Source organism: Pseudoxanthomonas dokdonensis, from assembly GCF_001431405.1.
GTDB lineage: Bacteria > Pseudomonadota > Gammaproteobacteria > Xanthomonadales > Xanthomonadaceae > Pseudoxanthomonas_A > Pseudoxanthomonas_A dokdonensis.
Map to the genome: position 1 here is coordinate 115,344 of NZ_LDJL01000004.1, position 56,127 is coordinate 171,470.

General features: G+C 65.0%; 52 protein-coding genes and 1 tRNA gene (2 of these 53 running past the window's edge). 30 read left to right on the forward strand and 23 right to left on the reverse strand.

Features of this window, described 5'->3' with window-relative positions; translation table 11 throughout:
• The 3 genes in view from ABB29_RS03580 to yidD are tightly spaced (each overlapping or abutting the next) and all read right to left on the reverse strand, a layout consistent with a single transcriptional unit that may run on beyond the window.
• Window positions 1-370: the 5' portion of a M23 family metallopeptidase gene (locus ABB29_RS03580; RefSeq protein ID WP_057657244.1), read on the reverse strand. The gene continues 479 nt to the left of window position 1, outside the view; only the first 370 of its 849 coding nucleotides appear in the window; the start codon lies at window positions 368-370; its stop codon lies off the left edge, out of view.
• On the reverse strand, window positions 367-1,713 hold the full coding sequence (locus ABB29_RS03585) for a dihydroorotase (RefSeq protein WP_057657245.1): 1,347 nt from the start codon (window positions 1,711-1,713) through the stop codon (window positions 367-369). Before ABB29_RS03585 ends, ABB29_RS03580 begins: the two co-directional genes overlap by 4 nt.
• Window positions 1,713-1,961 (reverse strand): membrane protein insertion efficiency factor YidD, encoded by a 249-nt coding sequence (yidD, locus tag ABB29_RS03590; RefSeq protein ID WP_057657246.1) that lies wholly within the window; start codon window positions 1,959-1,961, stop codon window positions 1,713-1,715. Before yidD ends, ABB29_RS03585 begins: the two co-directional genes overlap by 1 nt.
• A gap of 98 nt (window positions 1,962-2,059) precedes the next feature.
• Between yidD and dksA the strand changes: the two genes are divergently transcribed.
• A complete protein-coding gene (dksA, locus tag ABB29_RS03595; protein ID WP_057657247.1) occupies window positions 2,060-3,217 on the forward strand; it encodes an RNA polymerase-binding protein DksA in 1,158 nt (385 codons plus the stop codon).
• 204 nt (window positions 3,218-3,421) lie between these two features.
• Here the strand turns inward: dksA and ABB29_RS03600 are convergent, their stop codons facing one another.
• The 3 genes from ABB29_RS03600 to cysS form a co-directional block, all read right to left on the reverse strand.
• Window positions 3,422-4,672: an MFS transporter gene (locus tag ABB29_RS03600; RefSeq protein ID WP_057657248.1), complete on the reverse strand. Its 1,251-nt coding sequence runs from the start codon at window positions 4,670-4,672 to the stop codon at window positions 3,422-3,424.
• Complete coding sequence (locus ABB29_RS03605; RefSeq protein WP_057657249.1) at window positions 4,669-5,109, reverse strand: SufE family protein; 441 nt, start codon at window positions 5,107-5,109, stop codon at window positions 4,669-4,671. The genes ABB29_RS03600 and ABB29_RS03605 overlap by 4 nt, the downstream gene beginning before the upstream one ends.
• A 65-nt stretch (window positions 5,110-5,174) precedes the next feature.
• Entirely contained in the window at window positions 5,175-6,569 is a 1,395-nt protein-coding gene (gene cysS, locus ABB29_RS03610) for a cysteine--tRNA ligase (RefSeq protein ID WP_057657250.1), read from the reverse strand.
• A 258-nt stretch (window positions 6,570-6,827) separates the two neighbouring features.
• On the opposite strand from cysS, the gene ABB29_RS03615 reads away from it, so the two are divergent.
• From ABB29_RS03615 to ABB29_RS03665, 11 genes are all read left to right on the forward strand, one after another.
• The gene (locus tag ABB29_RS03615; RefSeq protein ID WP_342667045.1) at window positions 6,828-7,292 is read left to right on the forward strand and encodes a hypothetical protein; all 465 of its coding nucleotides are present in this window, start codon (window positions 6,828-6,830) and stop codon (window positions 7,290-7,292) included.
• Between the two features lie 229 nt (window positions 7,293-7,521).
• Window positions 7,522-8,523, forward strand: a complete 1,002-nt coding sequence (locus ABB29_RS03620; RefSeq protein WP_057657252.1) for an N-acetylornithine carbamoyltransferase — start codon at window positions 7,522-7,524, stop codon at window positions 8,521-8,523.
• A 362-nt stretch (window positions 8,524-8,885) separates the two neighbouring features.
• On the forward strand, window positions 8,886-10,085 hold the full coding sequence (locus ABB29_RS03625) for an argininosuccinate synthase (protein ID WP_057657253.1): 1,200 nt from the start codon (window positions 8,886-8,888) through the stop codon (window positions 10,083-10,085).
• 16 nt (window positions 10,086-10,101) lie between these two features.
• Window positions 10,102-10,536 (forward strand): GNAT family N-acetyltransferase, encoded by a 435-nt coding sequence (locus ABB29_RS03630; RefSeq protein WP_057657254.1) that lies wholly within the window; start codon window positions 10,102-10,104, stop codon window positions 10,534-10,536.
• A gap of 10 nt (window positions 10,537-10,546) precedes the next feature.
• The gene (locus ABB29_RS03635; RefSeq protein WP_057657255.1) at window positions 10,547-11,665 is read left to right on the forward strand and encodes an acetylornithine deacetylase; all 1,119 of its coding nucleotides are present in this window, start codon (window positions 10,547-10,549) and stop codon (window positions 11,663-11,665) included.
• A gap of 66 nt (window positions 11,666-11,731) precedes the next feature.
• On the forward strand, window positions 11,732-13,048 hold the full coding sequence (locus ABB29_RS03640; RefSeq protein WP_057657256.1) for an acetylglutamate kinase: 1,317 nt from the start codon (window positions 11,732-11,734) through the stop codon (window positions 13,046-13,048).
• 3 nt (window positions 13,049-13,051) lie between these two features.
• On the forward strand, window positions 13,052-13,687 hold the full coding sequence (locus tag ABB29_RS03645) for a GNAT family N-acetyltransferase (RefSeq protein WP_057657257.1): 636 nt from the start codon (window positions 13,052-13,054) through the stop codon (window positions 13,685-13,687).
• A complete protein-coding gene (argC, locus tag ABB29_RS03650) occupies window positions 13,684-14,646 on the forward strand; it encodes an N-acetyl-gamma-glutamyl-phosphate reductase (RefSeq protein WP_057657258.1) in 963 nt (320 codons plus the stop codon). The genes ABB29_RS03645 and argC overlap by 4 nt, the downstream gene beginning before the upstream one ends.
• Complete coding sequence (gene argH / locus ABB29_RS03655) at window positions 14,643-15,941, forward strand: argininosuccinate lyase (protein WP_057657259.1); 1,299 nt, start codon at window positions 14,643-14,645, stop codon at window positions 15,939-15,941. Before argC ends, argH begins: the two co-directional genes overlap by 4 nt.
• Window positions 15,942-16,451: 510 nt before the next feature.
• Window positions 16,452-17,600, forward strand: coding sequence for a glutamate 5-kinase (gene proB, locus ABB29_RS03660; protein ID WP_057657260.1), 1,149 nt, complete (start codon window positions 16,452-16,454; stop codon window positions 17,598-17,600).
• Between the two features lie 54 nt (window positions 17,601-17,654).
• Entirely contained in the window at window positions 17,655-18,917 is a 1,263-nt protein-coding gene (locus ABB29_RS03665; protein ID WP_057657261.1) for a glutamate-5-semialdehyde dehydrogenase, read from the forward strand.
• A gap of 150 nt (window positions 18,918-19,067) precedes the next feature.
• Here ABB29_RS03665 and ABB29_RS03670 read toward each other — a convergent pair.
• Window positions 19,068-19,144 (reverse strand) — tRNA-Pro (locus ABB29_RS03670).
• Window positions 19,145-19,259: 115 nt separating this feature from the next.
• Here ABB29_RS03670 and hisS point away from each other — a divergent pair.
• The 12 genes from hisS to ABB29_RS03735 all read left to right on the forward strand — a co-directional run bounded on the left by hisS (window position 19,260) and on the right by ABB29_RS03735 (window position 32,688).
• On the forward strand, window positions 19,260-20,657 hold the full coding sequence (gene hisS / locus ABB29_RS03675) for a histidine--tRNA ligase (RefSeq protein WP_057657262.1): 1,398 nt from the start codon (window positions 19,260-19,262) through the stop codon (window positions 20,655-20,657).
• A gap of 120 nt (window positions 20,658-20,777) precedes the next feature.
• On the forward strand, window positions 20,778-22,670 hold the full coding sequence (locus ABB29_RS03680) for an HAL/PAL/TAL family ammonia-lyase (RefSeq protein ID WP_057657263.1): 1,893 nt from the start codon (window positions 20,778-20,780) through the stop codon (window positions 22,668-22,670).
• A gap of 919 nt (window positions 22,671-23,589) precedes the next feature.
• Window positions 23,590-23,919, forward strand: coding sequence for a YerC/YecD family TrpR-related protein (locus ABB29_RS03690; RefSeq protein ID WP_057657265.1), 330 nt, complete (start codon window positions 23,590-23,592; stop codon window positions 23,917-23,919).
• A gap of 1 nt (window position 23,920) precedes the next feature.
• Window positions 23,921-24,835 (forward strand): ATP phosphoribosyltransferase, encoded by a 915-nt coding sequence (gene hisG, locus ABB29_RS03695; protein ID WP_057657266.1) that lies wholly within the window; start codon window positions 23,921-23,923, stop codon window positions 24,833-24,835.
• Complete coding sequence (gene hisD / locus ABB29_RS03700) at window positions 24,832-26,130, forward strand: histidinol dehydrogenase (protein WP_057657267.1); 1,299 nt, start codon at window positions 24,832-24,834, stop codon at window positions 26,128-26,130. The genes hisG and hisD overlap by 4 nt, the downstream gene beginning before the upstream one ends.
• Window positions 26,121-27,209 (forward strand): histidinol-phosphate transaminase, encoded by a 1,089-nt coding sequence (gene hisC / locus ABB29_RS03705; RefSeq protein ID WP_157062498.1) that lies wholly within the window; start codon window positions 26,121-26,123, stop codon window positions 27,207-27,209. Before hisD ends, hisC begins: the two co-directional genes overlap by 10 nt.
• Complete coding sequence (gene hisB / locus ABB29_RS03710; RefSeq protein WP_057657269.1) at window positions 27,206-28,279, forward strand: bifunctional histidinol-phosphatase/imidazoleglycerol-phosphate dehydratase HisB; 1,074 nt, start codon at window positions 27,206-27,208, stop codon at window positions 28,277-28,279. Before hisC ends, hisB begins: the two co-directional genes overlap by 4 nt.
• A complete protein-coding gene (gene hisH / locus ABB29_RS03715; protein WP_057657270.1) occupies window positions 28,279-28,878 on the forward strand; it encodes an imidazole glycerol phosphate synthase subunit HisH in 600 nt (199 codons plus the stop codon). Before hisB ends, hisH begins: the two co-directional genes overlap by 1 nt.
• The gene (gene hisA, locus ABB29_RS03720; RefSeq protein WP_057657271.1) at window positions 28,875-29,612 is read left to right on the forward strand and encodes a 1-(5-phosphoribosyl)-5-[(5-phosphoribosylamino)methylideneamino]imidazole-4-carboxamide isomerase; all 738 of its coding nucleotides are present in this window, start codon (window positions 28,875-28,877) and stop codon (window positions 29,610-29,612) included. Before hisH ends, hisA begins: the two co-directional genes overlap by 4 nt.
• Window positions 29,606-30,382, forward strand: a complete 777-nt coding sequence (gene hisF / locus ABB29_RS03725; RefSeq protein WP_057657272.1) for an imidazole glycerol phosphate synthase subunit HisF — start codon at window positions 29,606-29,608, stop codon at window positions 30,380-30,382. The genes hisA and hisF overlap by 7 nt, the downstream gene beginning before the upstream one ends.
• Complete coding sequence (gene hisIE / locus ABB29_RS03730; protein WP_057657273.1) at window positions 30,372-31,001, forward strand: bifunctional phosphoribosyl-AMP cyclohydrolase/phosphoribosyl-ATP diphosphatase HisIE; 630 nt, start codon at window positions 30,372-30,374, stop codon at window positions 30,999-31,001. The genes hisF and hisIE overlap by 11 nt, the downstream gene beginning before the upstream one ends.
• A gap of 55 nt (window positions 31,002-31,056) precedes the next feature.
• Window positions 31,057-32,688: a calcineurin-like phosphoesterase C-terminal domain-containing protein gene (locus ABB29_RS03735; protein WP_057657274.1), complete on the forward strand. Its 1,632-nt coding sequence runs from the start codon at window positions 31,057-31,059 to the stop codon at window positions 32,686-32,688.
• Between the two features lie 46 nt (window positions 32,689-32,734).
• Here ABB29_RS03735 and ABB29_RS03740 read toward each other — a convergent pair whose 3' ends face one another.
• The 6 genes from ABB29_RS03740 to ABB29_RS03765 all read right to left on the reverse strand — a co-directional run bounded on the left by ABB29_RS03740 (window position 32,735) and on the right by ABB29_RS03765 (window position 38,752).
• Window positions 32,735-33,610 carry a cupin-like domain-containing protein gene (locus ABB29_RS03740; RefSeq protein ID WP_057657275.1) on the reverse strand — a complete coding sequence of 292 codons (876 nt, stop codon included), beginning with the start codon at window positions 33,608-33,610 and terminating at the stop codon, window positions 32,735-32,737.
• A gap of 275 nt (window positions 33,611-33,885) precedes the next feature.
• The gene (mtnC, locus tag ABB29_RS03745) at window positions 33,886-34,581 is read right to left on the reverse strand and encodes an acireductone synthase (RefSeq protein WP_057657276.1); all 696 of its coding nucleotides are present in this window, start codon (window positions 34,579-34,581) and stop codon (window positions 33,886-33,888) included.
• Complete coding sequence (locus ABB29_RS03750) at window positions 34,578-35,135, reverse strand: 1,2-dihydroxy-3-keto-5-methylthiopentene dioxygenase (RefSeq protein ID WP_057657277.1); 558 nt, start codon at window positions 35,133-35,135, stop codon at window positions 34,578-34,580. The genes mtnC and ABB29_RS03750 overlap by 4 nt, the downstream gene beginning before the upstream one ends.
• Window positions 35,136-35,207: 72 nt before the next feature.
• On the reverse strand, window positions 35,208-35,849 hold the full coding sequence (locus tag ABB29_RS03755; RefSeq protein WP_057657278.1) for a methylthioribulose 1-phosphate dehydratase: 642 nt from the start codon (window positions 35,847-35,849) through the stop codon (window positions 35,208-35,210).
• Between the two features lie 43 nt (window positions 35,850-35,892).
• A complete protein-coding gene (locus tag ABB29_RS03760) occupies window positions 35,893-37,191 on the reverse strand; it encodes an amino acid permease (RefSeq protein WP_170185841.1) in 1,299 nt (432 codons plus the stop codon).
• 94 nt (window positions 37,192-37,285) lie between these two features.
• Window positions 37,286-38,752 (reverse strand): amino acid permease, encoded by a 1,467-nt coding sequence (locus tag ABB29_RS03765; protein WP_057657280.1) that lies wholly within the window; start codon window positions 38,750-38,752, stop codon window positions 37,286-37,288.
• A 176-nt stretch (window positions 38,753-38,928) separates the two neighbouring features.
• On the opposite strand from ABB29_RS03765, the gene ABB29_RS03770 reads away from it, so the two are divergent.
• The gene (locus tag ABB29_RS03770) at window positions 38,929-39,483 is read left to right on the forward strand and encodes an NUDIX hydrolase (RefSeq protein WP_057657281.1); all 555 of its coding nucleotides are present in this window, start codon (window positions 38,929-38,931) and stop codon (window positions 39,481-39,483) included.
• A gap of 434 nt (window positions 39,484-39,917) precedes the next feature.
• Here the strand turns inward: ABB29_RS03770 and ABB29_RS03775 are convergent, their stop codons facing one another.
• Both ABB29_RS03775 and serA read right to left on the reverse strand, forming a co-directional pair.
• Complete coding sequence (locus tag ABB29_RS03775; RefSeq protein ID WP_057657282.1) at window positions 39,918-40,436, reverse strand: GrpB family protein; 519 nt, start codon at window positions 40,434-40,436, stop codon at window positions 39,918-39,920.
• A gap of 58 nt (window positions 40,437-40,494) precedes the next feature.
• Window positions 40,495-41,733, reverse strand: coding sequence for a phosphoglycerate dehydrogenase (gene serA, locus ABB29_RS03780; protein WP_057657283.1), 1,239 nt, complete (start codon window positions 41,731-41,733; stop codon window positions 40,495-40,497).
• Window positions 41,734-41,917: 184 nt separating this feature from the next.
• On the opposite strand from serA, the gene ABB29_RS03785 reads away from it, so the two are divergent.
• The 3 genes from ABB29_RS03785 to ABB29_RS03795 all read left to right on the forward strand — a co-directional run bounded on the left by ABB29_RS03785 (window position 41,918) and on the right by ABB29_RS03795 (window position 45,555).
• Window positions 41,918-43,303 (forward strand): FAD-binding oxidoreductase, encoded by a 1,386-nt coding sequence (locus tag ABB29_RS03785; protein ID WP_057657284.1) that lies wholly within the window; start codon window positions 41,918-41,920, stop codon window positions 43,301-43,303.
• Between the two features lie 123 nt (window positions 43,304-43,426).
• On the forward strand, window positions 43,427-43,729 hold the full coding sequence (locus ABB29_RS03790) for a DUF2388 domain-containing protein (RefSeq protein ID WP_057657285.1): 303 nt from the start codon (window positions 43,427-43,429) through the stop codon (window positions 43,727-43,729).
• Window positions 43,726-45,555, forward strand: a complete 1,830-nt coding sequence (locus ABB29_RS03795; protein WP_057657286.1) for an Lnb N-terminal periplasmic domain-containing protein — start codon at window positions 43,726-43,728, stop codon at window positions 45,553-45,555. The genes ABB29_RS03790 and ABB29_RS03795 overlap by 4 nt, the downstream gene beginning before the upstream one ends.
• 138 nt (window positions 45,556-45,693) lie before the next feature.
• On the opposite strand, the gene yeiP is transcribed toward ABB29_RS03795, so the two are convergent.
• The 8 genes from yeiP to ABB29_RS03835 form a co-directional block, all read right to left on the reverse strand.
• Window positions 45,694-46,260 carry an elongation factor P-like protein YeiP gene (yeiP, locus tag ABB29_RS03800; protein WP_057657287.1) on the reverse strand — a complete coding sequence of 189 codons (567 nt, stop codon included), beginning with the start codon at window positions 46,258-46,260 and terminating at the stop codon, window positions 45,694-45,696.
• A 27-nt stretch (window positions 46,261-46,287) separates the two neighbouring features.
• The gene (locus ABB29_RS03805; protein ID WP_057657288.1) at window positions 46,288-46,611 is read right to left on the reverse strand and encodes an NIPSNAP family protein; all 324 of its coding nucleotides are present in this window, start codon (window positions 46,609-46,611) and stop codon (window positions 46,288-46,290) included.
• 16 nt (window positions 46,612-46,627) lie between these two features.
• On the reverse strand, window positions 46,628-47,398 hold the full coding sequence (locus tag ABB29_RS03810) for an SDR family NAD(P)-dependent oxidoreductase (RefSeq protein WP_057657289.1): 771 nt from the start codon (window positions 47,396-47,398) through the stop codon (window positions 46,628-46,630).
• Between the two features lie 85 nt (window positions 47,399-47,483).
• Entirely contained in the window at window positions 47,484-50,081 is a 2,598-nt protein-coding gene (locus ABB29_RS03815; protein ID WP_057657290.1) for a sensor domain-containing protein, read from the reverse strand.
• On the reverse strand, window positions 50,078-50,971 hold the full coding sequence (locus ABB29_RS03820; RefSeq protein ID WP_057657291.1) for a hydroxymethylglutaryl-CoA lyase: 894 nt from the start codon (window positions 50,969-50,971) through the stop codon (window positions 50,078-50,080). Before ABB29_RS03820 ends, ABB29_RS03815 begins: the two co-directional genes overlap by 4 nt.
• Window positions 50,968-52,965: an acetyl/propionyl/methylcrotonyl-CoA carboxylase subunit alpha gene (locus ABB29_RS03825; protein WP_057657292.1), complete on the reverse strand. Its 1,998-nt coding sequence runs from the start codon at window positions 52,963-52,965 to the stop codon at window positions 50,968-50,970. The genes ABB29_RS03820 and ABB29_RS03825 overlap by 4 nt, the downstream gene beginning before the upstream one ends.
• Window positions 52,965-53,357, reverse strand: coding sequence for a VOC family protein (locus ABB29_RS03830; RefSeq protein ID WP_057657293.1), 393 nt, complete (start codon window positions 53,355-53,357; stop codon window positions 52,965-52,967). Before ABB29_RS03830 ends, ABB29_RS03825 begins: the two co-directional genes overlap by 1 nt.
• The gene (locus ABB29_RS03835; RefSeq protein ID WP_057657294.1) at window positions 53,354-54,166 is read right to left on the reverse strand and encodes an enoyl-CoA hydratase-related protein; all 813 of its coding nucleotides are present in this window, start codon (window positions 54,164-54,166) and stop codon (window positions 53,354-53,356) included. Before ABB29_RS03835 ends, ABB29_RS03830 begins: the two co-directional genes overlap by 4 nt.
• 107 nt (window positions 54,167-54,273) lie before the next feature.
• Here ABB29_RS03835 and ABB29_RS03840 point away from each other — a divergent pair, with 107 nt between their 5' ends.
• On the forward strand, window positions 54,274-54,534 hold the full coding sequence (locus ABB29_RS03840) for a FeoA family protein (protein WP_057657295.1): 261 nt from the start codon (window positions 54,274-54,276) through the stop codon (window positions 54,532-54,534).
• Window positions 54,531-56,127, forward strand: partial view of a ferrous iron transport protein B gene (feoB, locus tag ABB29_RS03845; protein ID WP_057657296.1) — the 5' portion only. 266 nt of this gene lie beyond the right edge of the window; 1,597 of the gene's 1,863 nt are visible here — the first part of the coding sequence; its start codon is at window positions 54,531-54,533; its stop codon lies beyond the right edge, outside the window. The genes ABB29_RS03840 and feoB overlap by 4 nt, the downstream gene beginning before the upstream one ends.

Sequence of the window (56,127 nt, forward strand, 5' to 3'; positions counted from 1 at the left end):
TGGCCGGTGGCGGGTTGACCGTCTTCGGTGGCACCCCGTTGATCCGTTCGGTCGGCCAGTCGCGGGCGGTGACGGCAATCTGCCGCACCTGCCGGCTGCCATCGGCCAGCGTCACCTCGACCTGCAGCGGCCCGGTCTGGTTGCGGCCGACGCCAAATACCACCGTGCCGTAAGGCGTCGGGCGCAGCTCATGGCCGTCGAAGCGGGCACGCGCATCGGCCGGGATCCTGCCCAGCACCAGCGCCCCCTGCGATACCGAGGCCGGGAACACGAGCTGCGCGTCGGCCGCCTGCTCACTGGGCGCCGGTACGCTTTGGGCCATGGCCAACGGTGCCAGCAGCAATGCCAGCACGATTGCCACTGCCCTCATCGATCAAATTCCAGCCGCTGCCCGCGCGGGGTGCCGACCAGCTGTTCGCCATTCCAGACCAGCGCGCCATTGACCCAGGTGGCGCCGATCTTTGAACGGAAGGTAGTGCCTTCGAACGGCGACCAGCCACATTTGGACAGCACGTCCTCGCGCTTGACCGTGAACGGGCCATCGTCGATCAACACCAGATCCGCCCAGTAGCCTTCGCGCAGGTAGCCGCGCTCCTTGACGTCGAACAGCTGCGCTGGGGCGTGCGCGAACTTGTTGACGATCTGGGCCACCGTGGAACGGCCTTCATGGACCAGCTCCAGCGCTGCGTTCAGTGCGTACTGGACCAGCGGCAAGCCCGATGGGGCCTGTGAGTAGGGCTTGGACTTCTCTTCCAGCGTATGCGGCGCATGATCGGTGGCCAGCACGTCGATGACGTCCTCGGCCAGTGCCTTGATCAGTGCTTCGCGGTCGCTGGCATCCTTGATCGCCGGGTTGCACTTGATGAAATTGCCCAGCCGCGCGTAATCGCCGCGGTCAAAGCGCAGGAAATGGATGCAGGTCTCGGCGGTGATGCGCTTGCGGGTACCGTCGGCGGCGACCAGCGGACCGGGAGTGAACAGGGCCAGCTCGTCGGCGGTGGAGATGTGCAGCACGTGCAGCCGCGTGTTGTGCCTGCGTGCCAGTGACAACGCCAGCCGGGTCGACTTGATGCAGGCCTCGCGGCTGCGGATGTCAGGGTGGCACTCGACCGGGATGTCCTCGCCATAGCGGGCCTTGAAGGCCGCCAGGTTGGCATCGATGGTCGGGGTGTCCTCGCAATGGGTGATGATCGGCGTGGGTGCGTCGCGGAAGATCGCATCCAGGGTGTCCGGGTTGTCGACCAGCATGTTGCCGGTCGAGGCGCCCATGAACACCTTGACCCCCGGCGTGGTCAGCGGGTCGATGGCCTGGATCGCCGCCAGGTTGTCGTTGCTGGCGCCCATGTAGAAGCCATGGTTGCCCCATACGCGGCCCTTGGCGCGCTGGTACTTGTCTTCCAGCGCGACGGCGTCGAGGGTCGGCGGGCTGGTGTTGGGCATGTCCATGAAGGTGGTCAGGCCACCGGCCACGGCTGCCGCCGATTCGGTCGCCATGTCGCCCTTGTGCGGCATCCCCGGTTCGCGGAAGTGGACCTGGTCATCGATCATGCCGGGCAACAGCCAGCGGCCGCCGGCATCAATCACCTTGTCCTCGGCGCGGGCCGGGATGTGACCGCCGACGCGGGTGATGCGACCGTTCTCGAAACGCAGGTCGCCTTCGGTTTCCTGGCCTTCGTTGACCAGTCGGGCGTTGACTATCAGGGTGGCTGGCATCAGTGCTTTCCGTGATGAGTGCATGAAGAGGGGGCATCGGGGACGGGATCCAGCCCGCCCGGATGCAGAGGGTGGCAGCGGCCGATGCGCTTGAGCGCCATCCAGCTGCCCTTAACCGGACCAAACCGGGCGATGGCCTGCATCGCGTACTCCGAGCAGGAAGGCACGAAACGGCAGCGCGGCCCCAGCAACGGGCTGATGAAACGCTTGTAGAACCGCAGCAGGGCGATGAGCAGACGGCCAACCATGCGCCTATGATAGGTCAGTTGGCTTGCCGCTGCCCGCTGGGTAGGCTATAAAGTCGCGCTTTCCCGGAATCGGGAAGAAAAACAAGGAAGCGCTGTTCGTGGCCGCAAAAAAACCTGCCAAGAAGGCCGCCAAGGCCGTCAAGAAACCCGCCAAGACCGTTGCCAAGAAGCCAGTCGCGAAGAAAGCTGTCGCGAAAAAGGCCGTTGCCAAGAAGCCGGCCACCAAACCGGTGGCGAAGAGGGCAGCGGCCAAACCCGTCACCGGCAAGCCGGCGGCGAAGAAGGCGCCTGTTGCCAAGAAAACCGCTGCCAGCAAGGCGCCGGTGAAGAAGCCGGTGGCCAAGACCGGCAAGCCCGCCGTCGCCAAGCAGGCCGCGGTGAAGAAGGTTGCGTCCAAGCCCACGGCCAACAAGCCGGCAGCCAAGGCCGCACCCAGCAAAGCACCGGCCAGGAAAGCCGCCAGCAAGACCCCGGCCACGGTCGCCAAGACCGCTGCCAAAGCCGCACCCAAATCCGTGCCGAAAGCGGCCAGCAAAGCCGCCCCCGCAAAATCCGCAGCCCCCAAGGCGACCCCACGCGCCGTAGAAAAAGCCGCTCAACCAGCCGCCGCTCCTGCGTCCGCACCGGCCGCCAAGGCTCAAGCCACAAAGAAGCCAGTGCCAGTCTCCAAAACCAAAAGCAACACATCTCCCCGCCCGGCACCTGCCGCTCCCGCAACCAGCAAAGCCACGCCGGTGCCGCGCGCCGTTGGCAAGGTGGCCGTCGCCGTCGCCGCCAAGCCGCAGGCACCCGTCGTGCGTGAGAAGGTGAAGGTCGTGCCTTACAAAACTGATGAAGCCACCGGTCGTCCGATTGTCCCGGCCGGTTACAAGCCCAGCGCCGACGAGGAGTACATGAGCCCGTTGCAGCTGGAATACTTCCGCCAGCGCCTGCTCAACTGGCGCGCGGATCTGGTCGAGGAATCCAAGCAGACCATCGAAAACCTCAAGGATGAAGTGCGCGACATCGGCGACGAAGCCGAACGCGCCACCCGCGAAACCGAAAACTCGCTGGAACTGCGTACCCGCGACCGCTACCGCAAGCTGATCGGCAAGATCGACAGCACGCTCAAGCGCCTGGATGCCGGTGACTACGGTTACTGCGTCGACACCGGTGAGGAAATCGGCCTGGACCGGCTGGAAGCCCGCCTCACCGCCGAACGCACCATCGATGCGCAGGAACGCTGGGAGCATATGCAGAAGCAGCAGGGCGACTGAGCCCGGCGCTGGCCTGCAACTGGCCATCGACACGCACGCAGAAAGCCCGCGCAAGCGGGCTTTCTGCTGTCGCTGCCACCTCCAGCCCGGGGCGGCGGTCTCGCCTTGCTGTGAATGCCGTTCAAGCGCCTGCATCGCGACGGCCGGCAGATACATCCCAATATCCGCAACCGGATCCGTCCGCGGGCCGGGCCCGGCAGCGGGCTACTGCAGGTCGCGCAGATCCAGCCGGCGCAGCGCCGGCGCCTTGACACTGGTGATGCCGACCACGCCCAGCGTCACCAGGCCGCCGACCACGACCGCCGGTACCAGTCCAATCAGGCGGGCCATGGTGCCGTCGTAGAACGCGCCCAGCTCGTTGGACGAACCGATGAAAATGCCGTTGATGGAAGACACCCGGCCGCGCATTTCATCGGGCGTGACCAGTTGCAGGATGGTCGAGCGCACCACCATCGACACCCCGTCGCAGGCGCCATAGGCCAGCAGGATGACCGCCGACAGCCAGAAATGCCGCGACAGGCCGAACGCAATCGTGCACAGGCCAAAGCCAGCCACCGCCAGCAACAGGGTGCGGCCGGCATTCTTCTGCAGCGGGTGCCGGGCCAGCCACAGGCCGACCAGCACCGAGCCCAGCGCCGGTGCCGCGCGCAGGATGCCCAGGCCTTCCGGGCCGTAGTGCAGGATGTCGTGGATGAAAGCCGGCAGCATCGACACCGCGCCGCCCAGCAGTACCGAGAACATGTCCAGGGTCATCGCCGCCAGCATGATCTGGTTGCCGAACACGAACTGGATGCCTTCGACGATGCTGCCGAAGATCGGCGCACGCTGGCTGGCCGGCGGTGGTTCGCTGACCCGCAACAGTGCCAGCGCCAGCATCGCCAGCAGGGCGAAGCCGGCCGCGGTGGCATAGGCGACGGTGGTACCGGCCCAGCCGACCAGCGCACCGCCCAGCGCCGGTCCCAGCACCATGCCGCCCTGGAACACCACGCTGCCGAGGCTGGCGCCACGGGCGAACTGTTCACGCGGCAGGACCCGCGCGAACAGCGCGTTGTAGATCGGGCTGAGGAACGAGCGCACCACACCGGTCAGCGCGATCGCCGCGTAGATCGGCCAGACCCCGTGCCAGGGCAGGCGGTCGCTGGCAATCACCACCAGCAGGCCGGCGGTCAGCAACAGGCCGGCGCAGGCCAGCATGCCCAGCTTGCGCCGTGGCAGGTGATCGACCAGATAGCCGGCAAACGGCGCCACGCAGAAGTAAGGCAGGACTTCGGCCAGGCCAATCAGGCCCAGTGAAAAAGGATTGCCGGTGATCTTGTAGACATGCCAGCCGACCGTCACCGCCACGATCTGGTAGGACAGAATGGCGAAGATGCGATAGCCCATCACCGCGACGAAGCCGCGGTTGCGCAGCATCGCCCAGGCCGATGCCACGTCCGACGATGGCGCGGCGGTCATTGCAGCTGGCGCTGGGCGGTGTCGCGGATGAACGCCAGCAGCGAGGCAAGGCCGTTGCTGCGGGTCGGCGACAGATGCTTGGCCAGGCCGATGTCGGCGATGTAGTCGGGATCGGCGGCCAGGATCTCCTGTGCCGAACGACCCGAGTAGACCCGCAGGGCCAGGTAGATCAGGCCAGAGACGATGGCCGAATCGCTGATGGCATGGAAGTCCAGCCGCTGCGCGTCGCCCTGCGGCACGATCCAGACCATCGACTGGCAGCCGAGCAGGCGGTGCTGCTCGGTTTTCCACTCGGCCGGCAGATCCGGCAACTTGCGGCCAAGATCGATCAGGTACTGGTAGCGTTCGGACCAGTCGCCGAAGAACGCGAACTCGTCCTTGATCGCCTGTTGGGCCTGTGCCGGGGTGGATTCGAGGGGGAAGGGGGATTCAATCACTGGGTCATGTCACTCAAGTAGGCGGCGGAATCGCCGTGTCCGCGACAGCCGGCCATGCGGCCAGCTCAGCCGCGCTTCCAGCGCACGCCATCCCTGGTGTCTTCGAGCAGGATGCCCTCGGCGGCCAGCTGCTCGCGGATGGCATCGGAGCGGGCGAAATCACGCGCCTGCTTGGCCTGGGTCCGCTCGTCGATCAAGGCCTGGATGCGGGCATCGTCGTCCTGGCTGGTGTCGCCGGCAAACCACTGGGCCGGATCCTGTTGCAGCAGACCCAGAGCCAGACCGGCGCCAAGCAGATCGGCCTTGATGTTGGCCAGCTCGGCGCGTTCGGCGCTGCCGAGTTCGCCACTGTTGGCAATCACCCATCGTGCCTGGGCGGCCAGCGCGGCGATTTCGGCCAGCGCCTGTGGCGTGTTGAGGTCATCATCCAGCGCCGCCTCGACACTGACCGGGATCGTCGCTTCGACTTCAAACGCAGCCAGATCGCGCAAGGTGCCGTACAACCGGTCCAGGGTGCGCACCGATTGTTCAATCAAGGCGTCCGACCAGTCCAGCGGCTGCCGGTAGTGCGCCGACAGCAGCGCATAGCGCAGCGCCTCGGGCGGGTGTTTGCCAAGCAGATCGTGGACACGCTCGATGTTGCCCACCGACTTGGACATCTTGCTGCCGGCGAAATTGAGCATGCCGTTATGCAGCCAGTACCGGCTGAAGGTCTTGCCGCCGTGCGCGCACTGGCTCTGGGCGATTTCGTTCTCGTGATGCGGAAACTGCAGGTCGACGCCACCGGCATGGATATCGATGGTGTCGCCGAACAGGGCGGCAATCATCGCCGAGCATTCGATATGCCAGCCCGGACGGCCACGGCCCCACGGCGAGTCCCAGCCGGGCTGGTCGGCGTCGGAGGGCTTCCACAGCACGAAATCGCCGGCATCGCGCTTGTACGGCGCCACTTCTACCCGCGCACCGGCCAGCATTTCCTCCGGCGCCCGCCGCGACAACTTGCCGTAATCGGCAAAGGTCGCCACCGAGAACAGCACATGGCCTTCGGCGGCATAGGCATGGCCGCGTTCGATCAGCTGCTCGATCATGGCGACGATGTCCGCGATGTGCGCGGTCGCCGCCGGCTCCAGGTCCGGGGCCCGCACCCCCAGCGCGGCCATGTCGGCCCGGTAGATGGCGGCAAAGTGATCGGTGATGACGCTGATGTCCACCCCCTGGTCCCTGGCCGCGGCGTTGATCTTGTCATCGACGTCGGTGATGTTGCGGGCGTAGCGCAGCTTGCCGTAGCGGCGCCGCAGCAGTGCCGCCAGCACGTCGAAGACGACCGGCCCGCGCGCGTTGCCGACATGGGCGTAGTTGTAGACGGTGGGGCCGCAGACGTACATCGTCGGGCAGGTCGGATCGAGCGGCTCGAAGGCCTCGACCCGGCGCGTCAGGTTGTTGTGTAGGCGCAGGCTCATCAGTGTGGGGCTGGTGGAAGCCCGGCAATTCTACAGGTTTGGTCCGCTCGCCGAGCGCTGCCGAGCGCTGCCGGGCAGGTCGGCACCGCGCCGAGCCGCCGATGTGCCGTCGCGTACGTTGGTGTTCAGCCGATCGGCGGGCGCAGCGTATAGACTCCGATGAGCAATTCCATGCCAGACCGTATGTATCCCCGACCAGCCCTTTGCTTCCCACTGATACTGTTTTTCTGCAGTGCCTCCGCCGCGGCGCAGGAACGGGTGATCCAGTCCGAGAACATCCGCGTGGAATATGCCGAGGTGCTGGAGGTGCAGCCGGTCTACCAGACCCTGACCGCGACCCGCACCGAGCAGCACTGCGATGAAGTGGTGGTCAAGCCCTCGGAAAAGAAGCGCAAGGACCGGCCCAGCCGCTGGGACCGCTTCCTGGCCTCGGTCAAGGGGGTGTTCACCAGCGATGACGACGAAGAGCAGGGCGAGGTCAAGTCCGAGCCGATCGAAACCGACGAAGGATTCAAGTTGAATTGCCGCAGCGTGCCGGTCGAGCGCGAGTTCCGCCGTCCCATCGCCTATGACGTGGACTATGTCTACAAGGGCACCCGCTACCGTTCGCGGCTGGCCGAGGACCCGGGCGACCGCCTGCGCATCCGGGTATCGATCATGCCTTTCAGTGGCGACCTGGCCCCGGAGCCGCCGGCTGCGACGGCCGCCGATCCTGCGCAATAAACGGTTGCGCTGCAACGCAGCACATGCGACGATCCGGCAAATGAAGATGAATGCTCACGCACACGCAAGCAGTGCAGCCCGGATGGCCTCGGGCATGACCTCGCGTGCTCGTCGACCGGAAACCTGCTTCTAGCTGGGTCACCGGACGTATTCGCTGTTTTTACCGGAACCCAGCCTGGCGCTGGGTTTTTTCGTTTTTGGGCCGTCGTTGCAACCATGGGAAGCCTTGATGAAGCACTTTTTGAATACGCAGGACTGGAGCCGTAGCGAACTGGACGCGTTGTTGACGCAGGCCGCGTTGTACAAACAGCACAAACTCGGCGACGCCCTGAAGGGCAAGTCGATTGCGCTGGTGTTCTTCAACCCGTCGATGCGCACCCGCACCAGCTTCGAGCTGGGGGCATTCCAGCTGGGCGGCCATGCGGTGGTGCTGCAGCCCGGCAAGGACGCCTGGCCGATTGAATTCAACCTCGGCACGGTGATGGACGGCGACACCGAGGAACACATCGCCGAAGTGGCCCGGGTACTGGGCCGCTATGTCGACCTGATCGGGGTGCGTGCGTTCCCGAAATTCGTTGACTGGGCCTATGACCGCCAGGACATCGTGCTGGAAAGCTTCGCCAGATATTCGCCGGTGCCGGTCATCAACATGGAAACCATCACCCATCCCTGCCAGGAGCTGGCCCACGCGCTGGCCCTGCAGCAGCATTTCGGCACCCATGATCTACGCGGCAAGAAGTACGTGCTGACCTGGACCTACCATCCCAAGCCGTTGAACACCGCGGTTGCCAATTCCGCGCTGACCATCGCCACCCGGCTGGGCATGGACGTGACCCTGCTGTGTCCGACCGAGCAGTACATCCTGGATGAGCGCTACATGGGCTGGGCCGAACAGAATGTCGCCGAGAGCGGCGGCTCGCTGACCGTCAGCCACGACATCGACAGCGCCTATGCCGGCGCGGACGTGGTCTACGCCAAGAGCTGGGGTGCGCTGCCGTTCTTCGGCAACTGGGCCCCGGAAAAGCCGATCCGCGACCAGTACCAGCACTTCATCGTCGACGAGCGCAAGATGGCGCTGACCAACAACGGCGTCTTCAGCCACTGCCTGCCGCTGCGCCGCAACGTCAAGGCGACCGACGCAGTCATGGATTCACCGCAATGCATCGCCATCAACGAAGCCGAAAACCGCCTGCATGTGCAGAAAGCGATCATGGCTGCGTTGGTTGAATAACAAAGTTCTGCCCCTTCCTCCGCTTGCGGGGGAAGGCGGGGATGGGGGGAGCTTTACCACCAATGAAGTCACCCCGTTCTTTTTGCCCCCACCCCAACCCTCCCCCGTGAACGGGGGAGGGGGCTGAAACAGAGTTGATTGAGATATGGACGCAGGACCGGCATGACGAGCTACGGAAAAATCGTGTGCTCGGCCTTGGTCGAGCAACCAGGTTCTGCCCCTTCCTCCGCTTGCGGGGGAAGGCGGGGATGGGGGGCGCTTTCCCTGCAGTCACCCCGTTCCCTTTTGCCCCAACCCCAACCCTCCCCGTGAACGGGGGAGGGGCCTGAAAACAAAATTGATGCAATCCAGAGAAAAATAAAATGAACACTTCCAACAAAGACATCGTGCTGGCTTTTTCCGGCGGCCTGGATACCAGTTTCTGCGTGCCTTATCTGCAGGAGCAGGGCTACAACGTGCACACCGTGTTTGCCGACACCGGCGGCGTCGATGCCGAGGAGCGTGATTTCATCGAAAAGCGCGCGGCCGAGTTGGGCGCTGCCAGCCACCTGACCATCGATGGCGGTCCGGCCATCTGGGACGGCTTCGTCAAGCCGTTCGTATGGGCCGGTGAAGGCTACCAGGGCCAGTACCCGCTGATGGTGTCGGACCGTTATCTGATCGTCGATGCCACCCTCAAGCGCGCCGCCGAGCTTGGTACCCGCTCGATAGCCCACGGTTGCACCGGCATGGGCAACGATCAGGTCCGCTTCGATCTGGCCGTCAAGGCGTCCGGCGACTACCACATCGTCGCGCCGATCCGCGAAATCCAGAAAGAGCACACCCAGACCCGCGCCTACGAGCAGAAATACCTGGAAGACCGCGGCTTCGGCGTGCGCGCCAAGCAGAAGGCCTACACCATCAACGAAAACCTACTGGGGGTGACCATGTCCGGCGGCGAAATCGACCGCTGGGAAGCGCCCGGTGACGGTGCCCGAGGCTGGTGCGCGCCGCGCAGTGCGTGGCCGAGCGAACCGTTGACCGTTTCGCTGAAGTTCGTCAATGGCGAAGCCGTCGAGCTGGATGGCAAGCCGCTGGAAGGCGCCAGGATCCTGGCCAAGCTCAACACCTTGTTCGCGCAGTACGGTGTTGGCCGTGGCATCTACACCGGCGACACCACCATCGGCCTGAAGGGCCGCATCGTGTTCGAAGCCCCGGGCCTGGTGGCGCTGTTGACCGCCCATCGCGCGCTGGAAGAAGCCGTGCTCAGCAAGCAGCAGAACCGCTTCAAGCCCGAGGTCGCGCGCAAGTGGGTCGAGCTGGTCTATGAAGGCTTTTTCCACGATCCGCTGAAGACCGATCTGGAAGCGTTCCTGGCGTCGTCGCAGTCCACCGTCAATGGCGAAGTGGTGCTGGAAACCCGTGGCGGTCGCGTCGATGCAGTGGCGATCAAGTCGCCGCACTTGCTGCATGCCAAGGGGGCGACCTACGCGCAGTCGGCCGACTGGGGCGTGGAAGAGGCCGAAGGCTTCATCAAGCTGTTCGGCATGAGCAGCACGCTGTGGGCGGAAATCAACCGCTGAGCGCGGACCTGGGCACATGAGCGAACTGCGCATCAGCACTGACAAGGACGAGCTGGATCTGGCAATGATCCATCGCTACCTGAGCAGCGAAGCCTACTGGAGCCGCGGCATCCCGATGGCGACGCTGGAGCAGGCGGTGGCGGGTTCGTTCTGTTTCGGCGGCTATCTGGCCGATGCTGGACAGGTGGCCTTCGCCCGGGTGGTGACCGATCACGCCACATTCGGTTACCTGGCCGATGTGTTCGTGTTGCCGGCCTGGCGCGGGCAGGGTTACAGCAAGCAGCTGGTCGCCGCGATCATGGCCCACCCGCGCCTGCAGGGCCTGCGCCGGTTCATGCTGGCCACCGCCGATGCGCATTCGCTGTACGCACGGCATGGATTCGCCGCCCCGGCCAGGCCGCAAACGCTGATGGAAATCAGTCGTCCCGACATCTATCTGGCCAAGGCCTGAGACCGACTCAATGACTCCTCTGTTGCAAAGCACGCTGACCCATCTGCAGGCGCTGGTGTCGTTCGATACCCGCAACCCGCCACGCGCCATCACCACCGGTGGCATCTTTGACTACATCCGCCAGCAACTGCCGGATTTCAGCATCGATGTCGTCGATTACGGTGCCGGTGCGGTGTCGTTGTTCGCGGTGCGCGGTCAACCAAGGCAACTGTTCAACGTCCATCTGGACACGGTGCCGTCGTCACCGGCCTGGAGCCAGGACCCGCATACGCTGACCGTCACCGACGACCGCGCCATCGGCCTGGGCGCGTGCGACATCAAGGGCGCGGCCGCGGCCCTGATCGCGGCCGCGCAGTCCACCCAGGGACCGGCGGCGTTTCTTTTCAGCAGTGACGAAGAGGCCAATGACCCGCGCTGCATCGCCGGCTTCCTGGCCAGCGATCACGGTTTCAGCGAAGCGATTATCGCCGAGCCCACCAATGGCGAGGCGGTGCTGGCGCATCGCGGCATCAGCGCGGTGCGGATGGCCTTCACCGGCACCGCCGGTCATGCGTCGGCGGAGAACGCGTTGTCGCTGAGCGCCCTGCACAACGCCATGCGCTGGGGCACGACCACCCTGGATTACGTGCAATCGCAGCATCACCTGCGTTTCGGCGGGCTGACCGGATTGCGCTTCAACATCGGCAAGGTCGAAGGTGGCATCAAGGCCAACATGATTGCGCCCAGCGCCGAAGTGCGTTTCGGTTTCCGGCCATTGCCGTCGCAGGACATGGATGCATTGCATGCCCGGCTCCGCGAATTCGCGGTCTCCGGTGCCGGCGCCAATCCGCAGGCGCTGGCCGAGTACGAGGAGACCTTCCGCGGCCCGTCACTGCCATCCGGTGACGTGGCACGGGCCGAGGAACGGCGCCTGGCCGCGCGTGACCTGGCTGATGAACTGGGTCTGCCGATCGGCAACGCGGTGGACTTCTGGACCGAGGCCTCGCTGTTTTCCGCCGCTGGCCTGACCGCGCTGGTGTATGGCCCGGGCGACATCGCCCAGGCCCACACCGCCGACGAATTCGTCACCCTCGAACAACTCCACGGCTATGCCGAGCGCGTCCAGCGCATCCTCGGCGGCCAGCCATGAACTGCTGACCGCCGCAACGCCACCACTGCCCACCGGCAACATCCGCCACGCATCGCCGAGTATTCAATGTCCGCCCACAAACAAACCCGCCAGACCATCGTGCGCCTGCTGTCCAGCATGGCCAGCCAGAAAGAAATCAGCCAGTACCTCAAGCGCTTCTCGCAGCTCGATGCCAAGCGCTTTGCCGTGGTCAAGGTTGGTGGCGCGGTGCTGCGTGACGACTTGGATGCATTGACCTCGTCGCTGACCTTCCTGCAGGAAGTCGGGCTGACCCCGATCGTCATCCACGGCGCCGGCCCGCAGCTGGACGAGCAGATGAATGCCGCCGGCATCGAGAAGCAGACCGTCAACGGCCTGCGGGTGACCACGCCGGAAGTGCTGGCGATTGTGCGCAGGGTGTTCCTGCAACAGAACCTGGCGCTGGTCGAAGCCCTGCAGCAGGTCGGCGCGCGCGCCACCTCGATCGTCTCCGGGGTATTCGAATCGGATTATCTCGATCAATCGACCTATGGCCTGGTTGGTGAGGTCAAGCAGGTCAACCTGGCGCCGATTGAAGCCAGCCTGCATGCCGGCTCGATACCGGTCATCGCCAGCATGGGTGAAACCATCGGCGGACAGATCCTCAACATCAATGCCGACTTCGCCGCCAATGAGCTGGTGCAGATCCTGCAGCCATACAAGATCATCTTCCTCACCGGCACCGGCGGCCTGCTCGATGCCGACGACAAGGTCATCGATTCGATCAACCTGTCGACCGAGTATGACGATCTGATGGCGCAGCCGTGGATCAACGGCGGCATGCGGGTCAAGCTGGAGCAGATCCGCAACCTGCTGGAGCATCTGCCGCTGACTTCATCGGTGTCGATCACCAAGCCGGCCGAACTGGCCAAGGAACTGTTCACCCACAAGGGATCGGGCACGCTGGTACGCAAGGGCGAACGGGTGCTGCGTTTCGACAGCTGGGAAGGCGTCGATACCCAGCGCCTGCGCGAACTGATCGAGTCCAGCTTCGGCCGTCGCCTGCTACCGGATTATTTCCAGCGCACCCGGCCACATCGCATCTACGTCAGCGAGAATTACCGCACTGCACTGGTGTTGACCCGGGAAGAGGGATTCACCTACCTGGACAAGTTCGCGGTCCTCGACGATGCCCAGGGCGAAGGCCTGGGGCGTGCGGTCTGGCATGTGATGCGCGAAGAGAACCCGTCGCTGTTCTGGCGCTCGCGCAACAACAACCAGGTCAACATTTTCTACTACGCCGAATCCGATGGCTGCTACAAGCAGGAACACTGGAAGGTGTTCTGGTACGGCATCTCCGATTTCGCCGACATCGAACGCTGCGTGCAACACTGCAGGACCCGCCAGCCCACGCTCACGGATTGAACGATGAACCAGCCCTTTGTATGTCCGACAACCAACGCCCCGGCCTGGGCCAGCCCCGTGCATCTGCGCGGCCGCCATGCGCAACTGGAGCCAATGACGGCGGCCCATGCCGATGGCCTGCGCCGGGCACTGCGTGGCGACGCCCTGGCCAGGTGCTGGTACACCAACGTGCCCAGCTGCGCCCATGTCGATGCCTATATCGAGGCGGCGCTGGTGCTGCAGTCACAGGGCCAGGCGCTGCCCTTCGTAGTGCGTGATGCGAACGGCGACATCATCGGCTGCACCCGCTATTACGATCTGGATCCCGGCGTGCGCCGCATGAGCATCGGTTACACCTGGTATGTGCCACGCGCGCAACGTACCGGCGTTAATACCGAAGCCAAGCTGATGCTGCTGCAACATGCCTTCGAGCAACTGGGTTGCGTCGCGGTCGCCTTCGAAACCAGCTGGTTCAACCAGGCATCGCGTGCCGCCATTGCCAGGCTGGGTGCCAAGCAGGACGGCGTGCTGCGCAACCACCGTCGTCACGCCGACGGCAGCCTGCGCGATACCGTGGTTTTTTCCATCATCGACAACGAATGGCCGGCGGTCGCGCACAACCTGCGCTCGCGGTTGGCCCAACACGAGTCCCAGCCATGAGCAGTAAGACCATAGGCATCGTCGGCGCGCGGGGCCATACCGGCGTCGAGCTGATCAAGCTGATCGCCGCACACCCACAGTTGCAGCTGGCGTTCGTCTCTTCGCGCGAGCTGGCCGGGCAAGCGGTTGCCGAACACGTGCCCGCGTATGCCGGACAGCTGCGCTACGAGAACCTCAGCCCACAGGAAATGGCTGCCAGGCACGCCGATGCGGTCGTGCTGGCATTGCCCAATGGCAAGGCCGCCGATTGGGTCGCCGCCGTCGATCAGCAGCATCGACAGACGCTGATCGTCGATCTGTCGGCGGACTACCGCTTCAATGACGACTGGTATTACGGCCTGCCGGAGCTGACCCGTGCTGGCTATGCCGGGCAGACAAGGATCAGCAACCCGGGTTGCTACGCCACTGCCATGCAGCTGGCGATCCATCCACTGCTGAAGCATCTGGCCGGGCCGCCGCAATGCTTTGGAGTGTCCGGTTACTCCGGTGCCGGTACCACGCCGTCGGACAAGAACAACACCGAACTGCTGCGCGACAATCTGATGCCTTACGCACTGACCGACCACATGCACGAGCGCGAAGTGTCGCGGCAGCTGCATGTGCCGGTCGAGTTCATGCCGCACGTGGCGCCGCATTTCCGCGGCATCAGCCTGACCGCCAACCTGTGGCTGGACCGGGAGATGAAGCTGGACGATATCCGCGCCCTCTATCGCGCCGCCTATGCCGGCGAACCGCTGCTGCAGGTCGTCGATGACGCGCCGTGGGTAAGTCGCATTGCCGGCAGGCACGGCGCGCAGATTGGCGGCTTCAACGTCGCTCCCGGCGGCCGGCGGGTAGTGCTGGTGGCGACACTGGACAACCTGCTCAAGGGCGCCGCTACCCAGGCGATGCAGAACCTCAACCTGGCGTTTGGCTTCGACGAGCTGGCCAGCATTCCGTCAACGGAGATCCTTCCATGAGTGAGTTGTTGTGGCAAAAACCCGGCGTGGCCGTGGACGCACAGATCCAAGCGTTCCTTGCCGGTGACGACGTGATCCTGGATCGCGAGTTCTTCCTGCACGACATCGAGGCCAGCCGTGCCCACGCCGAAGGACTGCAGCACATCGGCATTCTGTCGGACCAGGAACTGGCCGACCTGCGCCGCGAGCTGGCCCGCTTGGCGGAGGATTTCCGCAGCGGGACATTCGTGCTGGACGAGCGCTTCGAAGATTGCCATTCGGCGATCGAGTCGCGGTTGACCGAACGCCTCGGCGATGCCGGCCGCAAGATCCATACCGGCCGCAGCCGCAACGATCAGATCCTGGTCGCGACCCGGCTGTGGCTGAAGCAGAAACTGGCCCGGCTGGCCCAGCTCAATCGCGAGGTGGCCGCCATCGCGCTGAAACGCGCCGCTCACGAAAGCGGATTGCCGATTCCCGGCTACACCCATATCCAGCGGGCCGTGGTGTCGTCGGCGGGCATGTGGTGGGCCGGCTGGGCCGAGGCTTTCATCGACAACGCGGTTCGCGCCAACGACACCGCGCGCCTGCTCGACAGCAATCCACTCGGCACCGCCGCCGGTTATGGCGTCAACCTGCCGCTGGATCGCGAACACACGACCCGTGCGCTGGCATTCGGGCGCATGCAGATCAGCCCGGTATACGCGCAGCTGTCGCGCGGCAAGTATGAAATGGCCGCGTTGGAAGCATTGGGCAGCGCCACCCTGGACCTGCGTCGGTTGGCGTGGGACCTGTCGTTGTTCACCAGCGCCGAATATGGATTCGTCGCGTTGCCGGCGCAGTACACCACCGGCAGTTCGATCATGCCGAACAAGCGCAATCCGGATGTCATCGAGCTGATGCGTGCCAGTCATGCCAGTGTTGCCGCGGCACGTACCGAGATCGAGCAGTTGCTGTCGTTGCCATCCGGCTACCACCGCGATCTGCAGGCCAGCAAGGGCGCCATCTTCCACGGCTTTGGACGCGGCCTGGCGGCGCTGGAACTGTTGCCGGCGTTGCTGGCCAACCTGGAATGGCGCGAGCAAAAGCTGCGCGCGGCCGTGGATTCGGGTATGTACGCCACCGACGTGGCGGTCGAACAGGCAGCAGCGGGTGTGCCGTTCCGTGATGCCTATCGCGCCGCCGCCGAGGCGGTGGAATCGGCCGGGCAGGGACGCAGCCCGGAAGGCAGCCTGGCTGCCCGCACCTCGCCAGGCGCCGCCGCGGATCTGCGCCTGGACGAACTGCAGCACCGTTTGCAGGCGCTGGCCGATTGATGTGCTGCCACTCAATGGCGCACAGATGAAGCATGCTGTGGTGCCGTCGCCTGGTCATGGCATGGCGGTTGCAAGCCGCCGCGGGCAGCTGGCGCAAAGGTATGCCATTGGCATCTACAGGATGAATCGGAGTTTTATCGCGCGACTGTTTTTTTCACCGCCTGTATCTGGCAGCCGCGCGAGTCGCTGAAAGCCGGGCGGGGTAGGGGTTTGCCGGCGATGTCGTTTGATTCCAGTGGCAACGATCTCGGCTGATTCGCGCGCATTGCTGCTGTTTTCGTGGCGCCGTGGCGTGGTGACACGGGTTTCATTGAAGTACCCTGTGGAGCGGAATCGGCATGAGCTGCTGTTCGCTTCAACCGAACAAAGCTGATGGTTGATGATCCGTGTTGCACGCTGGATGGCGTGTATGTAGCGGGTGACGCAACACCGATACGCTCGCGAACAAGTAGTCGTTGCCGGTTCCCTCTCCCACGATTTTGAACGGAGCATGCGTTGAGCCCCACCCCCATGAGCACTCTCTCCACACTGCAGTTCATCGAGCAGGCGCAGCCGAACTGGCATCGCGCGGTCCTCAAGGTTGGCAGCAGCCTGCTGGCCAACAGCGAAGATGGCCTCAGCCCGCGCCATGCGCTGGGGCTGGCGCAGTTTGTCTCCGCCAGCCTGGCCGCTGGCAAGGAAGTGGTCATCGTTTCGTCCGGCGCGGTCGCGGTTGGGCGCGCCATCCTGCATCGCAAGGCCGAAGCCGGCGTTGCGCTGGCCGAACGCCAGGCACTGGCGGCGCTGGGACAGGCCGAGTTGATCGGACTGTGGCAGCGCTTTTTCGAACGACCGGTGGCGCAGGTGTTGCTGACCCATGACGACCTGCGCAACCGTCGCCGTTACCTCAACGCCCGCTCGATTCTGCAGGAACTGCTGCGCCTGGGCACGCTGCCGATCATCAACGAGAACGACACGGTGTCGGTCGATGAGTTGAAGCTCGGTGACAACGACAATCTGGCAGCAGTGGTGGCGGCGCTGATTGATGCCGATGCACTGTTCATCGCCACCGACATCGACGGTTTCTACACCGCCAATCCGCGCACCGACAAGGACGCGCGTCCAATCGATGCGGTCGAGTCGCTGACCCCGGAAATGTTCGCCATGGCCGGTGGTGCCGGCACTGCCGGCGGTACCGGTGGCATGCGGACCAAGCTGGAAGCGGCCGACAAGGCGACCGCCGCCGGCATCGAAACCTGCCTGTTCAACGGCACCAGTCCCGATGCATTGCGTCTGCTGCTGCTGGGCAAGTTCCGTGGCACTCGTTTCCGGCCAGCGCAGAACCGTCTGGCCGCGCGCAAGTACTGGTTGCGCAACGTGCCGGTGGAATCGGGCGGGATCATCGTCGACGCCGGCGCCGCGCGGGCGTTGATGGACAAGGGCGCGTCATTGCTGCCAGGTGGCGTCAGCACCGCCAAGGGCGATTTCCGTCGCGGCGACATGGTCGAAGTGGTGCTCAGCGATGACAGCGGCCAGCGCTGCATCGCCCGTGGCGTCAGCCAGTACTCGGCGATGGAAATCCGCCGCATCGCGCGTTGCCATTCGCGCGAAATAGACTCAATCCTTGGTTACAACTACGGCGAGAACATCGTCCACCGCGACGATCTGGTGCTGCTGTAACCGCCCAAGGCGCCGCATTGCCTGACAGCGCGGCGCCCAAGAACGGAAGGTGAAATGACCGATATCAAACAACAAGCCCTGGCCTGCCGCGACGCGGCCCACGCCATTGCCCAGCTTTCCACCGATGCCAAGAATGATCTGCTGCGTTCGATGGCAGCAGCATTGGAAGCCGACGCCGACGCCATCCTGCGGGCCAACCAGCAGGACCTGCAGGCCGCGAAGGCCAAGGGCACCGCCGGTGCCATGCTCGACCGGTTGACGCTGGACCCGCAGCGACTGGCCGGCATCGCCAACGCGTTGCGCGAAGTGGCCGAGCTGCCGGACCCGGTCGGCCTGGTGACCCGCAGGGAAGTGCGCCCGAATGGCATCGCCATCGAGCGCGTGCGCATCCCGCTGGGTGTGGTGGCGATGATCTACGAAGCCCGCCCCAACGTTACCGCCGACGCCGCGGCGTTGTGCCTGAAAGCCGGCAACGGCGTCATCCTGCGCGGGGGTTCCGAGGCGATCCATTCCAACACCGCGATTGCCGCCGCGCTGAAACGGGCAATCAGCGATGCCGGCCTGCCGGCCGCGGCGATGACCCTGGTCGAGGATCTGCGACGCGAAACCATGGTCGAGCTGCTGCAGCTCACCGACATCGTCGACCTGGCGATACCGCGCGGCGGCGAGGGCCTGATCCGCTTCGTCTCCGAACATGCACGGGTGCCGGTCATCAAGCACTACAAAGGCGTCTGCCACCTGTATGTCGACAAGCAGGCCGACCTGGCACTGGCGCAGCGCCTGCTGCTGGACGGCAAGGCCTCGCGACCGGGCGTGTGCAACGCGCTGGAAACCCTGCTGGTGCATCGCGATGTCGCCGCGCGGTTCCTGCCAGCTGCAATCGAGGCCTTGCGGGCGCGCAAGGTCGAAGTCCGTGGCGACCAGGCAACCCGCGCGCTGGTGCCCGGCGTAGCCGCTGCCAGCGAAGACGACTACGCCGCCGAGTTCCTCGACCTGATCCTGGCCGTGCGGGTAGTCGATGATATCGACCAGGCCATCGAACACATCCGCCGCCATGGCTCGGACCATACCGAAGTCATCGCCAGCGAAGACGCGGCCAGCGCCGAGCGCTTCATCAAGGCAATCCGTTCGGCGGTGGTCATGGTCAACGCGTCATCGCGTTTTTCCGACGGTGGCGAGCTCGGCCTGGGCGCCGAGATCGGCATCTCGACCACCCGCCTGCATTCGTATGGCCCGATGGGTGCCGAATCGCTGACGGTCGAACGCTTCGTGGTCCGTGGCGAAGGGCAGGTGCGGCACGAGGACCTGCTGGGCTAGACCGGCAGGGCCGCTGGCGGGCGCGAATTGATCCAGCGCGCCTGCCAGCTGCTGGCCGCCGCGGCGTCGGGCCAGCAGAGGCACAACTAGCATGCAGCGGACACAAAAAAACCGGCTTGCGCCGGTCTTTTTGTAACTTCTTGATTTTACTGGTCGGGGAGACAGGATTCGAACCTACGACCTCTACGTCCCGAACGTAGCGCTCTACCAGACTGAGCTACACCCCGATGAGCCGCCTATTGTATGCAGTCCCGCGAAGGTCGGCAAGCGTTTGTTGCAACATCTGTGTAAGCGGGTCATTCGCGCCTAAAATGGGCGACTACTGTCAGTCGGAGTTATCGCTTGATCAAGCCGCGCACGCCGCCCGGGGTCATGGAGTTGCTGCCCCGCGAGCAAATCGCGTTCCAGCGGATGCTGGACACCATCCGCCGCAACTACGAACGCTTCGGCTTCCTGCCGGTGGAGACGCCGGTGTTCGAGCTGTCGGAAACGCTGTTGACCAAGTCCGGGGGCGAGACCGAACGCCAGGTGTACTTCGTCCAGTCCACCGGTGCGCTGGCCAACGCCGCCGAGGCCGGGGCGACGGCGGGGTTGCCGGAGCTGGCGCTGCGCTTCGACCTGACCGTGCCGCTGGCGCGCTACGTCGCCGAGCACGAACACGACCTGACATTCCCGTTCCGCCGCTACCAGATCCAGCGCGTCTACCGCGGCGAGCGCGCCCAGCGCGGCCGCTTCCGCGAGTTCTACCAGTGCGACATCGACGTCATCGGCAAGGACGCGCTGAGCATCCGTTTCGATGCCGAGGTGCTGGCGGTCATCCATGCGGTCTTCAGTGACCTGGGCATCGGTGCGTTCACCGTGCAGTTGAACAACCGCAAGCTGATGCGTGGCTTCTTCGAAGGCCTGGGCGTGGCCGACGGCGACCAGCAGATGGCGGTGCTGCGCGAGGTCGACAAGCTGGACAAGCGCGGCGCCGATTACGTGCGCGAGACGCTGACTGGCGCCGGTTTCGGTCTCGACGCCGACACCGTGCAGAAGATCCTCGACTTCGTCGCGGTGCGTTCCAGCGGGCACGCCGACGCGCTGGCCAGGCTGGACGCGCTGGGCAGCGGCAGCGAGGTCTTCAACCAGGGCATCGCCGAACTGCGCGAGGTGCTGGCGCTGGTGCAGGCGCTGGGGGTACCGGAAACCGACTACAGCCTCAACCTGTCGATTGCCCGTGGCTTGGACTATTACACCGGCACCGTCTACGAAACCCAGCTGGATGACTATCCACAGATCGGTTCGATCTGTTCCGGTGGCCGTTACGAAAACCTGGCCAGCCAGTACAGCAAGTCGAAGCTGCCCGGCGTCGGCATCTCGATTGGCCTCAGCCGCCTGTTCTGGCAGTTGCGCGATGCTGGCCTGATCAGCGGCAGCGAAAGCAGCAGCGTGCAGGCGCTGGTGGCATTGATGGACGATGCCGGGCTGGCGGATTCGCTGGACATCGGCCGGCGCCTGCGCGCGGCGGGCATCAATACCGAAGTGCAGATGGAAAGCCGCAAGCTGGCCAAGCAGTTCCAGTACGCCTCGCGTGCCGGCATCCGCTTCGTGGTACTGGCCGGCGAGGACGAAAATGCCCGCGGCGTGGTCACCGTCAAGGACCTGTTCCGTGAGCAGCAGTTCGAAGTGCCACGCGACGATTTGGCCTCCAGCCTCAATGTCGAACTCGAGCAGGCACGGGTGCTGGCCGGCCGCTGACGCCGCCACTTTGTCTCCAGCACCAGCCAGACCCATCGCATGCCGCAGGCATGTGATCGGATGTACTCACCAGGAAGCAGGGCGCCGCCGCGTTGCTGCCGCAAGCAAAGGATTACCAAGATGAAACCGATTCAACTGGATGGACGTTCGCTGACCCGCGACAAGCTGGTCGAAATCGCCTATGGCGCGTCCATCGAACTGGACGCCAATGCGCTGAAGGCAGTGGCCCGCGCCGCCGACTTCCTGGCCGAACAGGTGCGTCGCGAGGAGCCGATTTATGGCGTTTCCACCGGCTTTGGCAGCAATGCCGACAAGCTGCTGGGCGCGCGCCCGCTGCGCGACGACCTGCCGGGTGCGACCCGCTCCAATCACTCGCTGCATGAAGAACTGCAGTACAACCTGATCGTCACCCATGCGGTCTGCGTCGGCGAGCCGATGGCACCGGAAGTGGTACGGGCGATGCTCGGCATCCGCATCAACACCCTGCTCAAGGGCCATTCCGGAATCCGCGTGCAGACCCTGCAGGCGCTGGCCGACATGCTCAACAGCGGCATCGTACCGGTGGTGCCGGAACTGGGTTCGGTCGGTGCCTCCGGCGATCTGGCGCCACTGTCGCACCTGGCCATCGTATTGCTGGGCAAGGGCGAAGCTTTCTACCAAGGCGAGCGGATGAGCGGTGCACAGGCGCTGCAACGTGCTGGCCTGCAACCGGTAACGCTGTCCTACAAGGAAGGCCTGGCGCTGAACAACGGCACCGCGCAGATGCTGGCGATGGGGGTGCTGGCGATCTACCGGATGGAAAAACTGCTGGACACCGCCGACCTTGCCGCGGCGATGACGATCGATGCATTTGCCGGTCGCCTGGGTGCCTTCGCCGAACAGGTGCATGCGTTGCGCCCACATCCGGGCCAGGTCCAGGTGGCGGCACAGCTGCGTGATCTGCTGTCCGGCTCGACCCTGGCCGACATCGCCTATCACCTGGTACCGCGCTTCCGGCCGTGGCTGCCGAGCAGCTGGCAGACCGCCGAAGCCCAGCAGCTGCGCTTCGACATCGGCTGGGACTGGGTACCCAGCGATCAGCGCCACGGCCGTGAGAAGTTCTACCAGCGTTTCCGTCCGTTCCGTGGCGGCAAGAAGCACCAGCCGCAGGACAGCTACTCGCTGCGTTGCATCCCGCAGGTACACGGCGCCGTGCGTGATGCGCTGGAACAGGCCAAGCGGGTGATGGAAGTCGAGTTGAATGCGGTCACCGACAACCCGCTGATCTTTCCCGACGACACCGACGCCAATCATGTTGAAGAGCAGGTGATTTCGGCCGGCCATTTCCACGGTATGCCGTTGGCGCTGGCGATGAGCTACCTGAAGGCTGCGCTGCCGACCCTGGCCTCGATTTCCGAACGTCGCCTCAACAAGCTGGTCGACCCGGCGACCAATGACGGCTTGCCGGCGTTTCTGATTGGCAACGAGGACGGTACCGAATCCGGTCATATGATCGTGCAGTACACCGCTGCGGCGATCGTCAATGATCTGGCCAGCCGCGCCCACCCGACCTCGGTGTACTCGGTGCCGACCAGTGCCAACGCCGAGGATCATGTATCGATGGGGGCCAACGAAGCACGCCATGTGCTGGCCATGCTCAGCGACGTGTCCAAGGTCATCGCGCTGGAGATCTATACCGCCGCGCAGGCCCTGGATCTGCGCCGCGACATGATCAACGCCGCCCGTCAGCTGGCCCGTGAGGCGGATGCCGAAACCCTGGCCGGCAAGATCGCCGGTGGGCCAATGCCGGGCGCACCCGGCCGCGAAGCGTTCATCGCCGAAGTCGAAGCATTGCGCGCCGAGCTGGCCGCCAGCGAAGAGTTCCATCCCGGTACCGCCGTAGCCGCGGCCCATCGCGTCGTGCGTGAACGGATTCCGTTCCTCGAACGCGACCGCGCCCTCGATGGCGAAGTCGCCACCGCAATCCAGCTGATTGCCTCCGGCGATCTGCTGCGCGCCGTCCACCTGCGCTGAGGTAGAGCGGAGCTCGCTCCGCTGCACCCTCCGAAGCTCGGTGTCCCGGCAATCGCAGCCGAGCAAGCTCGGCTCTACGGTCCAGTCGTGCATGCACCCTGCGTAGAGCGGAGCTCGCTCCGCTGCCTCCCTCCGAAGCCCGATATCCCGGTAAAAGCAGCCGAGCAAGCTCGGCTCTACGGTCCAGTCGTGCATGCACCCCGTGTAGAGCCGAGCTTGCTCCGCTGCCTCCCTCCGAAGCCCGATATCCCGGTAAAAGCAGCCGAGCAAGCTCGGCTCTACGGTCCAGTCGTGTATGCGCCCTGCGTAGAGCGGAGCTCGCTCCGCTGCACCCTCCGAGGCTCGATATCCCGGTAAAAGCAGCCGAGCAAGCTCGGCTCTACGGTCCGGTCGTGTATGCAGCCCGTGTAGAGCGGAGCTTGCTCCGCTGCACCGCTACGAGCCTTAATCTCCCGGTAAAAGCAGCCGAGCAAGCTCGGCTCTGCGGTCCGGTCGTGCATGCACCCCGTGTAGAGCGGAGCTTGCTCCGCTGCCTCCCTCCGAAGCCCGATATCCCGGTAAAAGCAGCCGAGCAAGCTCGGCTCTACGGTCCAGTCGTGTATGCGCCCTGCGTAGAGCGGAGCTCGCTCCGCTGCACCCTCCGAGGCTCGATATCCCGTTAAAAACAGCCGAGCAAGCCCGGCTCTACGGTCCAGTCGTGCATGCAGCCCGTGTAGAGCGGAGCTTGCTCCGCTGCATCCCTCCGAAGCTCGATATCCCGGTAAAAGCCGCCGAGCAAGCCCGGCTCTACGCCTACGCAATCAGTATCGCCAGCGGTAGCGGACGGAAAAATGAACAGTTCGGCCCAGAACCGCAGCCATGGTTGCCAGCGTTGCACCGTTGCGCTAATGTACTAACGCGTTAATACATAAGCATAGCCATGAAACGTCGTTCCATCGTCGAAAAAGCATCGGAATTCCCCGCCCTTGATGCACTTGCCGCGGCCCTGGCAGCGCTGCCCAGGGCCGACGATGTGCGCGCATTCCTCGAGGATCTGTGCACGCCGGCCGAGCTGGAGGCGATGTCGGACCGCTGGCGGGTAGTACCGTTGCTGCTGAAGGGCGTGCCGTATCGCGAAATCCATGAACTTACCCAGGTCAGCGTGACCACCATCGGCCGCGTCGCCCGCACCCTGGAACGCGGTGCCGGCGGTTACGCCATTGCCGCGCGCAAGGCCAGCCGCGCCTCCGCCTCCAACCGGGCTTCCTGACATGACCCCTTTGAGCAACGGCACCTCGCGTGACCGTCTACGCATCGCCATCCAGAAAAGCGGCAGGCTGGCGGAACCGGCACGCGCCTTGTTGTCGGCCTGTGGCCTGAGCTGGCGCGAAAGCCGCGACAAGCTGTTCTGCTACGGCGAATCGCTGCCGGTTGATCTGTTGCTGGTCCGCGACGACGACATTCCGGGCTTGATTGCCGATGGCGTCTGCGACTTCGGCGTGGTGGGACGCAACGAGCTCAACGAACAGGCCGGCGCCCGCCAGAGCATCGGTCTGCCGGCGGCCTATCAGGAGCTGCGCGCACTCGGCTTCGGTGGTTGCCGACTGATGCTGGCGGTGCCGGAGGCCTGGCAATGGAGTGGTCCCGAGCAGCTGCAGGGCACCCGCATTGCCACCAGCTACCCGGCGATCCTGGCCCAGTGGTTGCAGGAGCAGGGCGTGCAGGCGAGTGTGGTCGAATTGTCCGGCTCGGTGGAAATCGCCCCCAAGCTGGGGACCGCGGATCTGATCTGCGATCTGGTCTCCAGCGGCGCCACCCTGGCTGCCAATCAGCTCAAGCCGGTGCAGACCTTGCTGGAAAGCGAAGCGGTGCTGGCCGGGCCGGTGCGCCGCTTCGAGGATCAGCGTGCGCAACTGGCGGCGATGCTGTTGCGACGGATGGATGGCGTGCTCAAGCTGAAGGACAGCAAGCTGCTGATGTTCCGCGCCGAACGCGCCACCGTCGCTGAACTGACTCGATTGCTACCTGATGCCGAACCATTGACCACGCTAGCAGGCAGCGAAGAAGGTCCGCTGTCGTTGCAGACCATGTGTCACGGCGCGGTCACTTGGCAGCGGCTGGAAGAGCTGGAGCGCGCTGGCGCCCAGGGCCTGATGGTGTTGTCGGTCGAGAGGTCGCTGGCATGAAGCGATTGCAGTGGGCGGCCTTGAGCGCGGTCGAGCGCGAACAGGCCTTGACCCGACCCGTGCAGGAAGTGGCGCTGAAAACCCGCGACATCGTTGCCGATTTGCTGCGCCAGGTGCGCGAAGGTGGCGATCAGGCGCTGAGCGAGATTACCCAGCGCCTGGATCGGACCCGGATGGATTCGTTCAAGGTCGATGACGACGAGTTCGCCGCGGCAGAAGCCGCCATAGACAGCGACTTGCGTGAAGCGATGACGCAGGCCGCCGAACGCATCCGCGCCTTCCATGCCGCCGGCATGATTGTCGATTACACGGTGCAGACCGCACCCGGGGTCAGCTGCGAGCGGATGATGCGACCGATTGGCCGGGTTGGGTTGTATGTACCGGCGGGCAGTGCGCCTTTGCCATCCACCGCGTTGATGCTGGGAGTGCCATCGCAGTTGGCCGGTTGCTCACAAGTGGTGTTGTGCACACCACCACGCCAGGACGGCAGCGCCGATCCGGCGGTGCTGGTGGCGGCGCGGATGTGTGGCATCGAGCAGGTGTTCAAGCTTGGCGGCGCGCAGGCGATTGCGGCGATGGCCCATGGCACCGCCAGCGTGCCGAAATGCGACAAGTTGTTTGGTCCCGGCAACAGCTATGTCACCGAAGCCAAGCAGCAGGTCGCGCAAAGCGGTGTTGCCGCCATTGACATGCCGGCCGGTCCCTCGGAAGTGCTGGTGATCGCCGATGCTGGTGCCAACCCGGCCTTTGTCGCCGCGGATCTGTTGTCGCAGGCCGAACATGGCCCGGATTCGCAGGTGCTGTTGTTGTCCGACAGCGCGGCAATGATCGAGCAGGTGCAGGCTGATATCGAGCGTCAGCTACCGCTGCTGCCTCGGGCAGAGATCGCGCATCAGTCATTGCAGCAATCGAGGTTGATCGAGGTCGATACGCTGGAAGATGCCTTTGCAATCAGCAATCGCTACGCGCCGGAACACCTGATCCTGGCGCTGCGCCAACCGCGTGACTGGCTGGCCAGGGTTCAGGCGGCCGGTTCGGTATTCCTTGGCGATTACACCCCCGAAGCACTCGGTGACTATTGCAGCGGTACCAACCATGTGTTGCCGACCAATGGCGCGGCGCGCGCCTACAGTGGGGTCAGCGTTGGCAGCTTCCAGAACGCGATCAGTGTGCAGGCCGCCAGCGCCCACGGCATCGCCGGCATCGGTGGCGGCGCGGTGGTGATGGCCCAGGCCGAAGGCCTGCATGCGCACGCCAATGCGGTTGCGTTGCGTCTGCAGGCGGTATCGATATGAGCAACGTGCTGGAACTGGTACGCGCGGATTTGCGCGGATTTGCCGGCTACAAATCGGCCCGCAGCGAATCCCTACAAGGCGATGTCTGGCTCAATGCCAATGAATCGGCCTGGGCCAATCCGGCCGACAGCAGCGGCAGCAGCCGCCGCTACCCGGAACCGCAACCATCACGGTTGCGGCAGACGCTGGCGCAGCTGTATCAATGCCGACCTGAGCAGTTGCTGCTCGGCCGTGGCAGTGATGAAGCCATCGACCTGCTGGTCCGCGTGCTGTGCGAGCCAGGCCGTGATGCAGTGCTGGTGACGCCGCCGGTATTCGGCATGTATGCGGTTTCCGCACGCCTGCAGAACGCGGTGTTGGTCGAGGTGCCATTGCAGGACGGGCCGGAGGGTTTTGTCTGTGATCTGGCTGCAGTCGAGAGCAGGGCCCGGCAGACCCGCAGCAAACTGGTGTTCCTGTGCTCACCGTCGAATCCGACCGGTGGACTGGTGCCGTTGGACGCCATCGCCACGTTGGCGCGGCAGTTGCGCGGGCAGTCGCTGGTGGTGGTGGATGAAGCCTACGCGGAATTTTCCAGTCAGGCTTCAGCGGTCAGCCTGATGACCGAACACGACAACATCGCGGTGTTGCGGACCTTGTCCAAGGCACATGCACTGGCGGCGGCGCGGGTCGGCGTGGTGATCGCTGAGGAGGCGTTGATTGCTGTGCTGCGCGCCTGCCAGGCCCCTTATCCGCTGCCGACGCCGTGCGTGGAGCTGGCGTTGGCGGGGCTCTCGGCCGAAGCACTGCAACAGACCGGCGAACGTGTCGCCAGCATCATCAGCGAGCGCGAGCGCATGCAATTGCAGTTGCAGCAGATGTCGGGGGTGCGCTCGGTCTATCCGTCGCAGGGCAACTATCTGCTGGTCCGTTTTGACGATGCGCAGGCAGCATTCGAGCGCCTGCTGGCAGCCGGCGTGGTGGTGCGTGATCAACGTGGCGCACCACAGTTGCAGGATGCCTTGCGCATTACCATCGGCCTTGCCGAACACAACCAGCGCGTGCTGCAGGCATTGCGCCAACAGGAGATCGCGGCGTGAAACCGATTCTTTTCATCGACCGCGACGGCACCTTGATTGAAGAGCCGGCGGACTTCCAGATCGACGCTTACGAAAAACTACGCCTGGTCCGCAACGTGGTGCCGGCACTGATCAAGCTGCGCGATGCCGGCTACGAATTTGTCATCATCAGCAATCAGGACGGCTTGGGCAGCGAATCGTATCCGCGTGCCAGCTTTGATGGTCCCAATGATCTGATGCTGCAGATATTCGCCAGCCAGGGCATTCACTTCCGTGATGTGTTGATCGACGAGAGCTGGCCGCACGAAAACAAGCCGACTCGCAAACCGGGTATTGGTCTGGTCACTGCCTATCTTCAGGATCGCAATATCGACTGGCCGCGTTCGGCAATGGTCGGTGACCGCGAAACCGATATCCAGTTTGCCGACAATCTGCGCATCCGTGGTTTCCAATTGAGGACCGCGCAGTTTGGCGGCGAATGGGATTGGGACGGTATCGCCCACGAGCTGGCTGATGCCCCGCGCCGTGCCAGCGTGCAGCGCAATACCCGCGAAACCCGCATCCGCGTTGATGTCGATCTGGACCGGGTGGCCGAACCCAAGATCCAGACCGGGCTGCCGTTCTTCGACCACATGCTGGAACAGATCGGCAAGCACGGCGGTTTTTCGCTGTCGATCCGGACCGACGGCGATCTGCATATCGACGAGCACCACACGGTCGAGGACACCGGACTGGCGCTGGGGCAGGCGCTACGCGAAGCACTCGGTGACAAGCGCGGCATCGGCCGTTACGGGTTCACCCTGCCGATGGATGAAACCCTGGCCTCGGCGGCGCTGGATTTCAGCGGCCGACCGTACTTTGTATTCAGCGGCGAGTTCAAGCGTGAGCGGGTCGGCGACCTGCCCACCGAGCTGGTCCCGCATTTCTTCCGTTCGCTATGCGACGCCTCGGGCTTGAACCTCAACCTCAGCGTGCAGGGCGACAACGATCACCACAAGGTCGAGGCCTGCTTCAAGGTATTGGCACGGGCATTGCGGCAGGCGATCCGGCGCGAAGGCGCGGAGCTGCCATCGACCAAGGGCAGCCTGTAATGCAGGTCGCGCTCATTGATGCCGGCGGCGCCAACATTGGTTCGGTGCGCTATGCGCTGCAGCGGCTGGGAGTGGAGGCCGAACTGACCACCGATGCCGAGTGCATCCGAGCCGCCGATCGGGTCATCCTGCCCGGGGTCAGCACCGCGGCGATGGTCATGGACGGCCTGCGTCAGCGCGGACTGGTCGAGGTGCTGCGCACGCTGCGCACGCCCTTGCTCGGGGTCTGCGTCGGCATGCAGTTGTTGTTCGAGCATTCCGAAGAGGATCAGACCGACTGCCTGGGCCTGTTGCCGGGGATAGTACGCAAACTGCCGCTGGCCGCTGGCATCCGGGTGCCGCATATGGGCTGGAATGGCTTGGCGCGGCGGCGTGATGCGTCGCTGATTGTCGGCATTGGCGAAGGCGCGCATGCCTATTTCGTGCACAGTTATGCAGCGCCGGTGAGCGATGATTGCCTGATGAGTTGCGAGCATGGACTGGCCTTCGCCGCTGTGGTCCAGCGCGGCAACGTCGCCGGCGCCCAGTTCCACCCCGAACGCTCGGCCGACATCGGTGCGCGACTGTTGAACAACTTCCTGGAAACCGGTCTGGCATGAGCAAGTTCACCGTATATCCGGCGATTGACATCCGCGACGGCCGCGTCGTGCGGCTGGCGCAGGGCGATTACCAGCGCGAGACCCGCTATGAGGGCGACCCACTGACAGCCATCCAGGCATACGCGGCGCAGGGCGCGGAGTGGTTGCATCTGGTCGATCTGGATGCCGCCCGCGCCGGTGGTTACACCCTGGCGCCGTTGTTGCAGGCGATCACTGCCTCGACCGGACTCAAGGTGCAGACCGGTGGTGGCGTGCGCAGTCGTGACGATGTCGCCCGCATCCTGCAAGCCGGCGCACAGCGGGTGGTGATCGGCTCGCTGGCCGTGCGCGACAGCAAACGGGTGCTGCAGTGGCTGGCCGAGTTCGGTCCCGAACACATCACCGTGGCCCTGGACGCCCGCCAGGACGCATCCGGCGTGTGGCGGTTACCGGTGCATGGCTGGACCGAGACTGCGGCGGAAATCCTCGACCAGAAACTGCGCCAGTTCGCCGACGCCGGCCTGAGCCATCTGCTCAGCACCGACATCCAGCGCGACGGCATGTTGACCGGGCCCAATCTGGATCTGTATGGCCACATCCAGGCGCATGCGCCGACTTTGCGGGTGCAGGCCTCCGGTGGCGTCGAAAAGCTGGCCGACATCGCTGCTGCGCGGGCCGAGGGTTGCGCTGGCATCGTGCTCGGCAGGGCGCTGCTGGAAGGACGCTTCAGCCTGGCGGAAGCACTGGCATGTTGAGTCGCCGGCTGATTCCGTGCCTGGACGTGCGCGACGGTCGCGTGGTCAAGGGCGTGCGTTTTCGCGACCACGTCGACATGGGCGACATCGTCGATCTGGCGCTGCGCTACCGTGATGCCGGCGCCGACGAACTGGTGTTCTACGATATCGGCGCCAGTCCCGAGGGCCGCTCGGTCGATTACGGCTGGGTCGAGCGGGTGTCGCGACTGCTGGATATCCCGTTCTGCGTGGCCGGTGGCATCCGCGACGTGGCCACCGCACGCGCGGTGCTGCATGCCGGTGCCGACAAGATTTCGATCAACACGCCGGCGCTGGAAAGACCGGCGCTGATTACCGAACTGGCGCAGGCCTTTGGCGTGCAATGCGTGGTCGTTGGCATCGATTCGGTGCGCGAGGCCGACGGCCAGTGGCGGGTGCGCCAGTACACCGGCGATCCCGACAAGACCCGCGCGTTGACGATGCGCACGCTGGACTGGGTGGTCGAAGCGCAGGAACGCGGCGCCGGTGAAATCGTGCTCAACTGCATGGACAGCGATGGCGTGCGCCGTGGCTACGACATTGAACAACTGCGCCAGGCCCGCGCGCTATGCCGGGTGCCGCTGGTGGCCTCCGGTGGTGCCGGCGAAGCGGTGCATTTTGCCGAGGTATTCCGCCAGGCCGACGTTGACGGCGCCCTGGCCGCCAGCGTATTCCACAGCGGCGCCATCGCCATCCCCGAACTGAAACAATTTCTGGCCGCGCAGGCCATCGAGGTGCGTGATGGGCTCTGATTCGCAGCCAATCCGGATCGATGGCGATCTGTCGGCACTGGACTGGGACAAGGGCAATGGCTTGTTGCCGGTGGTGGTGCAGGACGCCGGCAACCTGCGCGTGCTGATGCTGGGCTACATGAATGCCCAAGCCTTACAGGTCACCCTCGACAGCGGCAAGGTCACCTTTTTCAGCCGCAGCAAGCAGCGCCTGTGGACCAAGGGCGAAAGCTCGGGCCATGTGTTGCAGGCGGTGTCGGTGCAGGCTGATTGCGACAACGACACCCTGCTGATAAGCGCCCATCCGCATGGGCCAACCTGCCATCTACAGCGTGCCAGCTGTTTTCCGCGGGCGCCGTCGGCGTTCCTGGCCGAGCTGGATCAACTGGTCGCCAGTCGTGAGCGTGACCGTCCGGCGGGTAGTTACACCACCCAGCTGTTTGATGGTGGCATCCGCCGGATCGCCCAGAAAGTTGGCGAAGAGGGCGTGGAGACCGCGCTGGCCGCGGTCGCCCAGGATGATGCGGCGCTATTGGGCGAAAGCGCGGATCTGCTGTACCACCTGATCGTGGCGCTGCGGGCGCGGGGGCTGTCGTTGCAACAGGCGGTCGAGGTGCTGGCACAACGCCATGCGCGTTAGGCAGCGACGGCACGCCGGGCGATAATGCACCGGTCCTCGTTGTCCGGAAACCGCCATGCGCTGGAGTAATTTCGCATCCCTGCTACTGCTGTCGAACGCGATCCTGCTCAACGCGGTATCGACGAATACCGCGGTGGCGGGCGAAGTGGCGGTACCGATCTGCAGCAGTGGCATGGTCTGGGAAGACCGCAATGGCAATGGCCAGCGCGACCCCGGCGAGCGCCCGCTGGCAGGCATCAAGCTGTCCGATGGCCAGCAGCTGGTGACGACCGATGCGCAGGGCCACTATCGCCTGCCGGCCAATGACGGGCGCACTGTTTTCATCATCAAGCCGGCCGCTTACGCATTGCCGGAACGTGCTGACGGGCTGCCCGATGCATGGAAGAACAGTCCGTCGCCGACCTCGTCCACACTCAAGTACGGCGGCCTGCGTGATGCCAGGGCGGCATGCAAGGATTTCGGCCTTGTGCCGCAGCCGCGGCAACGCATGAGCGCAGACTCGATGCGGATGCTGGTGTTCAGCGATACCCAGACCAAATCGATGCAGGATGTGGATTATTACCTGCGCGATATCGTTCAGCCATTGCTGGCCCAGCGCGATCAGTACCAGCTCGGCACCACGCTCGGTGATGTGGTCAATGACGATCTGTCGCTGTATCCACAGCTGAAGCAGGTGACCGCGCAGTTGGGGCTGCCCTGGCTGCATATCCCAGGCAACCACGACCTGGATTTCGATGCTGGCAGTGACGAGGAATCACTGCTGAGCTATCGCAACCAGTTTGGTCCCGACACCTTCGCCTGGGAAGAACCGTTGCTGACCTTCATCGGCCTGGATGATGTGGTCTACCAGCCGGGTGTCAAACCGGCCTATGTCGGCGGTCTACGCGAGGACCAGTTCCGCTTCCTGCAGGAGTACCTGCCGACCGTGCGCAAGGACCGGCTGCTGGTACTGGCCATGCATATCCCGACCTTCCTGCCGGACCCGGGTCGCGAAACCTTCCGCCTGGCCGACCGGCAGCGACTGTTTGATCTGCTCAAGGATTTCCCCCACGTACTGCTGCTGAGCGGCCACAGTCATACCCAGCAGCAGTGGTTCCATGGTGCCGACGAAGGCTGGCACGGCACGCAACCGCTGCATGAGTACAACGTCGGTGCCGCCTGCGGAGCGTTCTGGTCGGGAGTGAAGGACGCGCAGGGCATTCCCGACAGCCGCATGGCCGATGGCACCCCCAACGGCTATGCCGATCTGCGGGTTGCCGGCGATGGCAGTTACGCGCTGGCCTGGCACGCCGCCCGCGATCCGGAAGGCAGCCATATCGGCCTGCATCTGCCGCAGGTGTTGCGCCAGGGTGCATATCCGGCGTGGGGCGTATATGCCAACGTGTACATGGGCGATGCTGCTTCCCGGGTCGAATTCCGCGTCGACGGCGCTGACTGGAAACCGATGACGCAGGTGCGACAGCCCGACCCGGGGCTGCTGGCGGAAAACGTGCGTGATGATCAGGCACCGGCACTGCGTGGCTACGACCGCTCGCCGGAAGCGGTGCCGTCCGCGCACCTGTGGCGTGGTGCGCTGCCGACGGATCTGTCGATTGGCGAGCACCAGGTCGAAGTGCGGGTGTTCGACCGCTGGCAGGGCGAGCAGCGCGTTCAGGGGCATTACCGGTTGCAGGATGCGAAGCCTTGAACCGGCACCCGCGTCGTCGCGGCGGCGGCCCGGTAGCGGACGCGTGCTAGCGCAGGCGCCGGGCCACGCGAGCGGCAGTGCCCCACAGCTGTGACTTCAGCGCCACGCCGTCTGCGTCCAGTGCCACTCGGCGCGGCGCCATGCCAATCCGCTTCATCCATTTGCGGCACTGATGGTTCAGTGCCAGGGCCCGCATCAGGCTGCGGGTCTGTTCGGTGTTGAAAATGATCGACAGCGAAATGGACACGTCATCGCTGCCGTTGCGCACGTGATGGCCGGCGACGAAGGGAATATGCAAGGCCTGGCCCGGTGAGAATTCAAAGCGGGTGCCGAGTGACTGCACCTCCGGTCGCCATGCCGGGCGACGGCCGGTCTGGGCGAAGAAATGCTCGGTGTCCTCGTCGCTGACCACGCGCGGGTCCCACGGGGGGTAGACCGTCACCTGCTTGCTGCCGCGGAATTGCAGCAGGAACGTCGAGTAGCGATCGATATGGAACGGGGTCACGCTGTTGGGAGAGGCGATGAACAGATACAGCATCGCTTCATCGATGCCACCGCTGATGCCGGCCTCGCGCACCAGGGATTGCACGTCGGCCTTCAGCTCCTGCAGCAAGGGCTTGAACGAATCGGCGGTTTCCGGTTGCCGCACCATGATGTAGGCATCGGTATGGCGCAACCGTTCCAGGGTTTCCTCAAGCCCCAGTTCGGCCTGGTGTTCGAGATGGGCGCGGTCGAAATTATCGCTGTTGTCGAGCAGACCGCTGGAGTGGAACACTTGTGCCGGCGGCAATGCCGGGATGACCTTGGCCAGGTTTTCCAGCGACAGCGCAGGGTGTCCGAGCAGACGGTGATGGAACAACGAGCCCCGGCGATCCAGGTGCCCGCGCTCGAAATCGTTGTCGAAACAGTTCAACTTGTCCATGAATCCGCTTTCCCTGACGTCCGCCTGCTAGAACGCAGCGGGGGTGCGGGAACGGCCATCGACACGGCGCTGGCAGCATGGGCAGGCCAGCGCCGATGGTTACCGGCTCACAAAAAGCAGAACGCCTCCTGGCGGAGGCGTCATCGGATTCGGCTGGCTGGCGTGTGGCTGGCTGGCATGAATCGCCGGGTCACTGGCGGGCGTTGCGCTGGCGGGTGACCGGGACGGATTCTAGCGGGGCGGCACCGGTCGCGTTGAAGCGGGAATCACTCGCATCAACCCAGCGGGATCTGATCGAAGCCGGTGACCCGGGCATGGCCGTGGGCATCGTCGCCAAGCCGCGCTTGCGGATAGTCCTGCAGGCGATCGACCAGACAGGTCTGCATGCCGGCCTCGCGCGCCGCGTCGAGTTCGGCGACCACATCGGACAGGAACAGGATGTCCGCTGCCGGCAGGGCGATGGCCTCGGCAATCCGGCGGTAGCTGTCCGCTTCACGCTTGCCGCCGGTTTCGGTATCGAACCAGCCCGAAAACAACGCAGTCAGATCGCCGGCATCGCTGTGGCCGAAGAACAGCTTCTGCGCCGGCACCGAGCCGGACGAGTACACATGCAGCGGCAGTCCCTGCGCGTGCCACTGCCGCAACGCGGGGGCCGCATCGGGATAGATGTGCGCGGTGAAATCGGCATCACGGTAGCCGGCGTCCCAGATCATCCCCTGCAACGCCTTCAGCGCCGTGTGCTTGCGGTCCTGGTCAATCCAGCCCTGCAGGGTCTCGACGATGACATCGTCGCTGCAGATGCCGCCATGTTCGGTCGCGACCTGGTCCAGCCACTGGCGCACGTCCGGGCGCTGGCCATGTTCGCGGACGAAGCCGGGCAGGGCACGCCGGGCGTAGGGAAACAGCACATCCTTGACGAACGAGATGCTGCTGGTGGTGCCTTCGATATCGGTGAGGATGGCGCGGATCATTTATCGCTCAGGCCTTGGTAGCGCGGGAACCTGCCGGCGATGTCCTGGCCGGTGAAGTGGCCGACCCAGCCATCGGGCTCGGTGAAGAAGCGGATGGCGATGAACTGCGGTTCCGGACCCATGTCGAACCAGTGCCGGGTACTGTCCGGTACCGCGATCAGATCGTCCTTCACGCACTCGACCTCGTAGACCTTGCCATCCACGTGCAGGGTGAACAGGCCCGAGCCGGCGACGAAAAAGCGCACCTCGTCTTCCTTGTGGTAATGCTCGTCGAGGAACTTGGCGCGCATGGCTTCGCGCTGCGGGTTGTCTGGCGCAATGCTGACCACGTCGACCGACTTGAAGCCACGCTCGGCCACAAGCCGGTCGATGTCGGCGCGATAGGCATCCATCACCTGTTCCGGGCTGGCACCGGGCGCCAGCGGCTGGTTGGCCTGCCAGCGTTCGAAGGTGACGCCGATCTTGTGCAGTTCGGTGGCGATGAAGTCCGGGTCGTAGCTGGCGAACTCGGGCGTGTCGGGGGTGTTTTCGTCAAAGATGCGCAGACGGCTCATGGCGGTGGCGAGTTCCGTGGGATGAGGGAGCTTAACAAGGCCCGGCGTAGCGCCAGGTGACGGCATCCGTGGTTACTGGCGACAGCCCAGCTTGCGCAGTTCCAGCTCGCAGTGGAGCAGGAACTCGAAAGCTTCCAGATGCCGGCGCGCCTGGGCCATGTCCTGGCCCCAGGCATACAGGCCATGGCCATCGATCAGATAGCCCCACATGCATTGCCGGTCCAGCAAGGCATCGACCTGCGCGGCCAGCACATGCATGTCCTGGGTGTTGGAAAACACCGGCACGTCGACCGCGGTTTCGTGGGTGCTGTTGCCGTGGAAGGCCTTCAGCAACTCGTAGCCTTCCAGGCGTACGTGGCCGGCGCCGGCATACAGGCGCGAGGCAATCGTCTGCACTGGCGAGTGGGTATGCAGTACGCAGCCGATTTCCGGGAAGCGCTTGTACAGCTGGGTGTGCAGCAGGGTTTCGGCGGACGGCCGTTGATCGGTCGCGACCGGTTTGCCATCCCAGTCGACGACCATGATGTCGTCGCGGCCCAGCCGGCCCTTGTCCTTGCCCGACACGGTGATCGCGGCATGCTGGCCATCGAGGCGATGCGAGAAGTTGCTGCTGGTCGCCGGCGTCCAGCCGGCGCGCGCCAGCTCGCCGACGTTGCTGATCAGGACATCGGCCAGTTGCTGCAGCCGGTCGCTGTCGTAGGGGAGAGTGCTCATGCGCCGATCTTAGCGCGAGCATCCCGGCGGGGCGAGCACCGTCCTAGGCGACAGGCCGGCCGCGGCGGGCGAAACCACGATAGGCGGCCAGCGACAACAAGGCGATGACCACGCCACCGACCAGGGTGCGGATCGAGGACGAATACACCAGCAGCCCGCAGGCCACCAGCGCGCCCATGCCGATGATCCGGTCCGAGCGCGTGGCCAGCCGTTCAGGCGAACCCAGCAGCAGCGCCAGCCCTGCGGTCGCATAGGCCATGATCACGAGGGTGACGACCATTTCAATCAGGGTTTCGAACTGGCTGGAAACGGTCGGCGCCAGGGTGAACACCGCCAGCAGCGTCATCGAGGCGGCGATGATGAACAAGCCCCAGCCGGCCGAACCATTGGCCCGCAGGCGACCGAAGATCGGCGGCAGGAAGCCGCGCTGGGCGGCGCGGGCACCGGATTCGCCGCTGACCAGCATCCAGCCACCGAGGGTACCGGTGGCCTTGAGCGCGGCCGCCGCGGCGATGATCGGAATCGCCCAGGCGCCGAACATCTGCCCGGCCACCAGCGCGAACGGTGCGCTCGACTGCGACAGTTGCGCGGCCGGCACGATGCCCATCATCAGCACCGAAGACAGCAGGTAGACGATGCCGGCAATGACGATGCCGCCAATCGTCGCGATCGGCACGTTACGCTGTGGATTGCGGACCACGCCGGCGACCATCGCCCCGGTTTCCAGGCCGACGAAGGCCCAGAATATCGGCGCCAGTGAACTGAACACCACGCTGGCGTCGCTGCGGTCGGTGACATTCCACGAGGCACGGTAGATGTCGCCGTCAAAACTGCCCCAGCCCCAGATCAGAATCACCGCCACCGGCAACAGGCCCAGTACCACGCAGAACGACTGGAAGCGTGCGATCTGGCGCGGGCCCATCAGGTTGAGGCCGAACATCAGCCAGATCAGCAGCAACTGCCCGATCAGACGGGTGACGCTGCCATCGCCGACCGGCAGCAGGATGACCAGATAGCCGAACGCGGCCACGGCGATGGCGTTGTTGCCCATCCACGATGAAATCCAGTACAGCGTGGTGGCCAGGAAACCCATGTCGCGCCCCAGTGATGGCCGCACGTAGTCATCCGGCGATTCCAGGTTCGGGTAGTGGCGCGCCAGCCGCGCGAATGCCGAACCCAGCACCACCGCCAGCACCGTGCCCAGCAGCCAGCTGAGCGCGGTGACCCCGCCGGATTTGGCCAGCGTCGCTGGCAACAGGAAGAAACCCGAGCCGATCATGTTGTTGGCGACCACGAAGGTCGCCAGCACCGGACCAATCTTTGCGCTGCTGTCAGCCGTCATCGGCATACCCGAAAGTCAATGAATCGAGGTCGCCCTGCAGCGACCGTCATGCCATCGCTGTACGGTCCCGCGGCATGGCGGGACCGCGCTCGCATCAGGCGTTGCGCAGTTTGCTGTGGCGATAACCGTACACGGCGTAAATCAGCAGGCCGATTGCAATCCAGCCCAGCAGCAGGTGCCAGTGTTCCTTGAACGGTTGCCAGAACAGGTACAGGCAGGTGACCACGCCCAGCGGGCAGACCAGAATGGCCGCCGGCACCCGGAACGGGCGGGGCAGTTCCGGCCGGGTGTAGCGCAGGATCAGGACCCCGGCCGAGACCGTCGCGAACGCCAGCAGCGTGCCCATCGACACCATCTCGCCTAGCAGGCTCAGCGGCAGCAGCCCGGCCAGGCCGGCGGCAATCACGCCGACGATGAGGGTGCCGACGTAAGGCGTGTGGTACTTGGGATGGACCTTGCCGAACAGCTTGGGCATCAGCCCGTCCTTGGACATGGTGTAGAAGATGCGCGGCTGGGCCATCAGCATCACCAGGATCACCGACGACAGACCGGCGATGGCGGCGATTTCCACCAGCGTCTGCAGCCAGCCCAGCGAGGGATAGTTGTTGAGCGCGGTGGAGACCGGTTCGGGCGTGTCGAGCAGGCGGAACGGCATCATCCCGGTCAGCACCGCGCAGACCACGATGTACAGGATGGTGCAGATGATCAGCGAGCCGAGGATGCCGATCGGCATGTCGCGCTGCGGATTTTTGGCCTCGCCAGCGGCGGTGGATACCGCGTCGAAGCCGATGTAGGCGAAGAAGACGATGGCCGAGGCGCGGATGACGCCTTCAAAGCCGAACTTGCCCGGGCCTTCATTGGCGGGGATGAAGGGGTGCCAGTTGGCCGGGTCGACGTACTTGGCACCGAGCGCGATGAACAACACGATCACGGTGACCTTGATCGCAACCACGAACGAGTTGACGAACGCCGACTGGGTGATGCCGAAGTAGCCGATGGTGGTGACCGCGGCGATGATCAACACCGCCGGCAGGTTGACCAGCCCGCCGGTATGGACCAGCGCGCCATTCTCGATGGTGTACGGCGCGCTGGCCAAGGCCGTCGGCAGGGCCAGGTCCCAGTTGCTGAGGAAGGCATTGAGATAGCCCGACCAGCCCACTGCCACGGTCGATGCGGCAAACAGGTACTCCAGCACCAGGCACCAGCCGATGAACCAGGCAACCGCCTCGCCGAGGGTGGCGTACGAGTACGAATAGGCACTGCCCGAGACCGGCAGCATCGCCGCGAATTCGGCATAGCAGAGCCCGGCGAAGGCGCAGGCGATGCCGGCCAGCACGAAGCTCAGCATGATCGCCGGCCCGGCGTGCTGGGCCGCGGCCTGACCGGTCAGCACGAAGATGCCGGCGCCGATGACCGCGCCGATGCCCAGCAGGATCAGCTGGGTGCCGGTCAGGGTGCGCTTGAGAGTTGCTTCGCCTTCCAGGCTTCCTTCAAAGGGTTCCCCCGCATCGACGTGGCCGGCGGGTTCGACCGGTTTGACCCTGAATAGCGATTTGAACATCCGCGGAATTCCTTGGCAGTTGGCTGGTGGGCGGCGACGCCCGGAGGCGCTTTGTCTTAACGCCACCTGTCGCAGGAGGCATCCGAGTTACCTTGCCAAAGCGGCGCGGGAAGCACAAGCGCAAGCGCAGCATGAGCGGCGATAATGGCCGGCCTTGCCGCACCGGATAGCCGTTTATGTGGGATGTCGCTCCCTTGACCATGGCCCTGCAGGATTACCGCCGTCGCTGGCCGCAGGAACAGGCGGTCATCGAACAGTTCGAACGATTGCTGGCCGAGCCGGCCAACCCGTTCGTGCGCGAGCGCCTGGCCGGCCACCTGACCGGCAGTGCCTGGCTGGTCAGCGCCGATGGCAAGCGGTTGCTGCTGACCCATCACCGCAAGCTGCAACGCTGGCTGCAACTGGGCGGTCACGCCGATGGTGACTGCGACATGGCGCAGGTGGCGCTGAAGGAAGCGCGCGAGGAATCCGGGCTGCCGGATCTGGCGCTGGAGTCGGACGCCATCTTCGATCTGGACCGGCACTGGATACCGGAACGCGCCGAGGTACCCGGCCACTGGCACTACGACGTGCGCTACGTCATCCGTGCCGGCAGCGACGAGCGCTTCGTGGTCAGCGAGGAATCACTGCAGCTGGCCTGGCGCGAGATCCCGCCGCTGCTTGACGATGCTGATCCATCAATGGCACGGATGGCAGGCAAGTGGTTGCAGCGGGGCCATTCCGAAACCTAGCGCCGCGGTGCCAGCGGGGCCGGGGGCCGCAGCAGCTGGTCGTGACTCACGACTGATCGCCGAGCCAACGCAACGCGAGGCGTGCTTACGCGCCAGAAATTGCAATGCTCCAGGAAACCCCCGGGATAGCCCAATTTTCCTCGTCATTCCGGCGAACGCCGGGTTTTCAATCAACGAATATTGGGTCATCTAGCTTTTGCTGTCAGCAGCGATAAGTGCTGGATCCCGGCGTGCGCCGGGATGACGACTTTTGCTTATTCTGACCACATGTAGAGCGGAGCTTGCTCCGCTGCTCTTTCTACGATATTTCAGTACAGCACCCGCGTGCGCAGGGTGCCTTCAATCGCGGACAACGCATTCTTCAATTCGGTGGCCTGCTCATCGCAGGCGGTGACTTCGATCACCATGTAACCGAGGTGGGCGTCACTGGATGCTCAGCGCTGATCGTCCACCCAACGCAACGCAATACGTTCGTGCTCCTTGACGAAGCTGTCCTTGCCATCGTTGTAGGCGCCAAGATCAGCAGGGTGCTGTTGCGCGAGCTGTTGTTTGAGCAGGCCATACTGGTCGGCAACCGCCCGATGTGCGCGCAGATAATCGCGGAACGCGAGATGTCGGCGGACATTGGCGGTATCCGCCGCGAAGGCATGGATCTGATGGCTGCGGATGCCTTGCGCATCATCTCGGCGGAAATAGCGGCGACCGGAAATTCCAAACTCGCCCATGGCCTCATAACCGAGATGTTCGATCGCCGGGGTGACGCGGTCCAAGGCATCCAGCGAGGTCACTTCAAGCAGCATGTCGATGATCGGCTTGGCCGCAAGGCCAGCGACCGACGTGCTGCCGATGTGATGGAGGGCGATCAGCGGAGCGCCGACAGCAGCGGTGACCTGCCTGGCTTCTGCCTGGTACTGCGCCGCCCAGTCCGGATCATGCGGGACGACCCGGATCATGCCGGGCACCGGTACCGCCCTGATGTTGCAGGATGATGCGATGCTGGCCGATACCGGGTCAGTACAGCACCCGCGTGCGCAGGGTGCCTTCAATGGCGGACAACGCGTCCTTAAGTTCGGCTGTCTGTTCCTCGGAGGCGGTGACGTCGATCACCACGTAACCGACGTTGGCGTCGGTGCGCAGGAACTGGCCATCGATATTGACGTTGTGCTTGCCGAAGATGTCGTTGATCCGCGACAGCACGCCAGGCACGTTGCGATGGATGTGCAGGATGCGCCGGCTCTGGTCATGGCCGGGCAGGGTGACTTCGGGGAAGTTGACCGCCGACAGGGTCGAGCCATTGTCGCTGTAGCGCACCAGTTTGGCCGCCACTTCAATGCCGATGTTGTCCTGCGCTTCCAGCGTGCTGCCGCCGACGTGCGGGGTCAGGATGACGTTGTCGAGGCCGCGCAACGGCGATTCGAACTGATCAGCATTGCCTTTGGGCTCGAGCGGGAACACGTCCACCGCCGCGCCGCCGACATGGCCGCTTTCCAGTGCCTGGCGCAGCGCGTCGATATCGACCACGCTGCCGCGCGAGGCATTGATCAGATGCGCACCGGGTTTCATCGCGGCGATTTCGGCGGCGCCGAACATGCCCTGGGTGCTGGCGGTTTCCGGCACGTGCAGGGTAACCACGTCGGCACTGGCCAGCAGTTCCTGCAGGCTGGCCGCGGCACGGGCATTGCCCAGCGACAGTTTGGTTTCGATATCGTGGAACATCACCTGCATGCCCAGCGCTTCGGCCAGCACGCCAACCTGGGTGCCGATATGGCCGTAGCCGATGATGCCGAGGATCTTGCCGCGCACTTCATGGCTGCCGGCGGCCGACTTCGACCAGCCGCCGCGGTGGCACTGCGCGTTCTTCTGCGGGATGCCGCGCATCAGCATGATGCTCTGGGCGATGACCAGTTCGGCCACGCTGCGGGTGTTGGAATAGGGTGCATTGAAGACCGGGATGCCGGCCAGCTCGGCGGTTTCCAGATCGACCTGGTTGGTGCCGATGCAGAAGCAGCCAACCGCCATCAGCCGGCGCGCATGCGACAGCACCTCGGCGGTGAGTTGCGTGCGCGAACGCAGGCCGACGATATGCGCTTCAGCGATGCGGGCCTTCAGTTCGTCCTCCGGCAGCGACTTCTCGTGATACTCGATCTGGGTATAGCCGGCGGCGTGGAAGGTGTCCACGGCGGTCTGGCTGACGCCTTCCAGCAGCAGCACGCGGATGTCCTGCTTGGGGTAGGAGGTCTTCTTGGACATGTAGGCAGCGAAGTGGGGCATGACGGGCCGATCACTATGCCAGAACGGTGGCGGCTTTTGCTGCGTCGCATCAGCACTGCAAGCGGCTGTTTTTGTTGCTTCTGAAACCAATCGCGCACGCCTGCCATCTGGACGCGACCCCGCGACGCTGGCACGCTGACGCACCCCCACGCCACCGACCAAGATGACCGATTCCCGTCTGCAATCGTTGCAACAGGCCGTGCCCGGCCTGCGCCTGAAGTCCGACCCTGCCGACCTGGAACACTACGGTCGCGACTGGACCCGGCGCTGGACCCCGGCGCCGCTGGCCATCGCCTTGCCGGCCAGCATCGAGGAGGTCCAGGCCATCGTGCGCTGGGCCAACCAGCAGCAGGTGGCGCTGGTGCCTTCCGGCGGCCGCACCGGGCTGTCCGGTGGCGCGGTGGCCGCCAATGGCGAGCTGGTGATCAGCATGGAACGGATGAACAAGGTGCTGGCCTTCAATGCGGTCGACCGCACCCTGACCGTGCAGCCGGGCATCGCGCTGGAAGCAGTGCACAACGCCGCCAGCGAACACGGCCTGGCTTATCCGGTCGATTTCGCCGCCCGTGGTTCATGTTCGATTGGCGGCAATATCGCCACCAATGCCGGTGGCATCCGGGTCATCCGCTATGGCAACACCCGCGAATGGATTGCCGGCCTCAAGCTGGTGACCGGCACTGGCGAGCTGCTGGATTTGAACCGGGCCTTGATCAAGAACTCCAGTGGCTACGATCTGCGCCATCTGGTCATCGCCTCCGAAGGCACGCTGGGGATCGTGGTCGAAGCCACCCTGCGGCTGACCGATCCGCCGTCGCCCAGCAACGTCATGCTGCTGGCGCTGCCATCGTTTGAGGTACTGATGCAGGTGTTCGCCGCATTCCGCGAACGACTGCAACTGGAAGCCTTCGAGTTCTTTACCGACCGCGCGCTGCATCATGTGCTGGCGCATGGCGCGCAGAAACCGTTCGATGACGTGCATCCATATTACGTGGTCACCGAGTTCGCCAGCGGCGACGAGGCCAGCGAAGCCGCGGCGATGGCGGCGTTCGAAACCTGCATGGACAACGGCTGGGTCAGCGATGGCGTGATCAGCCAGTCCGACGCCCAGGCAGCGCAGCTGTGGCGGCTGCGCGAAGGCATCACCGAAAGCCTGGCCGCCTACAAGCCGTACAAGAACGATGTGTCGGTGCGGATTTCGGCGATGCCGGCGTTCCTGGCCGAAACCCAGGCCCTGCTCGGCCAGGCCTATCCGCATTTCGAGGTGGTGTGGTTTGGCCATATCGGCGATGGCAACCTGCACATCAACGTGCTGAAGCCGGGCGACGTCGATTACCCGCTGTTCGTGCAGCAGTGCGAGCATGTCACCGAGTTGCTGGCGCAGGCCCTGCAGCGTTGTGGTGGCAGCATTTCGGCCGAGCACGGCATCGGCCTGGTCAAGAAGGGTTATCTGGGCAGCACCCGCAGCGACGCCGAGATTGCGGTGATGCGTGGCATCAGGCAGGTACTGGATCCGAATGGACTGATGAATCCGGGCAAGCTGTTCGACTGATCGGGCAAGCCGTCGTCTCGTCGCCCAAGAGGCCGATGCTGCCGTCTGCGCGCGGCCGCCTGTTCATCCGCCTCGCGTTGGATTCGGTAAAATCTCACAATCAGTTTCCGCTCCGGATCTCCCATGTCGCGTTGCCTCGTGTTGATTGGCCTGTTGCTGTTCAGTGGTTCGCTGTTGGCCTCCAGTTTTGCCGGTACCTCGGCCGGTGCGTCCTCGGCCGGCAGCTCCGACTCCAGTGGCAGTTCTTCCGGTGACGATGACAAAGTGGTTGCCCAGGCACGCGAGGACGCGGCGGTATTTGTCGCCACCGATGGCCGTGTCCGCAGTGCCCGTCTCGAAGCCGCGCTGCGCCAATTGCGTGAAACCAGCGCGCAGTCGGGTGAGGCAAGCGACCTGCAACTGGCCCACGCCATCCTCAGCCGTTGATCCCGCGTCGGCGCCTGCGCTGGGCGCTGCTGGCGTGGCTGCTGCTGGCGTCGCCGGCCTGGGCACGAGTGTCATTGCAGCTGCAGTCCGAAGGGCTGTCGGCAGCCGAGATCGGCGCCAGCACGGCGATGTTCGAACAAGCCCTGCAGCGACTGCCGCCTTCCTGGCGCGACGGCAGCGAGCAGGTCATCCCGGTGCAATGGCGCGACGATCTTCCGGCGAAGGTACACGGCCGGGCCAAATCACGGGCGATCTGGTTGAACCGGCAGTTGTTGCTGGACTGGATGGCGGCCGGCGCGACCAAACCCGACACCGGCAGCGAAGTCCTGGCTGCCCGCCAGGCCGTGCTGGCCGCGTTGATCCATGAGCTGGCGCATTTCCATGATCGGTCCGCGCAAGGACAGCTGTCGCGCAATCCACGACTGCTGGACCTGGCCGGCTGGCAACTGGATCTGGCGCGACCGCGCCGGCGCGTGGCCGGCAATGCCTTCAGTGACCGCAGCCCGGACCGCTACGAGCTGACCAGCGCCAGTGAGTATGTGGCGGTGAACCTGGAATATTTCCTGCTCGATCCGCAATACGCCTGTCGCCGGCCAGCGCTGTATCGGTTGTTTGCCGAGCATTTCGCCTGGTCGCCGCCGGCCAGCGCGTGCGCGCCGGACCAGGTGTTCGTGCAGTCGCTGGTCGATGATGCGGTGCGGGCTTTGCCGCACCTGGAGCCGGACCGTGTCTACGCGGTCGACTATCTGTTGGCCGAGGGCAACCAGCAGGCGATGAGTCGCTGGGGCCACGCCATGTTGCGGCTGGTGATCTGCAAGCCGGGACGCAGGCCGGGGCCGGATTGCCGGCTGGACCTGCAGTATCACCAGGTACTGTCGTTCCGTGCCTTCGTCGACGACGTGCAGGTATCCAGCTGGCGCGGACTGACCGGTTCGTATCCGTCACGGATGTTCGTGCTGCCGCTGTCGCAGGTCATTGACGAGTACAACAAGGTCGAGCTGCGTGGCCTGCAATCGATTCCACTGCGACTGTCGCCGGCGGAGATAACGCAGCTGCTCGAGCGTGCCGCACAGCTGCACTGGAGCTATGACGGCCGTTATTACTTCATCAGCAACAACTGCGCGGTGGAAGTATTCAAGCTGCTGCACGATGGCGTGCCGCGGCTGGCCGGCGAGGGTTTGGACAGCATCACTCCGCGCGGTCTGCTGCGCAAACTGCAGCGGCGCGGTGTCGCCGATGCCAGCGTGCTGCAACCGCGTGACCAGGCCGAACGGATGGGCTATTACTTCCCGTCGGCGGATCAGCATTACCAGCAACTGCTGGATGTGGTGCGTGCGGGCCAGCCAATCGCGCAGGCACGGGTACGGGACTGGTTGCGGGCACCGGCGACGGAGCGCGCGCGGGCCATCGAACACGCGGATCTGAAAGCCAGCGCGGCGTTACTGGTGCTGGAAAACGCCGCCCTGCGGCAACAGGAAGTGTTGGCGCGGGACGAACTGAAACACCGCTTGCTGCGGCCACCGGCCATGGGCGAGCTGAGCGGGCAATCGGAACAGACGATGCTGGCCGATTATCTGCGCGCCAGCGAACGGCTCAGTCGCCCGGCCTTGTTGATTGAGGGTGGTTACGGGCTGCCGCAGGCAGCGGAGCGCGAGCGCCTGCAACGGGCGGCAACCGATCAGATGCAGGCACTGCAGGCCGCCCGTTCACGCCTGCATGACTCCGCAAAGGAATGGTTGGACAGCGAGCTTGCCCGGCAGATGCACGGCACCCGCGACAATCTGCAGCGCCTGGGAGCGCAAGTGCGGGCGTTCGCATCGCCGTAGAGCGGAGCGTGCTCCGCTGCGTTCTGCTCGCTGGATTTTTCAGCGGAGCAAGCTCCGCTCTACGGTGTGGTGGGTTTTTCAGCGGAGCAAGCTCCGCTCTACGCGGGGGCATATCGGGTGGCGAACAGTCCGCAGGCCTCAGTCGGCGCGGCCGCCGAATTCGCCGGTGGTGGTGTTGACCAGGATGCGCTCGCCGTTGCTGATGTATTCCGGCACCATGATTTCGATGCCGGTGCTGAGCTTGGCTGGCTTCGGCCGTTTGGTGGCGGTGCCGCCTTTCAGTTCCGGCGGGGTTTCCACCACTTCCAGGACCACGTGCTGCGGCAGTTGCAGTGCCACCGGCTGGTCCTCGACCACCTGCACGTAGCAGCCGCTCAGGCCATCGGTGATGTAACCGGCCTGATCGCCGAGCGCGTCCGGGTCCAGCGTGTACGGGGTGTAATCCTCGTCATCCATGAACACGAATGCCTCGCCGTCCTTGTAGGAGAACGTCGATTGGCGGCGGACCATGTCGACTTCGCGCAGGTCATCGTCGGCATCGAAGCTGGCATCCAGCTTGCTGCCGCCGGGAATCGAATACATGGTGAAGCGGAAGCGCACGTTGCCGCCACGGCCCTGCGGTGAGCTGCGGTCGATGTCGCGGATCTGATAGACGCCGTTGTTGTGTTCGACGACGTTGCCTTTCTTGATTTCGTTGGCTTTCATGGAAGTGGCTTGGTGAGGTGTTGCCGATCAGGCAAACGGGTTGATGGATTTGAGGATGTCGACGCCGAGCAGTTGTTCCGGCGCGTCTGGTTGCGGGCCCCAGAGGGCGGCCCACTCGGGGTTGTTCTGTTCAAAATCAGTGCGCGCGCCGAAATCAGCCAGGCTGGCGTAATCGATGTCGAGAATGACGATGTCGGCATCCTGGCCGGGCAGGGCATCGACATAAAAACGGAACGCCTGCGGCATCACCGCCGAATTGAAACGCGCATCTGCGGCGGCCTTGAGCTTGGCGACGAACTCATCCATGCGCCCGGGCTGGATGCGGTAGGTGAAGCGTGCGGTGATGGTCATGTGCCTGGTCCCGTGTTTACTTGGGCGCCAGCCGCACCGCGCCATCGAGGCGGATGGTTTCGCCGTTGAGGTAAGGCGTGGCGAGAATGAAGGCAACGGTATCGGCGAATTCTTCCGGCTTGCCCAGCCGCGACGGGAACGGAATCGAGGCGCTCAGCGACTGCTGCACCGCTTCAGGCATGCCATCGACCATCGGCGTCCAGAAAATACCCGGCGCCACGGTCATCACCCGGATGCCGAAGCGCGACAGCTCGCGGGCCATCGGCAAGGTCATCGCCACCACGCCGCCTTTGCTGGCGGAGTAGGCGGCCTGGCCGATCTGGCCTTCATAGGCGGCGACGCTGGCGGTATTGACGATGACGCCGCGCTCGCCGTCGTCGCCGGCGGTGTTGTGCTGCATCAGGTTGGCCGCGGCCTTGCCCACGTTGAAGCTGCCGACCAGGTTGACCATCACCGTGGTCTGGAACGTCGCCAGCGGCATCGGTGCTTCCTTGCCCAGCACCCGGCCAGCGCCGAGGATGCCGGCGCAGTTGATTGCCGCGTTGAGGCCGCCGAGGAACTCGCTGGCCTCGGCCAGGGTGTTGGCGACCGCATTTTCATCGGTGACATCGGTCTTGAAGTAACGTGCGTTGCCCGCGCCGAGACCGGCGACCGCGACCGCGCCTTTTTCGTCGTTGACATCCAGCAGCGCGACCTTGCCGCCCTGTGCGACCAGCCGCGTGGCCACGGCCAGTCCGAGGCCGGAAACGCCTCCGGTGATGACGGCACGAGTGAGATTGGCTTGCATGCTGGCTCCTGTTGCGATGGCGATGAGGCGTGACCGGCCATTCTAAACGAGGGCCGGCGGGCCAGCGAGGCGGCGGCGCCCGCGGTCAGGTCATCGATGCCAGCGGCAAAGCCAACCGGCGGGCGAAGTCGTCGGCGGGCAATCCAGGCGAGAACAGGAACCCCTGGCCCACCGGCACCCCCAGCTCCAGCAGGAACTGGCGCTGGGCTTCGGACTCCACGCCCTCGGCCACCAGCCCCAGTCCCAGGCTGTGGGCGATCGCGGCGACCGCCTTGCAGACGGCCACGTCGGAGCGGTTGTGCGGCACCCCTTCGGTGAACAGCTGGCTCAGCTTGAGCCCGTGGATGGGCAGCCGGCGCAGATAGTTGAGCGCGCTGTAGCCCTCGCCAAAGTCGTCGATGGTCAGGACGATGCCGAGTGCGCGCAGGTCGGCGAATATCCTCAGCGTGGCCGGCGCATCCTCGATCAACACCCGTTCGGTGAATTCGAGTTCCAGCGCCGAACCCGGCAGGTTGAATTCCTGCAGCAGTGCGCGCACGCGCTTGGGCAGGTCATCGCCGGCGAACTGGCGGTAGGAGACATTCACTGCCACCCGCACCAGGCCCATGCCGGCGTCACGCCACTGGGCAATCTGCCGGCAGGCTTCGCGCAGTACCCAACTGCCGATGCGGACGATGTCGCCGGTGTTTTCGGCGTGGTTGATGAATACATCCGGCCGCAGTTCGCCCAGTTGCCGGCTTTGCCAGCGGATCAGCGCCTCGGCGGCGATCACCCGGCCATGTTTCAGATCCACCTGCGGCTGGTAGACCAGGCGGAATTCCTCGTTGTCGACCGCGCGCCGCAACTGGGTTTCGATATGCAGCCGATCCTGCTGCTGTTGCGCCAGTTCGCTGGTGAAGTGCTGCCAGCCGTTGCGCGCACGATGCTTGCTCTCGTACATCGCCACGTCGGCGTTCTGGATCAGCTGTTGCGGGCGTAGCGCATGGCCTGGCGAACGGGCGATGCCGATGCTGGCGGTGATCGGAAATTCGTCCTTGCCGACATGGAACGTGGGCGTGAACGCATCCAGCACCGACTGCGCCAGGCGCTCGGGCAGATCGGGCTCGCGTGCGCAGTTGCAGACGACCAGGAACTCATCGCCACCGAAGCGGGCAATCATGCCGCGCTGGGCGACCGCCGCGCGGATCCGTTCCGCCGCCTGCACCAGCAACTCGTCACCGGCCGAATGGCCGAGCAGATCGTTGACCATCTTGAAGCGGTCCAGATCGATGTACAGCACCGCCATTTCCTCATCGCTGGCCGCCGCCAGCCGGGCGCCGAGTTCGGTCAGCACCGCATCGCGGTTCATCAGTCCGGTCAGTGGATCGGTGCGCGCGCGCAGGCGCAGTGATTCCTCGGCCAGTTTGTCGGCCGAGATGTCCTGCAGCGTGCCGGTGACCCGTGAGGTGCCGAGATCGCCGGGTTCGGCTTCGCCGATGACCCGGATCCAGAATGGCTGGCCATCGTCGCGACGGCCCTGCACCTCCATGTCGAACGCCGGCGCACCGGCCCTGACCTGGTTGATGGCCGCGCACAGCCGCGGGCGCTCATCCGGCAGCAGGCAGGCGAGGAACTGTTGCCGGTTGAGCAACGGCTGGCGGGTACCGAGGATGCGCAGGGCCTCGTCGGTGAGGTACATCCGGTCGGGGGCCACGTCCCATTCCCAGCCGCCGATATGGGCCAGTGCCTGGGCGCGATCGAACAAGGTGCTGTCGCGCTTGAGCTCGGTAACGTCACTGAACAAGGTGGTGGCGCGTGACGGCGTTGCGGTGCCGGGTTCGAATTGCGGTACCGCGGTGACCGACAGCCACAGCAGTTGCCGGTCGTGGCGGTGGTACATGCCGACCAGTTCGCTGTCGACCACCTTGCCGGTGCGCAGGGCGCGATATACCGGCAGGTCGTGCTGCTGGATCTCATGGCCGCCGGCATCGACAAACCGCCACTGCTCCAGTTGCAGGGCCGAGCTGTCCTGGCCTTCGTGGAAGCCGAGGATCCGCATTGCCGCGCTGTTGCAGTACACGATGTCGCCATTGGCGGCGTGCACGACGATGCCCTTGTCGATGGCTTCCATCAGTTCGCGGTAGCGCAGCTCGGCTTCCTGCCGGCTGCTGAGGTCGCGGGCCACGGCGACCAGGCATTTGCGGCCATCGAAGGACATGTTGGCCGAATGCACTTCGACCGGGAAGCGGCTGCCGTCAGCGCGCCGGTTGGTGACCTCGATGACGTAGGTGCCGCCGCGTTTGAGGGTTTCCCAGACCGGCACCATGTGATCGCGCGGCAACTCCGGGTTGAGCATGTTGATGTTCTGGCCGACCACTTCAGCGCGCGACATCCGGTAGGCCTGCATGCCGGCGCGGTTGAGGTCGAGCACGGTGCCATCCTCGGCCAGGATGCTGACCGGGTCGGGCACCGCGTCAAACAGATTGCGATAGCGCAGCCGTTGCTCCTCGACCGCGCGTGCCAGCGTTGTCAGTCCATTGGCCGCCTGCTGCAGCAACTGCCGGGTCGCGGCAGGCAGCGTCGCGTCCTGGCTGGCAGCCAGCAAGCGTGGGGACAGGTCCTGCGCGGGCTTTTCGTTTGCCGCAGCCGCGCCAGGCGTGGGGCTGGGATGACCTTCCTGGGGCAGAAAGGTCGGCGGCTTCATGCCGGTGCCAGGGCCTTGCCGACCTTGCTGCCGGTCTGCCGCCCGAGCAGGGCAGCCAGCCAGCGGCCGGTAGCGGCCAGCGCTTGCAGATCCACGCCGGTGGCCATGCCCATGCCATGCAGCAGGTAGACCACGTCCTCGCTGGCGACATTGCCACTGGCGCCCTTGGCGTAGGGACAACCACCGGTACCGGCGACGGCGGCATCCACTACCCGCACACCATCTTCCAGGCAGGCCAGGATATTGGCCAACGCCTGGCCGTAAGTGTCATGAAAGTGCACCGCCAGCGCGGTCATCGGCACCTCCTGGGCAACCGCGCGCAGCATCTGGCTGGCGTGGTGCGGGGTGCCGACGCCGATGGTGTCGCCCAGCGAGATTTCGTAGCAGCCCATCGCGTGCAGGCGGCTGGCCACCCGGACCACGTCGGCGACCGGCACCTGTCCCTGGTAGGGGCAACCGAGCACGGTGGACACGTAGCCGCGTACCTTGACCCCATCGCTGGCGGCCTGCGCCAGCACCGGTTCAAAGCGCTGCAGTGATTCTTCGATGCCGGCGTTGATGTTCTTCCGGTTGAAGGCTTCGGAGGCGGCGGTGAACACCGCAATCTCGGTCACCCCCACCTCGCGTGCGCGCTGGTAGCCCTGCTGGTTGGGCACCAGCACCGGATAGCTGACACCGTCGCGGCGCTGGATGCCGGCGTAGACTTCGGCGGCATCGGCCAGCTGCGGCACCCAGCGCGGGCTGACGAAGCTGGTGGCCTCGATGCTTTGCAGCCCGGTCTGCGACAGGCGATCGATCAAGGCGATCTTGTCGGCGGTCGCGATGATGCTGCTTTCATTCTGCAGGCCATCGCGCGGGCCCACTTCCACCAGTCTGACGAAGTCGGTCATTCCTGCTCCAGGCTTACCAGCACGGCATCGGCTTCCACGAAGTCGCCTTCGCGGGCGTCAATGGCCTTGACCACGCCTGCGCGCGGGGATTTCAACGCCAATTCCATTTTCATTGCCTCCATCACCAGTAGTTCCTGCCCCGCGCTCACCTGTTCGCCCGGCTTGGCCTTGACCAGCACCACCCGGCCCGGCATTGGCGCGGTGACCCGGTGGCCGCCACCATCGACGCCCTGCTGCTGGCGCTGATAGGCGGGCACGGCTTCCAGGCTGAGCCGTTGCTGGCCATCGTGCACGCTGAGGTGGTTGTCGGCGGTGAAGACGGTGAAACGTTTCCCTTGTCCCTGCAAACGCAGGCTCAGGGCATCTCCGGTCAGGCGTGCGCCTTCCACCTGCAACGACTGCTCATCCCATTGCAGTCGATAGTCGCCGGCATCGCCTTGTGCCTGCACCCGCACGATCTCGCCGCGCAGCAGGAATGCCAGCGGATGCTGGTGCGAATGTCCCAGCCGCCAGCCGTCGGTGGCGGCCCACGGCGAACCCGGATCCGTTGACGTGGCGGCCTGCTGGCGGGCGCGTTGTTCTTCGGTCAGCAGGTGGCTGACGACGGCGGCGGCCAGCAGCGCGGGATCGGCCTCGGCCTGTGGCAGGAATTCATCCAGATGGCGGTCCAGATAGCCGGTATCGATGGTCGCCTCGACCACCGCCGGATGCCGCAGCAGCCGCTCCAGGAAACCGATATTCGATTTCGGGCCGACAATGTACGACTGCGCCAGTGCCTGTCGCATCCGCGCCAGCGCACGTGGACGGTCCTGGTCCCAGACGATCAACTTGGCGATCATCGGGTCGTAGAAAATGCTGACGGTGTCGCCGCTGACGATGCCCGAATCGATGCGCACGTGCCGCGAGGGCGTCGGCAGCCGCAGTTGCCGGCATTTGCCCGAGCCCGGCAGGAAGCCGGCTTCCGGGTCTTCGGCATACAGCCGCACTTCGATCGCATGCCCGTGTTGTGGCACCTGTGCCTGCTGCAGCGGCAACGGTTGCCCGGCAGCGACCTGTAATTGCCAAGCGACGAGATCCAGCCCGGTGGTCATCTCGGTGACCGGGTGCTCGACCTGCAAACGGGTGTTGATCTCCATGAAGAAGAATTCGCCACTCGGCGCGACGATGAATTCGACGGTACCGGCGTTGACGTAATCGATCGCGTGGCCAGCCTTGACCGCGGCCGCGCCCATTGCCTGGCGCAGGGCAGGGGTCAGGAACGGCGATGGCGATTCTTCCAGCACCTTCTGGTAGCGCCGCTGTGCCGAACACTCGCGCTCGTTGAGATGGATGATGTTGCCGTGGCTGTCGCCGAAAATCTGGATTTCGATATGACGGGGCGATTCGACGTAGCGCTCCAGCAACACCCGGTCACGGCCAAAGGCATTGCGTGCTTCGCGCTGACAGCTTTCCAGCTGGGCCAGGAACTCACCCGGTTCGCGGACGATGCGCATGCCCTTGCCGCCACCACCATGCGCGGCCTTGATCATCAGCGGATAACCGATGCGATCGGCTTCGCTGGCCAGCAGTGCAGGTGACTGATCCTCGCCGGTATAGCCGGGTACCACCGGCACCCCGGCCGCCGCCATCAGATCCTTGGCCCCGGCCTTGCTGCCCATCTTGCGCATGCTGCTGCCGCTGGGACCGATGAAGACCATGCCAGCGGCGGCGACGGCGTCGGCGAAGTCCGCGTTTTCCGACAGGAATCCATAGCCGGGATGGATCGCATCGGCGCCATGCGTGCGCGCGACCTCGATGATGGCATCGCCACGCAGGTAGCTTTCGGCCGGGCGCGGGCCACCAATCGGGTAGGCCTCGTCGGCCAGGCGGACGTGCTGGGCATCGGCATCGGCTTCGGAGTAGACGGCGATGGTGCGGATGCCCCATTGGCGGCAGCTGCGGATGACGCGACAGGCGATTTCGCCGCGATTGGCGATCAGGACGGTGGAAAACATCAGGCGTGCTGCTCCGGGCAATGGCAAACGGCTTCAATGTTGTGTCCATCGGGGTCGAGGACGAACGCGCCGTAATAATCAGGGTGGTAGTGCGGCCGCAGGCCGGGCGCGCCGTGGTCACGGGCGCCAGCGGCCAGCGCGGCACGGTGGAACGCGTCGACCTGCTGCCGCGATGTGGCAGCGAGTGCGACATGGACTGGACTGCCGACCGTGCCGGGACTGATCCAGAAATCCGGCTTGATGCCGCGGCCGAAACCGGCGGCCGGCTCGCTGCCGGTGTCGGCGGCGCTGACTTCCATCACCAGTCCGGCATCGATGGCCGCCATCACTGCCAGGTAGAACTGCTTGCTGCGCGGGTAATCGGATACCGGCAAGCCGACGTGGTCGATCATGAGCGGTCCTCCATGGTCCAGGCGGGCGGGCGTTTGTCGAGGAACGCGGACAGGCCTTCCTGGCCTTCGGCCGATACCCGCAGGCGCGCGATCAAGGTGGCGTTGGCCTGGTCCAGCGCATCGCGATCGCCCGGCGCATCGACAACCGACCGTACCAGTTGCTTGGCCTGCGCGACGGCCACCGGGCCGGCCTTGAGCAACAGCGCGACTTGCCGATCAACCGCGGCGTCAAGCTGTCCGGCTTCGACGACCTGGTGCAACAGGCCCATCCGCAGTGCCTGGCCGGCATCGAAGATTTCCGCGCTGGCAAACCAGCGGCGGGCCTGGCGGGCACCGATGGCGCTGATCACATACGGCGAGATCACCGCGGGCAGCAGGCCAAGCTTGCTTTCGGTCAGCCCGAACTTGGCCTCCTCGACGCCAATGGCGATGTCGCAGCAGGCGACCAGGCCGACGCCGCCACCAAAAGCCGCGCCCTGGACCCGCGCAATCGTCGGCTTGGGCAATTCGTCGAGCACCCGCATCAGTCGTGCCAGCGCCAGCGCGTCGGTCTGGTTGTCGGCTTCGCTGGCCTGCGCCATGCCGCGCATCCAGTTGAGGTCGGCGCCTGCCGAAAACGACGGCCCGGCGCCTTCCAGTACCAGTACCCGCACCCGCTCATCGCTGCCGGCCTGCTGCAGCGCCAGGGTCAGCTGGGCGATCAACTGGTCGTCAAAGGCATTGTGGAGGGCAGGGCGGTGGAGCTGGACGCGCAGCACCGGCCCCTGTTGCCGGGTTACCAGGGGTGGGGGTGTTGCAAACTCCGTCATCGCACAGCTCCTCGTGATTCAGCGTCCATGATAGCGGTTGGGGCGCATTTGGCTTTCGTGCAATGCGGCGAGGTACAATGAGAACAATTCGCATTTGAGAATTCTCCGTGACCCTGATCGAACTGCCTGCGCGGACCCCGGCCATCGTGGACCGCGTCGAGGACGTGGGAACCGACGACAACATCGCCCGCCGCCTGCGCGAGCTGGGATTCATCCAGGGCGAGCAGATCGAGATTGTCGCCGCCGGCCCGCTGGGCAGCGAGCCATTGCTGGTGCAGATTGGCTTTACCCGGTTTGCGCTGCGGCGTAGCGAGGCCGCGCGGGTACGGCTGCTGGCCGACGGTGCCGAAGTGAGGAGCGTCGCGTGAGTGCGGAGGCAATCCCGCTGCGGCTGGCGCTGGTCGGCAACCCAAACTGCGGCAAGACGGCGCTGTTCAATCAATTGACCGGCAGTCGCCAGAAGGTGGCCAACTACGCCGGCGTCACCGTTGAACGCAAGGAAGGCCGCCTGCGCACGCCGGCTGGGCGCTCGTTCGCGCTGCTGGACCTGCCGGGTGCCTACAGCCTGCATGCGGCCAGCCTGGACGAGGCCATCACCCGCGATTTCTGCCGAGGTTTCCTGCCCGGCGAGGCGGCGCCGGATCTGCTGGTCTGCGTGGTCGATGCGACCAACCTGCGCCTGCACCTGCGTTTCGCGCTGGAAGTGCGCCAGCTGGGCAAGCCGATGATCGTGGCGGTCAACATGGCCGACGTCGCGCGCCGGCGTGGCATCACCATCGATCTGCAGGCGCTGGCGCGCGAGCTGGGCGTGCCGGTGGTCGAAACCGTCGCCGTGCAGCGCCATGGCGCACGTGCGCTGCTGGAGCAGATCGATGCGACTTTCAATGGCCATCTGCATCCGCCGACCGTCACCCTGGACCATCATGCCGACCTGCATCAGGAAACCCGCCGTCTGCTGGAACTGAGCGTCAGCATGCCGCGCCGTACCGCGCGCGTGGACGATGCGCTGGACCGATGGCTGCTGCACCCGGTGCTGGGGTTGCTGGCACTGGTGGTGGTGATGTTCCTGATCTTCCAGGCGGTGTTCGCCTGGGCCACGCCGGTGATGGACTGGATCGAAGGCATCACCGGCAGTCTCGGCGAAGCCGTCGCTGCAAGTTTGCCCGCCGGTCCGCTCAACAGCCTGCTGGTGGACGGCATCATCGCCGGCCTGGGCGGGGTCATCGTGTTCCTGCCGCAGATCCTGATCCTGTTCGCCTTCATTCTGGCGCTGGAAGAGTCCGGTTATCTGCCGCGGGCGGCATTCCTGCTGGATCGGACCATGGCGTCGGCTGGATTGTCCGGGCGCTCGTTCATCCCGTTGCTGTCCAGCTTTGCCTGCGCGGTGCCGGGGATCATGGCGACCCGTTCGATCCAGGACCCGCGCGACCGGCTGGCGACGATCCTGGTCGCACCGCTGATGACCTGTTCGGCACGGCTGCCGGTGTATACCTTGCTGATTGCCGCCTTCATCCCGCAGAAGCAGGTCTGGGGCGTATTCAACCAGCAGGGGCTGGTGTTGTTCGGGCTGTATGTGGCCGGCATCGTCAGCGCGCTGCTGGTGTCGTGGGTGATGAAGAAGTGGCGGCGCGACAAGACCGAGCACCCGCTGCTGATGGAACTACCGTCATACCGGGTGCCGCATCCGCGTGATCTGCTGATCGGCCTGTGGGAGCGCGCCGCGATCTTCCTCAAGCGGGTCGGCGGCATCATCCTGGCGCTGACCATCCTGTTGTGGGTGCTGTCCTCGTTCCCGGCGCCGCCAGCCGGCGCGGTCGGGCCGGCCATCGATTACAGCTTTGCCGGCCGGATCGGCCATGCGATGACCACGGTATTCGCGCCGCTGGGCTTCAACTGGCAGATCTGCATCGCGCTGATTCCGGGCATGGCCGCACGCGAAGTGGCGGTGTCTTCGCTGGCCA

Excerpts from the sequence above, each read along its gene's own strand:
- ABB29_RS03815 (WP_057657290.1), bottom strand. The coding sequence starts at position 50,081 with ATGAAGCCGCCGACCTTTCTGCCCCAGGAAGGTCATCCCAGCCCCACG.
- hisF (WP_057657272.1), top strand. The coding sequence starts at position 29,606 with ATGTTGAGTCGCCGGCTGATTCCGTGCCTGGACGTGCGCGACGGTCGC.
- hisG (WP_057657266.1), top strand. The coding sequence starts at position 23,921 with ATGACCCCTTTGAGCAACGGCACCTCGCGTGACCGTCTACGCATCGCC.
- hisIE (WP_057657273.1), top strand. The coding sequence starts at position 30,372 with ATGGGCTCTGATTCGCAGCCAATCCGGATCGATGGCGATCTGTCGGCA.
- ABB29_RS03740 (WP_057657275.1), bottom strand. The coding sequence starts at position 33,610 with ATGGACAAGTTGAACTGTTTCGACAACGATTTCGAGCGCGGGCACCTG.
- ABB29_RS03805 (WP_057657288.1), bottom strand. The coding sequence starts at position 46,611 with ATGACCATCACCGCACGCTTCACCTACCGCATCCAGCCCGGGCGCATG.
- ABB29_RS03680 (WP_057657263.1), top strand. The coding sequence starts at position 20,778 with ATGAAACCGATTCAACTGGATGGACGTTCGCTGACCCGCGACAAGCTG.
- yeiP (WP_057657287.1), bottom strand. The coding sequence starts at position 46,260 with ATGAAAGCCAACGAAATCAAGAAAGGCAACGTCGTCGAACACAACAAC.
- mtnC (WP_057657276.1), bottom strand. The coding sequence starts at position 34,581 with ATGATCCGCGCCATCCTCACCGATATCGAAGGCACCACCAGCAGCATC.
- ABB29_RS03810 (WP_057657289.1), bottom strand. The coding sequence starts at position 47,398 with ATGCAAGCCAATCTCACTCGTGCCGTCATCACCGGAGGCGTTTCCGGC.
- ABB29_RS03825 (WP_057657292.1), bottom strand. The coding sequence starts at position 52,965 with ATGTTTTCCACCGTCCTGATCGCCAATCGCGGCGAAATCGCCTGTCGC.
- ABB29_RS03635 (WP_057657255.1), top strand. The coding sequence starts at position 10,547 with ATGACTCCTCTGTTGCAAAGCACGCTGACCCATCTGCAGGCGCTGGTG.
- ABB29_RS03640 (WP_057657256.1), top strand. The coding sequence starts at position 11,732 with ATGTCCGCCCACAAACAAACCCGCCAGACCATCGTGCGCCTGCTGTCC.
- ABB29_RS03755 (WP_057657278.1), bottom strand. The coding sequence starts at position 35,849 with ATGAGCACTCTCCCCTACGACAGCGACCGGCTGCAGCAACTGGCCGAT.
- hisH (WP_057657270.1), top strand. The coding sequence starts at position 28,279 with ATGCAGGTCGCGCTCATTGATGCCGGCGGCGCCAACATTGGTTCGGTG.
- ABB29_RS03665 (WP_057657261.1), top strand. The coding sequence starts at position 17,655 with ATGACCGATATCAAACAACAAGCCCTGGCCTGCCGCGACGCGGCCCAC.
- ABB29_RS03775 (WP_057657282.1), bottom strand. The coding sequence starts at position 40,436 with ATGATCCGGGTCGTCCCGCATGATCCGGACTGGGCGGCGCAGTACCAG.
- ABB29_RS03690 (WP_057657265.1), top strand. The coding sequence starts at position 23,590 with ATGAAACGTCGTTCCATCGTCGAAAAAGCATCGGAATTCCCCGCCCTT.
- ABB29_RS03760 (WP_170185841.1), bottom strand. The coding sequence starts at position 37,191 with ATGACGGCTGACAGCAGCGCAAAGATTGGTCCGGTGCTGGCGACCTTC.
- yidD (WP_057657246.1), bottom strand. The coding sequence starts at position 1,961 with ATGGTTGGCCGTCTGCTCATCGCCCTGCTGCGGTTCTACAAGCGTTTC.
- ABB29_RS03770 (WP_057657281.1), top strand. The coding sequence starts at position 38,929 with ATGTGGGATGTCGCTCCCTTGACCATGGCCCTGCAGGATTACCGCCGT.
- ABB29_RS03820 (WP_057657291.1), bottom strand. The coding sequence starts at position 50,971 with ATGACCGACTTCGTCAGACTGGTGGAAGTGGGCCCGCGCGATGGCCTG.
- ABB29_RS03645 (WP_057657257.1), top strand. The coding sequence starts at position 13,052 with ATGAACCAGCCCTTTGTATGTCCGACAACCAACGCCCCGGCCTGGGCC.
- ABB29_RS03600 (WP_057657248.1), bottom strand. The coding sequence starts at position 4,672 with ATGACCGCCGCGCCATCGTCGGACGTGGCATCGGCCTGGGCGATGCTG.
- cysS (WP_057657250.1), bottom strand. The coding sequence starts at position 6,569 with ATGAGCCTGCGCCTACACAACAACCTGACGCGCCGGGTCGAGGCCTTC.
- argH (WP_057657259.1), top strand. The coding sequence starts at position 14,643 with ATGAGTGAGTTGTTGTGGCAAAAACCCGGCGTGGCCGTGGACGCACAG.
- ABB29_RS03620 (WP_057657252.1), top strand. The coding sequence starts at position 7,522 with ATGAAGCACTTTTTGAATACGCAGGACTGGAGCCGTAGCGAACTGGAC.
- ABB29_RS03735 (WP_057657274.1), top strand. The coding sequence starts at position 31,057 with ATGCGCTGGAGTAATTTCGCATCCCTGCTACTGCTGTCGAACGCGATC.
- serA (WP_057657283.1), bottom strand. The coding sequence starts at position 41,733 with ATGTCCAAGAAGACCTCCTACCCCAAGCAGGACATCCGCGTGCTGCTG.
- ABB29_RS03790 (WP_057657285.1), top strand. The coding sequence starts at position 43,427 with ATGTCGCGTTGCCTCGTGTTGATTGGCCTGTTGCTGTTCAGTGGTTCG.
- ABB29_RS03830 (WP_057657293.1), bottom strand. The coding sequence starts at position 53,357 with ATGATCGACCACGTCGGCTTGCCGGTATCCGATTACCCGCGCAGCAAG.
- ABB29_RS03585 (WP_057657245.1), bottom strand. The coding sequence starts at position 1,713 with ATGCCAGCCACCCTGATAGTCAACGCCCGACTGGTCAACGAAGGCCAG.
- argC (WP_057657258.1), top strand. The coding sequence starts at position 13,684 with ATGAGCAGTAAGACCATAGGCATCGTCGGCGCGCGGGGCCATACCGGC.
- proB (WP_057657260.1), top strand. The coding sequence starts at position 16,452 with ATGAGCACTCTCTCCACACTGCAGTTCATCGAGCAGGCGCAGCCGAAC.
- hisD (WP_057657267.1), top strand. The coding sequence starts at position 24,832 with ATGAAGCGATTGCAGTGGGCGGCCTTGAGCGCGGTCGAGCGCGAACAG.
- ABB29_RS03750 (WP_057657277.1), bottom strand. The coding sequence starts at position 35,135 with ATGAGCCGTCTGCGCATCTTTGACGAAAACACCCCCGACACGCCCGAG.
- ABB29_RS03835 (WP_057657294.1), bottom strand. The coding sequence starts at position 54,166 with ATGACGGAGTTTGCAACACCCCCACCCCTGGTAACCCGGCAACAGGGG.
- ABB29_RS03625 (WP_057657253.1), top strand. The coding sequence starts at position 8,886 with ATGAACACTTCCAACAAAGACATCGTGCTGGCTTTTTCCGGCGGCCTG.
- hisA (WP_057657271.1), top strand. The coding sequence starts at position 28,875 with ATGAGCAAGTTCACCGTATATCCGGCGATTGACATCCGCGACGGCCGC.
- ABB29_RS03785 (WP_057657284.1), top strand. The coding sequence starts at position 41,918 with ATGACCGATTCCCGTCTGCAATCGTTGCAACAGGCCGTGCCCGGCCTG.
- ABB29_RS03630 (WP_057657254.1), top strand. The coding sequence starts at position 10,102 with ATGAGCGAACTGCGCATCAGCACTGACAAGGACGAGCTGGATCTGGCA.
- ABB29_RS03765 (WP_057657280.1), bottom strand. The coding sequence starts at position 38,752 with ATGTTCAAATCGCTATTCAGGGTCAAACCGGTCGAACCCGCCGGCCAC.